The following is a 57,671-nucleotide window of genomic DNA, read 5'->3' as shown; positions in this document are numbered from 1 at the left end:
GTGCGTCCCTTTCACTCAGGCCAAGGCCATTGCTGCTTCACGGCTGCGGCTAGTGTCATTCTACCGGGGGGTAATAACCCAATGGGCGCAGGCCGGACTACATTATTAATCATGGTTTCCCTGATCAAGCCCATGCCCGCCCCGCACCGGCAGCTTCCTGCCCTGGTGGAACCGGGCCCGCCCATGGGCCGGGACGAACTGGAACGGTATTCACGCCACGCGCTCATCCCGGAAATCGGGCTGGAGGGCCAGCGCCGGCTGCGCAATGCCAGGGTGCTGGTGATCGGCGCCGGCGGGCTGGGATCTCCCGCTCTGCTGTACCTGGCTGCAGCCGGGGTGGGCACGCTGGGCATCATCGACGACGACACCGTGGAATTGAGCAACCTCCAGCGGCAGGTCATCCACGGGGTGGCGGACATCGGCCGCACCAAGCTGGAATCCGCCAGGGATTCCATCGAGGCCATCAACCCCGGCGTCGAGGTGGTGCTGCACCAGCTCCGGCTGGACTCCTCCAACGCCCTGGAACTCTTCAATGGCTATGACATCATCCTGGACGGCGCGGACAACTTTTCCACCCGCTACCTGGTCAACGACGCCGCCGCCCTGCTCGGAAAGCCCTATGTGTGGGGCTCCATCCTGCGCTTCGACGGCCAGGTCAGCGTTTTTTGGGACAAGTACGGCCCCAACTACCGCGACCTCTATCCCGAACCGCCCGCCCCCGGCACCGTCCCCTCCTGCGCGGAGGGCGGCGTTTTCGGCATGCTGTGCGCGTCCATCGGGGCCATGATGGTCACCGAGGCCGTCAAGCTCATCACGGGAATTGGGCAAAGCCTGCTGGGCCGGCTGCTGATCTTCGACGCGCTCACCTCGCGCTGGCGCGAAATCCGGATCGCCAGGGACCCGGACGCCGCTCCCATCACCGAACTGATTGACTACGACTTCTTCTGCGGCCTGGTCCCGCCCGCCGAACCCGGGCACGACGCCGGACTCATCACCGTGCCCCAGCTCGCCTCCCGCCTGGCCAACAGAAAGCGCGGGACGGAGGACTTTGTGCTGGTGGACGTGCGCGAGCCGGTGGAATTTGAGATCTCCCGGATCCCCGGTTCCGTGCTCATCCCGCTCGCCGGGATCAAGGACGGCTCGGCCCTGGCGGACATCCCCCGGGACGTGCCGCTGGTGCTGCACTGCAAGTCCGGCGGGCGCTCCGCCCAAGCCTTGGCGAGCCTGAAGGCGGCGGGCTATGCCGACGTCGTCCATCTTGACGGCGGGATCGACGCCTGGAACCGGCAGGGGGCCGGCTAGCGCCGCCAAGCCGTGTGAAGTTTCAGCGGAACTGACGGGCGTCGACGCGCCGGGCTGGGGCCCATCGCCAGGCGCTGGAAGCCTGTCAGGCCAGGCGCTGGCTTCCCGAACGCCGTCCGCCTGCCGCGCCGCCCAGCTTTGACCCGCCGGCGTCCCCCGCGCCGCCCCGCAGGCTTGCCTCGGCGGCCGCGCCCAGCGCGGCAGGTTCCAACTTGAGCCCGTAGAGCGCATCCAGGGCGGCGAGGTAGCTTTCGGCGTCGCCGGACGCGGCCAGTTCCTTGGCCCTGACGGTGGGCACGTGGAGGAGCTGCTTGACCATGCGGCGCATGGCAAATTCCACCTCGGCCGTGGCGGCCGTGCAGCCGTGCTGCTGGCGGATCTTGGCGATCTCGTCGTCGAGCACGGCCATCGTGTGCCGGCGCAGTGCCACAATGGCGTGGTCCAGCGAGCGCGCGTTTTGCGCCTGCTCAAAGGTCGTGGCGGCGTCGGCCACCAGGGTGGCGGCCTCCACCAGCGTGGCGGACTGCTCCGCCGGTGCCGCCTGGCGCACGGTTTCCAGGGTGAGCAGGTCCACCCCGGGCAGCTCGGCAATGTCCGGGGCAAAGTCGTGCGTGAGGGCCAGGTCAATGACCGTCAGCTGCGGCGAACCCGCGCCGCGCAGCGGGGCAATGTCTGCGGCCGCCACCTGGCGGTCCATGCCGCTGCAGCCCAGCAGCAGGTGTGCCGCCGCGAGGGCGGCCGGCAGGCTGTCGTCGCCGAGCGCCGTGCCGCCGCGGGAGGCCACAAAGGTTTCAGCCCGGCCCGACGCGGAGTAGACCCGAATGTCGGTGCAGCCGCGCTGCGCCAGCTGAGCCATGGCGGCGCCGGCATAGGCGCCCGTGCCGAACAGCACGGCGGTCCTGCCGGCCAGCGACGGGGCGTCCTGCAGCTCGGCGGCCAGATCCAGGGCCACGGACACGATGGACATGCCGCGCCGGCCGAGCGCCGTCTGGGCGCCCACGTCCTTGGCGGTCTTGGAGGCCGCCTGGAACAGGCGCACCAGGGCGGGGGTGCTGACGCCGGCCTCCTGCGCGAAACTCAGTGCGCGGCGCACCTGCCCGGCAATTTCGCGCTCGCCCACCACGGCGGATTCCAGGCCGGTGCTGACGGCAAAGAGGTGGCGGGGTACCGCCGGGCCCTGCCGGGTGGCAAGGGCGTTGGACACCTGGCGTTCGCTGAGTCCGGTGCGGGCGCTGACGGCTGCCACAATGCTGCTGCGCGCCGATTCGACGTCCTCCGCCGTGCGGGCCTGGGCATACAGCTCGAACCGGTTGCAGGTGGCCAGGGTCACCATGCCCACCACGTCGTTGTCACCGGCCACGACGTCGGCACCGACCTCGGCCGCGCCGGCGCTGAGGCGGGCCACGGTTTCGAGGTCAAGGCTGGAGTGCGAGGCAACTAAGGAAAAGAGAACCACAATGCCTCCATGGTAAACCTTGCGAACCCTGTTTTAGAGACAGGTCATCCTAACCTGTCAGCAAAAACCCCGCTTTCCAGAGGCCGCGCCCATGGCTGCGCGAGCTGCGGGCGGACGCCTGTGCGCAAAATCATGGGCCGTTCCCTCTGTATGGTGGTGCCATGACTCTCCGCCCAAATCACCCCTTGATGGATGGCCGCACCGCCAACTCCCCGCTGATCACCGCCTATCGCGGCGGCAGGCCGAGCCGCCGGCCCGTCTGGTTCATGCGCCAGGCCGGGCGTTCCCTGCCCGAATACCGCGAGCTGCGCGTGGGAACCACCATGCTGGAGTCCTGCCTCAAGCCGGCCATGGCCGCCGAAATCACGCTGCAGCCAGTGCGCCGCCACGACGTGGACGCCGCCATCTTCTTTTCCGACATCGTCATCCCGCTCAAGCTCGCCGGCGTGGGCGTGGACATAGTTCCCGGCGTGGGCCCCGTGCTGGACCGCCCCGTCCGCACCGCCGAGGATGTGGCCAACCTCCCGGAGCTGGAGGATGGGGCCCTGGATCCCATCCGCGAAGCCGTGGCCCTGACTGTGCAGGAACTGGGCCATACCCCGCTCATCGGGTTCGCCGGCGCCCCGTTCACCGTGGCCGCCTACATGGTGGAGGGCCGCCCGTCCCGCGACCACCTGGGCCCGCGCACCATGATGCACGCCGACCCCGAGGTGTGGGGCGCCCTCATGAACTGGGCTGCGGACGCCTCCGGGAAGTTCCTACGCGCCCAGGTGGAGGCCGGCGCCAGCGCGGCCCAGCTCTTTGACTCCTGGGCGGGGTCGCTGGGACTGGACGACTACACGGAACATGTGGCCCCGGCGTCGGCCCGGGCCCTGGACCACGTCCGCGACCTGGACGTCCCGCTCATCCACTTCGGCACGGGCACCTCCGAACTCCTCGGTGCCATGCTCAACGTGGGCGTCGACGTCATGGGCGTGGACTACCGCCTGCCCCTGGACGAGGCCAACCGCCGCCTGGGCGGGCGCGTGCCGCTGCAGGGCAACATCGACCCCGCGCTGCTGGGCGCCCCCTGGTCCGTCCTTGAGGCGCACGTCCGCGACGTCATTGCCGCCGGCGCCGCCGCCCCGGCACACGTGCTCAACCTGGGTCACGGCGTCCCCCCGGACACCGATCCGGCCGTGCTGACGCGCGTGGTCGAATTGATCCACTCGATCGAACCGTAACGGACGGCAGGGAGAGCCATGGACCGGAACAAGTACACCCCGCGGCCCCGCACGGCGTCCGCGTCCGCCCGGCGTGCCGCGGTGGTGGGCGGCGGCGTGTCCGGCCTGCTCGCGGCCATGGACCTGCAGGCTGCCGGCTGGCAGGTGGGCGTGTACGACGCCGCCTCCTCCTGGGGCGGCTGTGTGGGCGTCCACGAGGTGGCCGGGCTGGCCCTGGACAGCGGGGCGGAGTCGTTCGCCACGCGCAGCTCCGCCGTGGCCGAGCTCGCCGCGGAAGTGGGCCTGGCGAAGAACATTGTGGCACCGGACCCGGCGGGAGCGTGGGTCTGGCTGCCGGACGGCCCCGTGCCGCTGCCGCGCACCGGCATCCTGGGGATCCCGTCGGACCTCCAGGCCCCCGAGGTGCGCGAGGCGCTGGGCGCCTCCGGCCTGCTGCGGGCAGCCCTTGACGCGAAGATGCCCGCCAGCGTGGGCACCACCGAGGCCGAGTGCAGCGTGGCCGAGCTGGTCCGCGCCCGCATGGGCCGCCGCGTGCTGGAGCGGCTCGTGGCACCCGTGGTGGCCGGCGTGCACTCCGCCGACCCCGAGGTCCTGGACGTGGACATGGTGGCTCCCGGCCTGCGCGCAGGCATCCGCGAGCACGGTTCCCTCGTCGCCGCCGTGGCCGCGCAACGCTCGGCCGCCGGCCATTCCGGCAGCAAGCCCGGCTCCGCCGTGGGCGGGCTCGTCGGCGGCATGCACACCCTGGTCGCGGCGCTCGTGGCGCGGCTGGCCGACACGGGCGCGGCCCTGCACCCCGGGCACGCCGTCACCGCCATCCGCCGCGCACCCGCGGGCGCTGCCCGGCACGGCGCCGGCTTCCCCTCCCGCTGGACCGTGGACTGGGCGGCCGGCCCGGACACCGGCAGTGACACCGTCGAGCTGCTGGTCGTTGCCACCGACGGCCCCACCGCCGTGAAGCTGCTGGCCCCGGAACTTCCGGAACTGCTCCCGTTTGCCCCCGCCCCCGGGCCGGACATCCGCCTGGTCACGCTCGTGGTGGACGTGCCGGAACTGGACTCCAAGCCGCGCGGCACCGGCGTCCTCGTGGCGCCGCAAACCCCCGGCATCGCGGCGAAGGCGCTGACCCACGCCACGGCCAAATGGCAATGGCTGGCCGATTCCACCGGGCCCGGAACGCACGTCCTGCGGCTTTCCTACGGCCGTGCCGGCACGGCGGCGGATGCCGTCCGGCTCACGGCGCGCCCGGAGGACGAGCGCCAACTCGTCGCCACGGCACTCGCCGACGCCACCACGCTGCTGGGCGTGCCGGTCACGGGGGACGACGTCCTGGGGGCGGACATTGTCCGCTGGAAGGGCGCACTGCCATTTGCCGCCGTCGGGCATCAGGCCAAGGTGGCGCAGATCCACGCCCTGGCCCAAAGGCACCCCGGGCTGGTCCTGACGGGCGGCTGGATGTCCGGCAACGGGCTGGCCGCCGTCGTGGCGGGGACGCGGCGGCAGGTCCGCGCCGTGCTGGACAGCGTGGGGGACGGCGTGTCGACAACGTGACATTGGGCATTTCCGGCTTGCCCGGGGTGCCGGCTGGGACGGCCGGGGCCGTACGCATGACACTGAGCTGCGCCGGGCCCGCCCCGCGCCCGGCGCGGAAGGGGTCGCGGCACGGCCATGCGCGCGTCCCCGCGGAGTGCTCCTGGCGCATCCAGGCGGTTTGGGCCGCAGGGGTGAACGATTGACCGCGGGGCAGGGATGACCCAGGCAAGCCGGAGGCAGATCAGTGACCTTGCGCACTTTCTACGTCATGTAGAGAAGCCGGGTTTCAGATTTCCGCTCCCTTGGGTGCAAACTTGAAGCCATGAGCCACACTTTCGCGGAATCTGTCACCAAAACCTCTGAGCCGGCCGACGCCCTGGCCACGCCGTTCACGCTGTGGACCGTCTTCAAGCGCACCGGCTCGTTCACCGGCGGCGACGGCGCCGTTGCCGCCTTTGACGAGCTGGCCGCCTCCCTGGCCGCCGAGAACATCACGCTGCGCGGGGCCTATGACGTCTCCGCCATGCGCAACGACGCCGACGTCATGGTCTGGCTGGTGGGTCCCAAGCCCGAGGGCCTGCAGCAGGCTGTGCGCAGCATCCGCCGCCTGGAGCTGTTTGCCGCCACCGAGATCTCCTGGTCCGCCATGGGCGTGCACCGCGAGGCCGAGTTCGCCAAGAGCCACGCCCCGTCCTACATGGGACCGAATGCTCCCAAGGGCTGGGTTTGCGTCTACCCGTTCGTGCGTTCCTACGACTGGTACATCCTGCCCGCCGAGGACCGCAGCCGCATGCTGCGCGACCACGGCATGCTGGGCCGGGACTTTCCCAACGTCCTGTCCAACACCGTCTCCGCCTTCGCGCTGGGCGACTGGGAGTGGCTGCTGGGCCTGGAAGCCGACGACCTCACCGAGCTGGTGGACATGATGCGCCACCTGCGCTCCACCGACGCCCGCCTGCACGTGCGCGAGGAAATCCCCTTCTACACCGGGCGCCGGATCAGCGCAGCCGAGGTTGCAGAGGTCCTGCGATGACCGCATTCAGCGGTGCTCCCGTGTCAGAGCCACAGCACTACGACGCCATCCTGCTCGCCTCCTTTGGCGGGCCGGAGGGCCAGGACGACGTCCTGCCCTTCCTGCGCAACGTCACCCGCGGCCGCGGCATCCCCGACGAGCGCCTCGAAGAGGTCAGCCACCACTACCGCGCCAACGGCGGCATCAGCCCCATCAACGCCCAGAACCGGGCCCTGAAGGCGGCACTGGAGGCCGAGCTTGCCGCGCGCAACATCGAGCTGCCCGTCCTGTGGGGCAACCGCAACTGGGACCCCTACATCCCGGCGGTCCTCCAGGATGCCTACGACGCCGGCCAACGCCGCCTGCTCATGCTCACCACCAGCGCCTACTCCTGCTACTCCAGCTGCCGGCAGTACCGCGAGGACATCGGCATGGCCCTGACGGAAACGGGCCTGGACGGCAAGCTCGCCGTGGACAAGGTGCGCCAGTACTTTGACCACCCCGGATTTGTGGAACCGTTCATTGAAGGCACCGCCGCGTCACTGGCCAAGGTCCGCGCCGACCTTGCCGCCGCAGGCACCCCGGACGCCCCGGTGCACGTCCTCTTCGCCACGCACTCCATCCCGACGCGCGACGCCGAAGCAGCCGGCAACTCCGTGAACGAGCCGCGTGAATTCGCCGAGGGCTCCGCCTACGTGGCCCAGCACCTGGCCAACGCCGAGGCCATCATGGCCCGGGTCGATGCGGCCCAGGACTGGTCCCTGGTGTACCAGTCGCGCTCCGGGGCACCGCACGTGCCCTGGCTTGAACCGGACATCAACGACGCCATCACCCAACTGGCCGCCGACGGCACCAAGGGCGTTGTGGTGGTCCCGCTGGGGTTTGTCAGCGACCACATGGAGGTTGTCTGGGACCTGGACACCGAAGCCAAGGAAACCTGCGAGGAACTCGGCCTGGCCTTCGACAGGGCCCCGACCCCTTCCACGCACCAAAAATTCGTCACCGGACTGGTCGACCTGATCTGCGAGCGAACGGTGGAGAACCACGTCGCCGAGCGTCCGGCCATGACCGGGCTCGGCCCGTGGTACGACGTCTGCAACCCGGGGTGCTGCGCCAACTTCCGCGGTGAGAAGCCGGCCATATCCGAAGTCGGCAGCCCCGTGGGCCTCGTGGCCGCCGGAAGTGGTTCCTAGTCCCCATGACTGAAATAGTTGCGTCCGTGAAAGTCGGCACCCGCGGAAGCAGGCTGGCCCTGGGCCAGACCGGCCAGATAGCCGACGTCCTGACCGGCGTGGGCGGCTTTGAGGCGGAGATTGTCACCGTCAGGACCGACGGCGACGTCCTCACCGGCCCGCTGTCCCAGATGGGCGGCACCGGAGTGTTCGCCGCGGCCCTGCGCGCCGCCGTCCTGGATGGTGGCGTTGACGTGGCCGTCCACTCGCTCAAGGACCTGCCCACGGCCGCCGTGCCCGGCCTCACCCTGGCCGCCGTGCCCGCGCGCGTGGACCCCCGCGACGCCCTCTGCTCGCGCGACTCGCTGTCGCTCGCGGAGCTGCCGGCCGGCGCCTCCGTGGGCACCGGCTCCCCGCGCCGCGCGGCCCAGCTGCTGGCCGCCCGCCCGGACCTGATGATCGTGGACATCCGCGGCAACGTCGACACCCGGCTGGGACGGGTGGCCGGGCTGCCCGGCAACGCCCCCGCCGCGGTGGTGCCCGGCAAGACGGGCGACCTTGACGCCGTCGTGCTGGCCGCCGCGGGACTTTCCCGCATCGGCCGGCTGGACACCGTCACCGAATACCTGGAGGCGGACGTCATGCTCCCGGCGCCCGGCCAGGGCGCCCTGGCCTTGGAGTGCCGCACCGCCGACGCCGAGCCGAGCGGTGTCCTGGGCCGGGCGCTGGCCGCCGTGGACGACGCCGACACGCGCCTTGCCGTGACCGCCGAGCGTGCCCTGCTGGCCCGGCTGGAGGCCGGCTGTGCCGCACCCGTCGGGGCGTTCGCGTTCCGCAAGGGGTCGATGCTGTACCTTGAGGCCGTGGTCTGCTCGCTCGACGGTGCCCGCTCGCTCCGCCTGAAGAAGGCCACCGACGGGCTCACCAGCGTGGGCGCCACCCTCCTCGGGATCGAACTGGCCGAGGAACTGCTCGCCGGCGGCGCCGCGGACCTGGCGGATCTGTCCGGCTCGGCAAAGTGACCGCAAGTCGAGAGGGCGCCAGCCCGTCGGTTGCGCCTGTCGCGTCGGTCGAGCCGGTCGAGACCCAGGGCGCGCTTGCGGGCCTGCGCGTGGCGGTTACCCGCAGTGCTGACCGGGCCGGCGGTTTGCTGTCGGCGTTGACGGATGCCGGTGCGGACCCGGTGCTGGTTCCGGTCATTGACTTTGAGGTTGGAGATCATGACGTACTGGGCGATGCCCTCCACCGGCTTGCCGCGGGGGAGTACCGCTGGCTCGTGATCAGCTCCATCACCACGGTGCGCGCGCTGAAGCAGTGGTGTGAGGGTGCCGAGACTTCGCTGGCTGAACTCATCCCCACCGGCACCAAAGTGGCCACGATCGGGCCCACCTCTGTTGCTGTTCTGCAAGCTGAGGGGGTCCATGCCGAGCTGGCGCCTCTCGACCTGCAGTCCGCGGCCGGGCTTGTCGCACTGTGGCCCCCCTTCCGTGCGGACGACGGCGGCAACGCGCGCGTGCTGCTGCCCCAGTCGAACCTTGCCGGGCCTGCCCTCGCCGACGGCCTGGCCGCGAAGGGCTGGACGCCCGAAACCGTCACCGCCTACAGGACGGTCGACTACCCCGCCACGGAGGGCATGCGCCTGACCGCCGTGCTCCACCGGGCGTCCCCGGGGCCTGCAAACCACCAGGCCAGCCACCCGCTGCTCACCCCCGCCCAGGCGGCGCGTGAGGTGCAGGAGGGGGCGATCAACGCCGTCGTCCTTGCCTCGGGAAGCGCGGCGCGCAGGGTCGCGGCAACCATGGCGCCGCTGCCGGATGCCTGCCTGGTCGTGGCGATCGGGCAGCCCACGCGGGCCGAGGCCGAGCGGCTGGGCCTGCGGGTCGCCGCCACGGCCGTTCACCCAACGCCCGCCGGCCTGGTGGCCGCACTGGCCGCCGCAGTCCAACAATCCACCCCCAGCAACCCAGGAGAGAGCACGTGAGCTTCCCCCAACACCGCCCCCGCAGGCTGCGCACCACCACGGCCATGCGCCGGCTGGTCGCCGAGCACCGGCTGGCGCCGGCCGAGCTGATCCTGCCCGTGTTCATCCGCGAAGGGCTCAGCGAACCTGCGCCGATCTCGTCGATGCCCGGGGTGGTGCAGCACACCACCCAGTCGCTCGTGGCCGCCGCCCGCGAGGCCGTGGAGCTGGGGCTCGGGGGGATCATGCTGTTCGGCATTCCCGCCGTCCGCGACGCCGCCGGCACCGCCTCCCTCGACCCGGAGGGCGTGCTGAATGCGGCCATCGCAAGCGTGCGGGCCGCCGTGGGCAACGAGCTGGTGGTCATGAGCGACCTCTGCCTGGACGAATTCACCGACCACGGCCACTGCGGGATTCTCGACGCCAACGGCGCAGTGGACAATGACGCCACGCTGGCCATTTATGCCCGGATGGGCGTGGCGCAGGCGAGGGCGGGCGCGCACGTGGTGGCGCCGTCGGGCATGATGGACGGCCAGGTGGGCGTGATCCGCCAGGCCCTGGACGCCGCCGGCTTCACCGACGTCGCGGTGCTGGCCTACGCCGCGAAGTACGCCTCCGCGTTTTACGGGCCGTTCCGCGAGGCCGTCGACTCCCAGCTCCAGGGCGACCGCCGCACGTACCAGATGGACGCCGGCAACCGCCGCGAGGCACTGCACGAGGTGGAGCTGGACCTGGCCGAAGGCGCCGACATCGTCATGGTCAAGCCCGCCATGAGCTACCTGGACATCCTGGCGGACGTGGCCGCCATGTCCCCGGTGCCGGTGGCCGCGTACCAAATCTCCGGGGAATACGCCATGATTGAAGCCGCGGCCGCCAACGGCTGGATCAACCGCCGCGCAGCCATCGAGGAGTCCGTGCTCAGCATCAAGCGGGCCGGCGCCACCATGATCCTGACCTACTGGGCGGCCGAGCTGGCCGGCTGGCTCCGCAGCAACTGACACTTCCGGCATTCTTCAAGCAAGGACCCCTTCATGACCAGTTCGCAGGAACTCTTTGACCGTGCCAAGACCCTCATGCCGGGCGGGGTGAACTCGCCCGTGCGCGCCTTCGGCTCCGTGGGCGGCACCCCCCGCTTCATGGTCAACGCCAAGGGCGCCTACCTGACCGACGCCGACGGCCGCGACTACGTGGACCTGGTCTGCTCCTGGGGCCCGGCGCTGCTGGGACACTCGCACCCGGACGTGCTCGCCGCGGTCCATGCCGCCGTGGACCACGGGCTGAGCTTTGGCGCGTCCACGCCGGCCGAAAGCGAACTCGCCGCCCTCGTGCAGGGGCGTGTGTCCGGCGTTGAACGCCTGCGCATGGTCTCCACGGGCACCGAGGCGACCATGACCGCGGTGCGCCTGGCCCGCGGCTTCACGGGGCGCGAGCTCATCATCAAGTTCGCCGGCTGCTACCACGGCCACCTCGACTCGCTCCTTGCCGCCGCCGGCTCCGGCCTGGCCACGCTGGCCCTGCCCGGATCCGCCGGCGTCACGGCCGCCACCGCCGCCGAAACCCTGGTCCTGCCCTACAACGACCTCGCCGCCGTCGAGGCCGCGTTCGCCGCGCACGGGGACCGCATCGCCGCCGTCATCACCGAGGCCGCGCCCGCCAACATGGGCGTCGTGACCCCGGCCCCCGGGTTTAATGCCGGGCTGTCCCGCATCACCTCCGGGCACGGCGCGCTGCTGATCCTGGACGAGGTCCTCACCGGCTTCCGGGTGGGGGCGGCCGGCTACTGGGGCCTGACCGGCGCTTCCGAGGGGTGGACGCCGGACCTGTTCACCTTCGGCAAGGTCATTGGCGGGGGACTGCCGACAGCGGCACTGGGCGGGCGCGCCGACGTCATGGACTGGCTGGCACCCCTGGGCCCCGTGTACCAGGCCGGCACGCTGTCCGGGAACCCGGTGGCCATGGCGGCCGGCGTGGCCACGCTGACCGCGGCCACGTCCGCCGTCTATGAGACCGTGGACGCGCGCTCGCTGGAACTGTCCGCCGCCGTCTCCGCGGCCCTGTCCGCCGAGGGCGTGGACCACTCGGTCCAGCGCGCCGGCAGCCTCTTCTCCGTGGCCTTCGGCACGTCCGCGTCGGGCGTCCGCAACTACGACGACGCGCAGGGCCAGGACGTGTTCCGCTACGCGCCGTTCTTCCATTCCATGCTTGATTCCGGGGTCTACCTGCCACCCAGTGTTTTCGAGGCCTGGTTCCTCTCGGCCGCGCACGACGACGCCGCCATGAACCGGATCTTCGACGCCCTGCCGGCGGCGGCCAGGGCGGCGGCCTCCGCCACGGCCTAGCCGAAGACTGTGTTGCAGTTGTTGGACTAAAACAACCCCAAAGTGCCACATGTGATCCAACGGCTGCAACACGGATTCGTCATGACGGAAATGAGCGCGTCGGAGTACAATTTTCGGCTATAGATTCCTCTCAACTAAGCCGCGTGGGCCATGCGCCAGTTCCAGAAGTTTCGCCCTTTGAAGTCCCTCGCCATCCTTGCCACACTCCTCGCCGCGATGCCGCTGGCGGGGGCGGCCACCGCCGCGGCACCGGCGTCGTTGGGGTGGACCACGCCGGCGCAGCACCTGGCCCACATGACGCTGCAGCAGCGGGTGGGCCAGCTGTTCATGGTTGCGGCCGGTGCCACCGGTGCCAGCCAGGCCACCATGAACGTGCTGAGCTGGGACCATGTGGGCAACGTCTACCTGGCCGGGCGAAGCTCCGCCGGGATCAATGCCACGGCGGCAGTTGTGCGGCGGATGACGAACACCGTTTCCACGGCGACGACGGACAATGAATATCTTGCCGTGGCCACCGACCAGGAGGGGGGCTACGTCCAGGTGCTCAGCGGCCCTGGATTCTCGAAAATTCCGACGGCGCTGGCCCAGGGCACGCTGTCCACGGCCACGCTGGAGGCGGACGCCAAAAACTGGGGGAACCAGCTGCGCTGGGCGGGCCTGAAGGTGGACCTGGCCCCCGTCCTTGACACCGTCACGCAGGCCTTTGCCCCGTCCAACGCCCCGATCGGGTACTACGACCGCGAATATGGGTACACCCCGGCGGCCGTCTCCGCCAAGGGCAACGCGTTCCTCGCCGGCATCAAGGCCGGCTACGTGATGCCCACGGTCAAGCATTTCCCCGGACTGGGCAGGGTCACCGGGAACACGGATGTGACGGGCAATGTCCACGACACCCAGACCACGATCAACGATCCCAACCTGTTGCCTTTCCAGACGGCCATCAACAACGGGGCGCGGTGGGTCATGGTCTCCAGCGCCTACTACGACAGGATTGATTCGCGCCCCGGCAAGATCGCGCCGTTCTCCACCGTGGTCATGGGCACCATGCTGCGGCACAACGCAGGGTTCACCGGAATCATCGTTTCCGACGACCTGTGCGGCGCCGCCCAGTTGGCTCCCTGGAGCTGGGCCGTGCGGGCCAACAACTTCATCAACGCCGGCGGCACCATGATCCTGTGTGCCAACCCCAACGCCGTCCCCTACATGTACGCCGCGGTGCTGCAGCTGGCCCAGCAGCGCCCCGACTTCCTGGCCAAGGTCAACGCCGCGGTGCTCACGATCCTCACGGTCAAGCACGGGCAGTAGCGGTCCGGGGCCACAATTCAGTACGGCGCGGACAACCCGCCGAACATGGGGAAGTGCTTGACATTCCTGGTCAGCAGCCGAGCGTCGAGCGAGATCGCAGTGGCTGCGATCACCAGATCCGCCGAATCGATGCCGCGGTTGCCGGGGAGCCAGCGACGCCCGAGTTCGCCAGCGATTTCAGCGATCCTCCCGTCCAACGGATGCCACGTGAAAGCACTGAACAGCGCCCGAGTGGCCTTCTCCTCCCGCTCGCGCATCCCGGCCAACACTTCCAATCTGACCACCTCGCTCGCGTGCAGCAAACCGGATCCACGCGATTCGTAGAGGGTCTGGGCGGCTGCAGGTTCCCCTCGGAGCAGATCAATTAAAATCGACGTGTCGACTACGACTGGCATCGCACAGTCGTGTCGCCCAGCCGGCGGCCGGAACGAAGGCGCTCGACGTACTTCTCACCGTCGATGTCCCGTCCATCCCACGCGCCGAGAGCGGCCTCGATGGCCCGGCGATCGTCATTGGCATCCAGTGTCATGGCCCGTCGCCTGATCGGCTCCGGGGAAACCAGCCGGGCAGACGCAATCGTGCCTTCAACGATATCGGGGGGCGTCGCGGTGGTGGCGCCGGCTAGAGGACGTCGGAGAGGAAGCCCTTCAAGCGCTCGGTTTTCGGCGCGCTGAAGAGCTCGTCCGGGGGTCCGGTCTCCACCACCACGCCGCCGTCCATGAACGTCACGGTGTCGGACACGTTGCGGCAGAAGCCCATCTCGTGCGTCACAACAACCATGGTCATGCCTCCCTTGGACAGGTCCGTCATGAGCGCCAGGATCCCCTTGACGAGTTCCGGGTCCAGTGCCGAGGTTGCCTCGTCAAAGAACATGACTTCCGGCTCCATGGCCAGCGCCCGGGCAATGGCCACGCGCTGCTGCTGCCCGCCGGACAGGTTGCCCGGCCGGGCATCGGCCTTGTGCTTCAGGCCCACCATGTCCAGCTGCTCGAGGGCCTTGGCGCGGGCCTGGTCCTTCGGCAGCTTCCGCAGCTTGTTCAGCGCAAGCGCCACGTTGTCCGCCACGGTCTTGTGCGGGAACAGGTTGAACTGCTGGAACACCATGCCGATGCGCCGCCGCAGCTCGTCCGGGTTGTCCGCCAGGACGGAGCGCTCGTCCAGCAGGATGTCGCCCGCATCGGGTTCGATCAGGCGGTTCATGACGCGCAGCAGCGTGGACTTTCCCGAACCCGACGGGCCGATCACGGAGGCCGTGGTGCCCCGCGGGACGTGCAGGTCGATCCCGCGCAGCACCTTGTTGGAGCCGAAGGCCAGGTGGATGTTCCGGGCCGTCAGGGACCCCGACTTGAATTCACTCATGGCCTAGGCGCCCTTTCCAACAACGGCGGCAACTTCATCGGGTTCAATCTTGGCGCGCTTGCCTTCGCGCATGCGCTTGTCCATGAAGTTCACCAGGTGGGTCAGCGGAATGGTCAGGACCAGGTACAAAACCCCGGCTGCGACCAGCGGCGAGAGGTTTCCGGTGTTGGCGGCCGCATCGTTGCCGATGCGGAAAATCTCACGCTGGCTGGACAGCAGGCCCAGCAGATAGATCAGGGACGAATCCTTGATCAGGGCAATCAGCTGGTTCACCAGCGCGGGCAGCACCCGCCGGATGCCCTGGGGGATGACCACCAGGATCATCGAGGACGTGTAGCTGAACCCCAGTGCGCGGGAGGCCTCCAGTTGCCCCCTGTCGACGCTTTGAATGCCGGAACGGAAGATTTCCCCAATGTACGCCGCGGCCATCAAGGTCAGCGCCGCGATCCCCAGGGGGAACGGGTTGGTGCTGCCGGTCAGAATCCTGATCACCGGGCCGAATCCCAGGCCGATCAGCAGGATGGTCAGGATGGCCGGCAGACCGCGGAAAATGTCCGTGTAGATACGGGCGATCCACCGGGGGATGGGGTTCCGCGAGATGCCCATGACGGCCAGGACCAGGCCAAGAATGCAGCCGAGTACGGCCGACGATACGGCCAGGATGAGCGTGTTCGGCAAACCGACTGTGAGCATCTGGGGGATGACGCCCCCCATGGCCTGCCAGTCGAAAAACGTCTTAAGGAGCTGCTGGAGTGCGTCCATAGATTAGCCCTTCGGGACTGTGACGGCCTTGGAGCCCGGTGACCAGGTTGCGGGGGTCTGGCGGTCCGGGTACCACTGCTTGGTCAGCTTGGACCAGGTGCCGTCGGCAATCACCGCGTCAAGGGCGGAGTTCAGCGCATCGATCAGCGGCTGGTTCTCCTTGTTCACGGCATAGGCGGTGAAGTTCTGCGTGTTGACCACGGACTCGGCGATGACCGTGCCGTCGCCGGGCTTGACCTGGCCGGTGGCCTGCTGCGACGGGGCAACCCAGGCGTCAACCTGGCCGTTCTTCAGGTTGGCGTAGGCGGTGTTGTAGTCCGAGAAGCGGACCGGTTCCATTTTCAGGGTGTTGGTGACGTAGTCGTCCTGCACGGTGCCCTGGACCACGGCGATGCGCGTGCCGGCCTTGAGGTCCTTGAAGCCCTTGATGGCCGAGTCCTTCTTGGCAACCACGGCCATGTAGCCGAAGTCGTAGCCGTTGGAGAAGCCGACCGACTTGCGGCGGGCGTCCGTCGTGGAGATCGAGGAGGAGCCGACGTCGAACTGCTTGTTGGCAACCTGGGAGAGCAGGGCGGCGAAGTCGGTGGACTTGAACTCCACCTTCAGGCCCAGCTTGGCCGCCATGGCGCGCAGCAGTTCATTGTCGTATCCGGTGAACTTGCCGGACTTGTCGATGAAGATGTTCGGCGGGGCGTCGGAGAGCGTGCCGACCGTGAGGGTGCCTGGGGTGATCAAGCCCAGCGCGGCCTTGTCAATCTTGTCCAGGGCGGTGACGTCCTTGGTGGTGTACTTGTCCAGGGACTGCTGGTCGCTTCCGGCCAGGGCATTCGTCGGCTTGGAGGAGCTGGTGGCACCGGTGCCGCCGCCGCAGGCGGCCAGCGAAAAGGCCAGTGCAACCGCCACGGGCACGGTGGTGAGCCACTTCAGGGCAGAATTCTTCATTACGCGATCACTTTCATTGCAGGTACCCGGCATCGACAAGGACGACGGCCGGGTTTCAGGGGCGCGGGGAGCCCTCGCAAAGGCCCGCACGAGCGGCATAGCAGAGCTCTACCCGCGGAACTAAATTATGTCATCGGGGCGGCAAATGTGGCGCGTGCGAACAAATGCTTAACAAAAGTGTCATTCATGGAAGAAATGATTGATCATCTGGGGCGGCGGCGGGCACAGCCCGGGCCCAGCGGTGCGCCGGCCGCACGACAGGCGCGGCCCCGCAACGGCGAAGGCTGTTAATTCCCTGTGTGATTTAGCTCATGCGTCCGGCGCGGGCACCGCCGCCGCCCGGACGCAGCCCCGGCGGCCTACGGCAACACCGGCCAGTCGCCCTCAATGACGGCCGCCGGGTCCTTGACCCGGCGCAGGTACTGCTGGAAGTCAGCCGCCTGCTCGCGGGCCCACCCCACCTGGGCGGCGTGGAGCTCGGCCAGCTCCAGGCGCAGGGCGCTGTATTTGGCGGCGAGGGCGTCGGCCAGCCGGAGCGTGGCCTCGGCGTCGGCCGCGGAGGTGTGGGCGTCGTCGAGCGGGATTCCGTATTCCTCGCACAGGGCCACCAGCGTGCGGCTGCCCTTGCGGAACCTGTCCACATGCTTGTTGCAGATGAAGGGGTCGATGACCGGCGCCGGGGTGATGGCCGCCAGGCCGTGGCGGCGGGCCTCGTTGGCCAGGACCGTGAAGTCGTAGCTGGCATTGAAGGCGATGACGGGAATCTGGTTTTGGAACAGGGTGGCGAGGACGGCACCAATTTCCGCCGTCACCTCATCCGCCGGCCGGCCATTGGCGCGGGCGTGGGCCGTGCTGATGCCGTGGATGGCGGCAGCCTCCTCCGGGATGTCCACGCCCGGGTCGGCGAGCCACTCGTGGGTGTCCGCCACCGCGCCGGATTCGTCCACCATCACGATGGACGCGGTCACTATCCGGGCCTCGCGGGGGTCCTTGCCCGTGGTTTCCAAGTCAAACGCGGCCCGGGGGTGCATGTTCCAGCTAGTCATGCCCCAACGCTACCTGCTGCCACCGACACGAAAGCCGCCATGGCCGTGCGCCGGGCGGGCCTGTGGAGAACTACGCTGGAACCATGCGTGCTGAGTATGTTGAAGCGGTCCTGGACGTGGTGGAGCTCATTCCGGCCGGGCGGGTGCTTTCCTACGGCGACGTTGCCGCGCTGCTGGAGCGCGGCGGCCCCCGGCAGGTGGGGTCCGTCATGTCCCACCACGGCTCGGCCGTGCCCTGGTGGCGGGTGATCCGGGCCGGGGGCCAGCCCCCGTCGTGCCACGACGCCGGCGCCCTGGTGCACTACCGCGAGGAAGCCACCGAACTGCGCGGGGACACCGGCGGCGGGCACCCCTCGTGGCGGGTCCACATGGCGGCGGCCCGCTGGAACCCCACGGAGACAGACTTTGACCGCATTGACGCCATAGCCGCGCGGCTGCACGCCGCGGAAGGGCCCCTGCAGCCCCGTCCGGCTGAAATGTCGGAGCCCCGTGGTGGACTCGGGGCATGAGTTCCCCCAATCATCCGCCCGCCCCGAACCGCCTGCCCCGACTGACACTTGTGGCGCCCGCGGCCTCGCTCCGCCCGGCACCGGACCTGAGCCCGGACCAGCAGCCCGTGGTGGGGCTGGCCCCCGGTTCCGGCCCCGTGCTGGTCTGGGGCGCCCCGGGCACGGGCAAGTCCACCGTCCTGGTGGAGGCCGCGGTCAAGCGGATGGAGCACGACGGCGTTGATCCCGCAGGTGCCCTCCTGCTGGCCCCGTCGCGGCTGGCGGCGGCGCGGCTGCGCAACGCGTTCAGCGCGCGCCTCACCAGGAGCCTGAGCACGTCCCCGGCACGGACCTGGTCCTCCTATGCCTTTGACCTCCTGCGGCGGGCCAAGGTGGAGGGCCGCATGCCGCACATCGAGGGCCCGCCGCGCCTCATGAGCGGCCCGGAGCAGGACCTCATCATCAAGGACCTGCTGGCCGGGCACCGGCTGGGGCTGGGCGCGGCGCCGAACTGGCCGGCCGAACTGGCCGAGGCCCTGGACACACGCGGCTTCCGGCAGGAAATCAGGCAGTTGTTTGACCGCGTCATAGAATACGACGTCGTCCCGGAGGAGCTGGCCCGCCTGGGCCGGGAGCTCGGCCGGGCGGACTGGGCTGCTGCCGCCTCGCTCTACGCCGAGTACCGGGATGTGGTGGACTGGGGCAAGTCCGGCTCCTTCGACCCGGCCGGCATCATCACGGCCGCCGCCACGCTTCTGAAGAACGACGCCGAATTCCTCGCCCGGGAGCGCGCCCGCCTCCAGCTGATCCTGGTGGACGACATCCAAGAGGCCGGCCGCTCCGTCCACGACCTCCTGGCGCTGGTGGGGCGGGGCAGGGACATCCTGGTCACCGCCTCCCCGGACACCGTGGTGCAGGGCTTCCGCGGCGCCCGGCCGGACCTGGTGGGCTCGCTGCGCGACACCCTGTCCGACGGCCACGCGCCGGTCACCGAATTCACACTCTCCACGTCCCACCGCATGACCCCGGAACTCGCCCACGCCTGGTCCGCCGTGGCCGAACGGATCTCCCAGGCCCGCGGCGGGCAGCGGGCGCGCGTGCTGGCCTGGCCGGCGGCGCCGGACACCCGGGACGGCACAGCCCAAAACGGCCAGCCACCCAAGGCGCCGGAAGACACCCCGGCCGGGGGGCCGGCGTCGGACGCCACCCAGGAGGGCGGCGTCAGTGCACACGTGGTGGCTTCCGAAGTCCATGAGCTGCGCCTGGTGGCCGAGCGCATCCTGCACCTGCAGCACCTGGCCGGGCACCGGCTGGGCGAGATCGCCGTCATTGTGCGCACGGGATCGGCCTTGGCCGGGCTGCAGCGGTACCTGAGCGGCCTGGGCATCCCCGTCAAGGTGCCCGTGGCCGAGAACCCGGTCCGCGACGAACCTGCCGTCCGGCCGCTGCTGGAGGCGTTCCGCGTGGCGCTGGACCCTGACGTGCTGGATGCGGAGCTGGCCGTGTCGCTGCTGACGTCGCGCCTGGGCCGTTCCACGGCGCTGCACCTGCGCCGGCTGCGGCAGGCGCTGCGCCAGCAGGAACTCGGCGCCGGCGGCGGCCGGGCCAGCGACGAACTGCTGGCCGAGGCGCTCGCGAACCCGGAAAAGCTGGCCCCCCTGGGCTGGGAGGCCCAGAACGCGGGCCGGATTGCGGCCATGCTGGCCGCCGGGAAGCAGTCAGTGGCCGAGCCCGGCGCGAACGCGGAGACGGTGCTGTGGGCCCTGTGGGAGGCCTCGGACTGTTCGGGCACGTGGGAGGCGCAGGCCCTGCGCGGCGGGCCCACGGGCATCCGTGCGGACCGCGACCTGGACGCCGTCATGGCCCTGTTCCAGACCGCGGAACGGTATGTGGACCAGCTGCCCGGCTCCACCCCGCGCCAGTTCCTGGAATACCTGCTCAGCCAGGAGCTGCCCATGGACACCCTGGCGGCCCGGGCCCAGCGCGCCGACGCGGTGGAAATCCTGACGCCCGCCAGCGCGGCCGGGAGGGAGTGGCCCGTGGTGATTGTGGCCGGGCTCCAGGAGGGCGTGTGGCCCAATACCCGCCTGCGCGGCGAGCTGCTGGGCAGCCAGTTCCTGGTGGACGTGCTGGAGCGCGGCCCGCTGGCGGCGCGCCAGGTGGACCCGGCTGCGCGGCTGCGCGACGTCCGCTACGACGAACTGCGCAGCTTTGCCGCCGCCATCTCCCGGGCGGGACGGCGGCTGATCCTCACCGGGGCCTCCGGCCACGACCTCCAGCCCTCGCAGTTCCTGGACCTGGCCGCCCCCTACGTTCCCGTGACCGATTCCGGCGGCGAGTCCCAGTACCCCGTCCGCCCCGTTGAACAGGTACCCCGGCCCATGACGCTGCGCTCGCTCGTGGCGGAGCTGCGCCAGGAATCGGAGATGCACGCCGATCCCGAGGCCGCCCGCATGCTGGCCGCCCTGGCTGCCGAATCCGTGCCCGGCGCGGCACCCGAACAGTGGTGGGGGCTGCTGCCGCTGAGTACCGACGCGCCCATCGTGGCCGACGGCGACCCCGTGACGGTCTCGCCGTCGAAGGTGGAGGCGGTGCTGAAGTCCCCCCTGAACTGGTTTGTGAAGGCCGCCGGGGGAGAGGCCGCCACGGACTTTGCCCGCAGCCTGGGCACCCTCATCCATGCCATCGCCGAGCAGATCCCGGAGGGCGCGGGGCACGAATATCTCGAGGAGCTCGAACGCCGGTGGCCGTCCCTCGGCATGGGGGACGGCTGGGAGGCGGAGAAGGACTACGAGCGGGCCCAGGAGATGCTGCGCAAGCTGGCCCAGTACGTGGTGGACGCCCGGCAGCAGGGCCGCACACTCATCGGCGTCGAGCTCGACTTTGACGTGGAAATTCCCGCGGACGGGCGCACGGCCCGGCTGCGCGGCCAGGTGGACCGGCTGGAGGCCGACGCGGGGGGAGGGCTGGTGGTGGTGGACCTGAAAACCGGGCGGACCAAGCCCACCCAGAAGGAAATCGCCACGCACCTGCAGCTCGGCGCCTACCAGGCCGCCGTGCTGGCCGGGGCGTTCCGGGTGGAGGCCGCCGCGGCGGGCATCCCGGACCCGCGTCCCGGCGGTGCCGCGCTGCTGCCGCTGGGGGACGGGACCAAGGCCGTGAAGACCCAGGACCAGCCCGCCCTGGCGCCGGGCGCCGACGACTGGGCGACGCCCGAGGTCCTGCGCGCCGCGCACCTCATGGCGCAGGCCGCGTTCCCGGCCCGCCACGGCGCCGACTGGACCGAACGCAGCGGCTGCCCGCTGCCCACCATCTGCCCGTTGTGCCGCGAAGGAAAGCAGGTCACCGAATGAGCGGAGCCCCTGAGGGCGGCACTGTCCTGGACCCCTTGTTGAGCCCCCGTGAGCTGGCGGAGCTCCTGGGACAGTTCCCGCCCACGACGGAACAGGCAGCCATCATTTGCTCACCCCTGGAGCCGCTGCTGGTCATTGCCGGCGCCGGCTCGGGAAAGACCACCACCATGGCGGACCGCGTGGTGTGGCTGGTGGCCAACGGCCTGGTGCGGCCCGAGGAAATCCTCGGCGTCACCTTCACCCGCAAGGCCGCCGGCGAGCTCGCCTCGCGCATCCGCGGCCAGCTGGCCAAGCTCGGCACCCTGGCGCGCTCCGGCGTCGTGCAGCTGGCGCCCGCCGCCGCAGCCCGCGACGCCCTGGAAGCAAAGGTCTCCACGTACCACTCCTACGCCAGCGGGATCGTCACCGACTACGGCCTGCGCCTGGGCATTGAGCGCGACGCCGTGGTGCTTGGCGCCGCCGAGGCCTGGCAGCTCGCCAGCGACGTGGTCGAGGCGCACGACGGCGGCCACCAGCACTTCACGGCCGCGAAGTCCACGCTGATCCAGTCCGTCATGGACCTGGCCGGCGAGTGCGCCGAGCACCTCCAGGACCCCGCGCACGTGCGGGCCGAGCTGGACGCCTGGGTGGCCGGCTTCCAGGCCCTGCCCTACCTCGACGGGACGGCCAAGCCGCGCAGCCAGGCCGCCGAAAGGCTGATGGACACGCTGCGCACCCGCGGCACCGTGGTGGACCTGGTCCAGCGCTACGCCGCGGCCAAGCGCCGCCGCAACGCCCTGGACTACGGCGACCTCGTGGCGCTCGCGGCCCGGATCGCCGCCGAGGTCCCGCACGCGGGGCAGATGGAGCGCCAGCGCTTCAAGGTGGTGCTGCTGGATGAATTCCAGGACACCTCCCACGCCCAGCTGCAGCTCTTCGCCCAGCTCTTCGGCGGCGGCCACCCCGTCACCGCCGTCGGCGACCCCCACCAGTCCATCTACGGCTTCCGCGGCGCCTCCGCCGGACAGCTCTTCCGCTTCCCGGAAATCTTCCGCAGGCAGGACGGCGGCCGGGCGCCGACAGCCGAGCTCACCATTGCGTGGCGCAACTCCGCGCGCATTCTGGCGGCGGCCAACGTCATGTCCGCCGAGCTCACGGCCGCGCAGGAACGCAAGTCCAACGCCCGGCTCGCGGCCGGGCTGACGGAAGCGGAGCGGGCCGCGGCCGGACCGCGGGTGGCGGTGTCGCCCCTGCAGGAAAAGCCCAACGCCCCGGACGGCGAGGTTGCGCTGGCCCGCTTCGATACGGCCCTGGCCGAGGCCGAGGCCATCGCCGCGGAAATCCTGGACCGCAAGGGCGACTTCACGCCCCGACGCGGCGCCCAGGGCGCCATGACGGTGTCCGTGCTGTGCCGCCGGCGGGCACAGTTTGCTTGCTTCCAGTCCGTTTTCGACGCCCGCGGGATCCCCTACGAGATCGTGGGCCTGGGCGGCCTGCTGTCCACCCCGGAAATCGTGGACCTGGTGGCCACGCTGAGGGTCATTGCCGATCCCGGGCGCTCGGATTCGCTCATGCGCCTGCTGACAGGCGCCCGCTGGCGGATTGGCCCGGCGGACCTCATGGCCTTCGCCGACTGGTCCCGGTACCTGGCCCGGCGCCGGGAATGGGCGGCGAAGAACCGCCTGGCATTTGGCGCCTCGGTGATTCACGGGGACGGGCCGGACGGCGACACGCCGGAGCCGCCCGAAGGCGCGGTGGTGACGTCCGACGTCGTCGATTCCGCGTCGCTGGTGGAGGCGCTGGACTACCTCAGCCCGGACTTCTGGCCCGAGTCCGCCCGGCCGCTGACCGACACGGCGCGTGCGCGGCTGCTGGGCCTGCGCGACGAGCTGCGCGTCCTGCGCAGCTTTGTGGGCGACGACCTCAGCAACCTGATCGGCGTGGTGGAGCGGACCATGTTGCTGGACATAGAGCTGGCGGCCAAGCCCGGCTCCAGCATCCACCACGCCCGTCGCAACCTCGACGCCTTCGCCGATGCCGCGGCCACGTTCATGCAGGCCGCCGAACGCGTGGACCTGACGGCGTTCCTGGCCTGGCTGGAGACGGCGGAGTCGGAGGAGGGCGGCCTGGAAATGGCGGCCGTCGAGGCCAACCCGGACGCCGTGCAGCTGCTCACCGTGCACGCCTCCAAGGGGCTGGAATGGGACGTGGTGTTTGTGCCCGGCATGAACGCCGGCGCGTTTCCCAGCGCTAAGGCCGACCGGTGGACCACAGGCGCCAAGTCGCTGCCGTGGCCGCTGCGCGGGGACCGGGAGGACCTGCCGGCGTGGGACACGAACGTGCCGGACGTCAAGACCCTGCTGGAGCACGAAAAACTGTTCGCCGACGACGTGAAGCTCCATTCCGAGGAGGAGGAGCGGCGGCTCGCCTATGTGGCCTTCACAAGGGCCCGTGACTTCCTGATGTGCAGCGCCACGGTGTGGGGCAGTGCCAGGGCGCCGCTGGAACCGTCGCTGTTCCTGGCGGAACTGCTGCCGCTGGCCTCCGGCGCCGCCCAAAGCGCCAGCCTGGGGCCGTGGGCCGACGACCCCCAGGACGGAGCCGAGAATCCTGTCAGTGCCGGCGAGGAAACCGCCGAGTGGCCCTATGATCCACTGAACGGGCCCGTCATCACCGGGCAGGCCGGGGCCGCCGCCCGGGCCGGCCGCCGGGACAACGTGGAGGCGTCTGCAGCCGCCGTCCTGGCCGCCTCCGTTGAGGTTGGAGATGACGGCCCCTCCTCCGTTGAGGTTGGAGATGATCACCGCTCCGTCCCCGGACCCGTGCCTGGGCCAGGGAACCCTCGCTCGTGTGGGTCCTTGTCCCGTGAGGTTGGGACCGCTGCCTTTCTCGCGGCGAATCCGCGGTGGGGACGGGAAACCGCCGTGCTGCTCGCGCAGGAAAAGGTCGAATCGGACCAGCTGCGGGTGGAGCTGCCGCCGCACATCTCCGCCTCCCGCCTGGTGTCCCTGGGTGAGGACGCGGAGAAGGTCACCCGGGCCATGCGCCGTCCGGTGCCCACCAAGCCGGGGATGGCTGCCCGCAAGGGCACCGCCTTCCATGCCTGGATCGAGGAATACTTTGGCGCCACCGGCCAGCTGGACCTCGACGAGGCTCCCGGCGCCGACGCCTACGTTGACGAGGCTTACGGCCTGGCGGAGATGCAGGAGACCTTCAAGAACTCGGCCTGGGCAGGCCGGACCCCGGCGGAACTGGAGGTGCCGATCGAAACGCGCGTGGCCGACGTCGTGGTCCGCGGGCGCATTGACGCCATCTTCCGGGACGACGACGGCGGCTGGGACTTGATCGACTGGAAGACCGGCAAGGTGCCGTCCAAGGCGCTGCTCGCGGTGCGCGGGGTTCAGCTGGCCGTGTACCGGCTGGCCTGGTCGAGACTGAAGGGCGTTCCGCTGGAACAGGTGCGGGCGGCGTTCTACTACGTGGGACAGGACAAGCTGATAAGGCCCGTGGACCTGGCCGGGCAGGAGGAGCTCGAAGCGATCGTCACCAACGCCTACACGTCCGCCGGTTGATCTGCGCCACCCGATCGAGCGCGTCGAGGCCCGCAAGCTGCGCCTGTTGCACAACGTCGGCGGGCGCCCTCCGCCGGGGCCGGCGGAGGGGACGGGACGGCGCCATGCAGCCGCAGGGCCCCGACACTTGAGGAAGTACAGTTCCTGCAGCCGCCAATGCGCGTTGTGTCGGCCGCTTGCGGACACCCCACGCAGGCTGGCGGCAGAGACTTGGCGTCAACTGCCCGGGGGAGTCTTGAGCGGAATGACCTTCATGGCCGTCGTGTCGAGGTCCTCGGCCGAGCCGGCGGCCGGACCGTCGTCAGGCCTGGAGGCCACCGTAGTCGCCGGTTCGGCGGCGGGTGCGGCGCCGGCGTCGTCCTCCCCGGGCCCGCCCACCGCGGCCTGGGTCCCGGCGCCTTCACGACCCGCCACCGGAATGGCACCCGTGGCGGCCCCGCCGGCGTCGTCCGCTTGGGTCCCGGCCGTCTGGGTCTCGGCGGGCTTGACCACCGGAATGGCACCCGTGGCGGCCTCACCGGCGTCGTCCGCTTGGGCCTGGACGGGCTCGACCACCGGCGCGGGTTCGGTGCTGATGGGCTGGCCGCCGTGGGCATCGATGTCCGCCTTGAGCGTGGCCAGCATGCTTTGGGCGTCTTCCACCATGCGCGCGGAGTCCGCGGCAACACCCTTGACCAGCCACTGGGCCAGGGCAAACTCCGCGCTCAACGCGGCCCGGCGCAGCAGGTGCGGGTCCGGGGTTTCGTGGCGGGCGGCCGCGTACGACTGCATGACGGTGTCCACGAAGGTGGGGTCGTTGATGGCAACAAGCCAGGCGAAGTCGTCCGCGGGGTCGCCCACGTGCAGGTCGGTCCAGCCCATGACGGCGGTGACGTGCGGACCGTCGAGCAGGATGTTGTCCTCGTGCAGGTCGCCGTGGACCACTGAGGCGTTGAAGCGCCACAGGGCCACGTCCTCCATGGCGTGTTCCCACCGCAGCAGCAGCGACGGCGGGATCTTGCCCGTGGTGGCGGCCTGGTCCAGTTCGTTCAGCTTGCGCTGGCGGAATTCGTTGGCCGTGTAGCTGGGCAGGTCCGCGCGGGTGACCAGTTCCTGCGGCAAGTCGTGGATCGCCGCAATGGCGGCACCGATTTCCAGGGCCAGCGCGGCGCCTCCGGCGGCCAGTTCCTCCACGGATTCCGGCTTGCCGGCAATGTGCGAGTAAACAAAGGTGATGAGTTCGCCCTGGCGGACCGTCCCGGCGACGGTGGGCAGCAGGAAGGGCAGCTCGGCCCGGATGGCGGGGGAGAAGGCCCGCAGGACCTGGCGTTCGGTCTCCAGCCGCGCGCTGGCCTCCACATGCTTGGGTGACCGCACCCGCCACCGCCGGTTCTCGGAATCGACCAGCAGTGCGGAGCTGAAATCGGCTGCATCGTCGGGTTCGGGCCCAAACGCCGTCACGATCAGTCCGGGCACGGCGGCGCTGGCGATGGCGGCCAGTTCGATTGCAGTCATTCGTCTCACCCCTCCACCGTAGAGTGCCAAGCTGGCAACTGTCTGCGGTTGCGGCGGCGAGTCGTGAGATGCCGCGCCGGCCTCCACCATGCCCCGTCCACAGGTCCGCGGCGCCGAATGTAAAATCCATGCCGGACTGCGTACGGTAGAACCATGATCCAAGCTTTGCCGTCCGCCGCAGCCGCGCTCGAGAGAAACTGCGAACAGCGCAGCGAATCCGGTTACCTGGACAAGGTGCAGGGCGGCCCCGGCCACCGCATCGTCCTCTTCAGGGGCGGCCGCGCCCTGATGGACGCTAACGGCCTGGCCTATCTCCGCCCCGCGGACGCCGGCGGCCACCTGCCTGCCGGTGCCGTGACCGTGTACCTTGGCAGGACGCTGGCGGGCGGAAACCCGCAGCTGCCCGAGGGGACGGACCTCGTCCTGAAGGTCTTGGCGGACGACGCCGGGGACCTCTCCTGGGTGCCCGGGGGCACCTTCTTCTCCGGGTACCGTGACGTGGGCGATTCGCTCGGGGCCGGGGATGCGGCCGTATTCATCGAGGCGCAGGCCGTGGCCAACTGGCACACGAGCCACCGCTTCTGCCCGCGCTGCGGAGCTGCCACCACCCCCGAGCAGTCGGGCTGGATGCGGCGCTGCACGGCCGACGGCTCCGAACACTTCCCCCGCACCGACCCCGCCGCCATCGTGGCCATTGTGGGCGCAGACGACAGGATTCTACTCGCCAGCAATTTCGCCTGGGAGGGCAACCGCTACTCCACGGTGGCCGGTTTTATCGAGGCCGGCGAGAGCGCCGAGCAGGGAGCCGTGCGCGAGATCGCCGAGGAGGTGGGCGTCCACCTGCACACCACGCACTACGTCGGATCACAGGCCTGGCCGTTTCCGCGCTCGCTCATGATCGGCTTCGTGGCCCACACGGATGACGCCGTGGCCGTGCCGGACGGCACCGAGGTCCGGGAGGCCCGCTGGTTCAGCCGCGGTGAGCTGCAGGCCGCGGTGCTCAGCGGCGACGCTGTCATCTCCCGGCGGCTGTCCATAGCAAGGGCACTCATTGAACACTGGTTTGGCGGCCCCATTCTCGAGCCCGGGGACGCGCTGGACCATGCCCCGGCGGGCGGCCGGGCGTGAGCTACGATCCACGCCAGGCCGGCTTGCCGGTGATGGATGAACGCACCGCCGAGGAACGCATCCTGGCCGGGCTCGACGACGAACAGCGCACCGTCGCCACGACGCTCACGGGCCCGCTGTGCGTTCTGGCCGGGGCCGGCACCGGAAAGACCCGCGCCATCACGCACCGGATTGCCTACGGCGTCCACACCGGCGTCTACAATCCCAACCGCCTCCTCGCTGTCACGTTCACCGCACGGGCGGCCGCCGAAATGCGCACCCGGCTGCGGGACCTCGGCGTGGGGACGGTGCAGGCGCGCACCTTCCACGCCGCGGCACTGCGGCAGCTGCAGTATTTTTGGCCGCACGCCGTCGGCGGCCAGCTCCCGGGCCTGCTCGAACACAAGGCACAAATCATTGCCGAGGCAGCCCGCAGGCTGCGCCTGCCCACGGACCGCGCGGCCATCCGCGACCTCGCCTCGGAGGTTGAATGGGCCAAGGTCTCGATGCTCACGCCGGAGACCTACCTGACCCAGGCCCAGGACAGGGGTGAGCCGGGAGGCCTGGACAAGCTCGCGGTCGGACGCCTTTTCCAGGCGTATGAGGACGTCAAGGCGGACCGTAACCTCATCGACTTTGAAGACGTCCTGCTGATCACCGTCGGCATCCTGCAGGAAGACCCCCGCGTGGCGGCCACCGTCAGGGAACAGTACCGGCACTTTGTGGTGGACGAATACCAGGACGTGTCCCCGCTTCAGCAGCGCATGCTGGACCTGTGGCTGGGCGGGCGCGAGGAACTGTGCGTGGTGGGCGACGCCAGCCAGACCATCTACTCCTTCACGGGTGCCACTCCCCGGCACCTGCTGGACTTCCCGGCCCGCTACCCGGCGGCCAACGTGGTCAAGCTGGTCCGCGACTACCGGTCCACGCCACAGGTGGTGGGACTGGCCAATTCGCTGTTGGCGAACCGACGCAGCGGCGGCTTTGCGGCCGACGCCCTGTGGTCGGCGCCGCTGGAACTGCTGGCGCAACGCCCCAACGGCCCGTCTCCCGAGTTCCTGGAATGCACGGACGACGAGGCCGAGGCCTCCGCCGTTGCGGCCCGCATCAAGATCCTCATCGACCACGGCACCCCGGCCAGTGAAATCGCCGTCCTCTTCCGCACGAACGGACAGTCGGAAGCCTATGAGCAGGCCCTGTCCGGCGCCGGGGTCGGCTATCAGCTGCGCGGCGGGGAGCGGTTCTTTGCCCGGAAGGAAGTCCGCGACGGCATCCTGCAGCTGCGCGCTGCTTCCCGTGCGGCCGAGGACGAGCCGCTGGGGCAGCTGGTCCGGGACATCCTGGGCAACCTGGGCTGGCAGGCCGGGGCGCCCACGGCGGGCGGGGCGGTGCGCGAGCGCTGGGAGTCGCTGTCGGCCCTGGTGGCGCTGGCGGACGACCTCGTGGCTTCCCGGAGCACGCCGGAACACACCTTCTCGGTGGTGGATTTTGTGGCCGAGCTGACGGAGCGCGCCTCCGCCCAGCACGCGCCCACCGTCCAGGGGGTGACGCTGGCGTCGCTGCACTCGGCCAAGGGCCTGGAATGGGACGCGGTGTTCCTGGTGGGCCTGAGCGAGGGACTGATGCCCATTTCCTTCGCGGACAGCCCCGAAACGGTGGACGAGGAGCGGCGGCTGCTGTACGTGGGCATCACCCGTGCCCGGGAATTCCTGAACTTTTCCTGGTCCACGGCCCGCACGCCCGGGGGACGGGCCAACCGCAGGCCGTCGCGCTTCCTCGACGGGCTGCGTCCCAATTCCGTGGGCGGCGGCCCCACCGGGCCGCGGCAAGCTGCGTCCCGCAAGCCCCGCAAGACGGCGTCGCCGTCGGTGTGCAGGGTATGTGGCAAGGTCCTCACCACCGGCGCCGAGCGCAAGATCGGCCGCTGCTCCACCTGCCCCGCGGGTTACGACGAGGCCGTCTTTGAAGAGCTGCGCGCCTGGCGGCTGAAGGAGGCCACGGCGGCGGAGGTGCCGGCCTTTGTGGTTTTTACCGACGCCACGCTCATGGCGATCGCGGAGGCCGCGCCGCAGGACCTGCAGGCGCTCTCCGCCCTGCCGGGCGTGGGTCCGTCAAAGCTGGAGCGCTACGGCGCGGCGGTGCTGGAAATCGTTTCCAGCACCTGACGCTGCAGCTGGCAGCCGCAGTCCGGGTGCGCCGCAAACTCCTCCCTGCTCCAGCGGCCGTTGTCCTGGTGGAAGGTGAGGACGGCGGACCAGGCGCTGGGTCGGTTGACGGCGTCCAGGAACAGCAGCGCCTGGGCCGCCGCGGTGCCGGCCAGGGCTGTTGACAGGGCGGCATCCTCCAGCCTGTGCGGCTGGCTGCCGGGCGCGGTCCGGCCGTCCGCCGCGAGCTGCTCGCAGACCTGAAGCCATTGGGGATCGTTGGCGCCGCGGTGCCGTTCCACGCACTCGGCGCAGGCCGTGTCGCCGGGCAGGACCAGGGGCCCCACGGTGCCGTCCTGCTCGCGGACAAGCACAAAAAGGTGGGGCCTGTCGGTGCTCATGAAGCGGGCCGCCTTTTCCGCGCCGACGGCGTCGTGTGCCACGACGACGGCCAGGTCCAGGCAGCGCATGTCCGGGCCGCCCGTGCCGCCGTCGTGCAGTATGTGCGCGTGGCAACCCGGATCCAGCGCCAGCAGGTGCCTGCGGGCGGCCGCCGACCTCGCCAGCCCGATGTCGGCGAGCCGGAAGGAGCCCGGACTGACGTCGGCGGCGGTGACGGGCGTGTCGTCCTCCAGCAGGATGGTCCCCACGCCTGCGCTGGCCAGCACCAGCGCCAGCGCCGCACCCGTTCGCCCAAGTCCCATGACGTGCACCACACCGCGTTCACGCCTGTCCATGTAGCCCCGGCTCGGGCCCCGGTGCAGGCCCAGCAGGGAGGAATGCTCCGGGCGCAGCCGCTCCGCCCGGAATCCATGCGTCCCCAGCTCGGAATCACCGACCAGGAATCCGCGCAGCTTGGCACAGATCTCCGCGGCCCGGGGCTCCCCGAGGCCGCAGGCCGTGGCGGCGGCCAGCGCCCCGCCGTCCGGAACGCCCCTGCGCAGGGCCTCGATGAAGAGCAGGTCTGCCGGCTGGAGCCCGTCGATGATGGTGCCGCCGGGCCCCACTCCGACTTGAATGCTGCCGGCGCCCCTGGCGACCAGCCGCAGTCCGGGGTTGATGGTTGTCACAGCCGCCTCCCAAGGGTCCGTGGCCGGGGCAGTGCCGCCGCGGCCATCCCCCTTGATCCTGGCACGTCGGACAAGTCCCCGCTCGAAGTTTTCCACAGGCCGCGGTTGTCCACAGCACGTGGCGCCCGGCTCGATTTTCGCCGGCGCCCCGTTGTACCGTCGACTCATGTCAGAAAAGTTTGCACCGGCACACCAGGATCCCCGGCGGACGCCGATTGGGCGCGGCACGCCCGGGCCGCTGGGCGACTCGCTCTCCGTGCACCGTGCGTCCAACGGGGCCGCCGTGGTGGTGCGGCGCACCCGGCGCCGCAAGAGCGGCATCGCAGCCTTCTGGGAGAAGGGCCGCGCCGTCATTGCCGTGCCCTCGCGGCTGAGCCTTGAAGACGAGCAATATTGGGTTCCGCACATGGTCTCACGGCTGGAAGGGGACACACGCGCCAAGGCGGCGGGGAGGCGCGGGCGCACCCCCGCCGGCGACGACGCGCTCATGCGCCGCTGCCTGGACCTCTCCGCAAGGTACCTGGGCTCGCGGGCCGTCCCCGATTCCGTGCGCTGGGTGACCAACCAGAACGGCCGCTGGGGATCCTGCACCCATGCGCGCAAGACCATCCGCATTTCACACCATGTCAAGGGCATGCCCGAATGGGTGCTGGACTACGTCCTGCTACACGAACTGGCCCACCTGATCCACCCCAACCACAGCCCCCAATTCTGGGCTGAATTGGGCGGCTACCCGGAACAGGACCGTGCCAAGGCGTTCCTGGAGGGTGCGTCGTTCGCCTCTGCCCGGAACATCCACGGGATGGGCGCGGACCTGGACGACGACGGCGGCCCGGACGAGGGTGGGGACGACGACGGCGGCGAACTCACCCACGCGGCGCAGGAGCCTGCGGGCTGGCCCCCGGCCGGGCAGCTGTTCTGATGCCCCAGGCGCAAACCGGCCGGCTATTTGTCCGTCTCGGTGCCGCCCGTGTCGGTGCCGGGCGCGCCGTCGGAGGGACCGGCGTCGTCCGTGCCGTCGCCCGGGGCGGCGTCAAAGCCGCCGTCAAGCAACTTGGCGAGGGCCGCGTCCACCTCTGAAGCGGAGGCGTCGGCGGCGGTGCGGCGGGCACTGAACCCGGCCGCGTCGTCGAGGTCGGCGGAGGTGGGCAGCAGGTCCGGGTGGGCCCAGATGGCGTCGCGGCCGGCGATGCCGCGCTGCTCCTTGAGGCTTGCCCACAGCGCGGCGGCCTCGCGGAGGCGCCGCGGCCGCAGTTCCAGGCCCACCAGGGACCCGAAGGCGTGCTCGGCGGGGCCGCCCGTGGCCCGGCGGCGCCGGATGGTCTCGCGGATTGCCGCGGCGGCGGGCAGGTTGGCGGCCGCCCCAAAGGTGACCTCGTCAACCCACCCCTCCACGAGGGCCAGGGCGGTCTCCAGCTTGGCTAGCGCGGCCTCCTGCTCGGGCGTGCGGGCTGGCATGAAGACACCCTCGGAAAGGGCCGCCTGCATGGCCTCCGGATTGCTCGGGTCCAGGTTGTGGGCCAGGTCCTCGATGCGGGACATGTCGATGTGGATGCCCCGGGCGTAGGACTCGATGGTGCCCAGCAGGTGTCCACGCAGCCACGGAACCTGAACAAACAGGCGCGCATGGGCCGCTTCCCGCAGCGCCAGGAACAGGCGGATTTCCTGCTCCGGTACCTCCAGGCCCTCGCCGAACGCCTTGACATTGGCCGGCAGCAGGGCCATCTGCAGGTCCGCCAGCGGGATGCCGATGTCCGTGGACCCGAGCACCTCCTTGGCAAGCGCGCCGACGGCCTGTCCCAGCTGCAGGCCGAAGAGTGCGCCGCCCACGTTCTGCATCATGGAGGCCGCCCCGCCCATCATGGACTTCATTTCCTCGGGCAGCTGCTCGTTCATGGCGGAGGAGATGGCAAACGCGATGCTGTTGGCCACCGGCTCGGTCAGCCGCTGCCAGGTGCCCAGGGTTTCCTCCACCCATTCGGCCCGGGACCAGGCCTTCCCGATGATGGACGTGGCCGCCAGGTCGGTGAAGGGGTCCAGCCACATCTCGGCAAGGCGCAGCGCCTCATCCACTTCGCGGGACTGTGCCGGGGTGACGGAGGGGTCGCCCCCGGCGGCCGACTTGCGGGCAGCGTCGTGCGCCAGCTCCCAGTTCACCGGCGTGTCCGAGGAATTGTTCATCATGGCCTGCACCTGGGAGAACATTTGCGCCAGCACGTTGGGGTCGTTGGGCAGGCCGGCGGCCTTGGCCAGTTCGGCGGGGTCGAAGCCCTCCATGCCCTTGCCGCCCAGGAGGTTGGCCAGCATTTCAGACAGCGGGTCCTTCGGCGTGTCGTCGTCGTTGTTGGCTGGGGTGGAAGACATGGCGTCCCGATCGTTGCAGGAAAGTGTTGCGATTATGTTCACGTTACCGCCGCCGTGTGCGCTTGTCGCCCTATGGACGGCTCCTGTTCGCTACCGGCAAAGGCCCCGGAAAGTCGCCAAATAGGGACCCGGCCGGAACCCCGCCGATTCACAGCGGGAACCCGGCGGCACACAGTAGGGTGGTGGGTGGTGCACAAGCGCAGGCCGCCTGTTCACGGGCGGCTGCGGCACGCCGACGCGAATTTAGAGGAACCTTGGAAAGGTCAAGTTATTGAGCCAGGAGAACCAGGACGCTGCGCCGCATCCTGTGGCGGACCCGGCGCCCCGCGATCGGCGCGTGTCCCTGATGGTGGTCTCCGGCGTCATCGCCGCGGTGCTGGCAGTGGCCGCCATGGCCATCCCGGTTCCGTACGTTGTTGAGTCCCCGGGCCCGGCCATCAACACGATCGGCAAAGTGGACGGCCAGGCCGTCATCAGCGTCACCGGCCACGAGAGCTACCCCGCCCGGTCGGGCACCCTCGACCTCACCACGGTCCACATGACCGGAGGCCTGCCGGACAGCGAAATCAACATCTTCGAAGCCCTCCAGGCATGGCTGGCGCCGTCGGACTCCATCTACCCGGCAGAACTCATCTACCCGCCGGGCGCCAGCCAGGAGGCCGTCAACAGCGAGAACTCCGCGGCCATGACCGGCTCCCAGGAAGACGCCACCGCTGCGGCCCTGAAAGCCCTGGGCATCGGCTACAAGACCGTCCTGGCGGTCGCCTCCGTGCCGTCCGACGGCGCCGCCGCCGGCATTCTCAAGCCCGACGACGTCCTCCTGACCATTGGCGGCAAGGCCATCACGGGCCTGCCCGTGATCCAGAATGCCCTTGCCGCCGGAAGGGGTGCGCCCATCGAGGTGGCTGTCCGGCGCGGCGGCACGGAGAAGACCGTCAGCATCACGCCGCGGGCCGGCAAGGACGGCAAGTACCTGCTCGGCATCGCCCTGCAAAACAAGTACACCTTCCCCTTCAAGGTGGACATCACGCTGAGCAACATTGGCGGGCCCAGCGCGGGCATGATGTTTGCCCTCGGCATCATGGACACCCTGACCAAGGGCGAGCTGACCGGGGGGAAGCACTTTGCCGGCACCGGAACCATCAGTCCCGACGGCACCGTGGGAGCCATCGGCGGCATCGCCCAAAAGATGGTTGGCGCGCAAAACAACGGGGCCGACTACTTTCTGGCCCCGGCCGCAAACTGCTCCGACGTGGTCGGCCACGTCCCCGACGGGCTTCACGTGGTCAAAGTCGCTACGCTGAAGGAAGCGTACGCCGCCGTGACCGCCATTGGATCCGGCGCGGACAGTTCAACGCTGCCCACGTGTAAATAACGATTGGGCATCGCGGGGAACTTCGCCGCGGAGCCGTTCGTGGCAGCATTAGTACCCTGGCCGCAGTGCCAGGCGCAGCACAGCACCGGCAGCACCCAGGTATCAGCAAACAGCAAACAGAGGTACGAGTGACATCCCGCCCAGCCCCTTCGCCGCACAACTCCGCCCGGCCCAGGCGCCGCAGCGCCCTCATGCCCACCATCATCGTTGTGGTGGCACTGGTCATCGCCCTGGTGATTTTTGCCGGCATCTACACCGACGCGCTCTGGTTCAGCCAGCTCGGCTACTCCACGGTCTTCTGGCGCGAAAAGCTGGCCAAGCTGGTGATCTTCGCCGCGGGGTTCCTGATCATGGGCGCCGGCGTGTACTTCTCCATCAGGGTCGCCTACCGGGCCCGGCCCATCTACGCCCCCGACAACCAGCGCGACGACAACCTCAACCGCTACCAGGCGCAGCTGGAGCCCGTCCGCCGGGTGGTGATGGTGGGCGTTCCCGTGGTGTTCGGGCTGTTTGCCGGCACCGCCGCCATGGCTCAGTGGGACAAGGTGCTGCTGTTCCTGTACCGGGTGCCGTTTGGCAAGACGGACCCGCAGTTCGGGCTGGACATCAGCTTCTACACCAACACGCTGCCGTTCCTTGGCTTCATCACCGGCCTGCTGATCAGCGTCACGGTGGTCTCCTTCATCGCCGGTCTGCTCACCCACTACCTGTACGGCGCCGTCCGCCTGGCCGAGCACGGGATCTTCACCTCGCGCAGCGCGCAAATCCACATGGCCGTGCTGGCCGCGGTGTTCCTGGTCCTGCTCGGCATCAACTTTTGGCTGGACACCTACGGGACGCTGCAAAACAACGGCGGCTACCGCGCCGGGGCCATGTTCACCGACGTCAACGCCGTCATCCCCACCAAGGCCATCCTGGCCGTGGCCGCCGTCATCGTGGCCGTCCTCTTCGTGGTGGCCGCGTTCCTTGGCCGCTGGAAGCTGCCCCTCATCGGCACCGGCATGCTGGTCATCACGGCCATCGTGGCGGGCGGCATCTACCCCTGGGCCATCCAGAGCCTGCAGGTCAAGCCGTCGGAGGGCGTGGTGGAGGCGCCGTACATCACGCGCAACATTGACGCCACCCGCCAGGCGTACGGGCTCTCCGACATGCAGGTGACCCCGTACAACGCAACGACGACGGCGACCCCGGGGGCCCTGCGCAAGGACGCGTCCACGGTGGCCAGCATCCGGCTGCTGGACCCCAACCTCATCTCCTCCACCTTTGCCCAGCTGGAACAGTACCGCCCGTATTACGAATTCCCCAAGACCCTCAACGTGGACCGCTACACGATTGACGGCAAGGTCCAGGACGCCGTGATCGCGGTGCGCGAGCTAAACCCGAACGGCATCAACCCCGGCCAGCAGAGCTGGTACAACCAGCACCTGGTCTACACCCACGGCTACGGCGTGGTGGCGGCCTACGGCAACACGGTCACCGCGGACGGCAAGCCCGTGTTCATGCAGTCCGGCGTTCCCTCGACCGGCGTGCTGGGCACAGACACCAGCTACCAGCCGCGCATTTACTTCGGCCAGTCCATGACCGAGTACTCCATTGTCGGCGCCCCGAAGGGTTCGACGCCCGTGGAGCTGGACCGCCCGCAGGGAACCACGCCGGCGTCAAAGGACAGCGCCAACACCTCCGGCGAGTCGATGACCACCTTCGCAGGCAGCGGCGGCCCGTCGCTGGGCAACTGGTTCAACCGCCTGATGTACGCCATGAAGTTCCAGTCCTCGGACCTGCTGCTGACCAACGGCGTCAACAGCCAGTCGCAGATCCTCTACGACCGCACCCCTGCCGAACGCGTCGCCAAGGTGGCGCCGTACCTGACCCTGGACGGCAACCCGTACCCCGCAGTCATTGACGGCCGGGTCAAGTGGATCGTGGACGGCTACACCACCAGCGCCGCCTACCCGTACTCGCAGCAGCAGCAGCTCCAGGAAGCCACCACGGACTCGCTGACCGCGACGGGCGGTGTGGGCGCCCTGCCGGCCGCGTCCGTGAACTACATCCGCAACTCGGTCAAGGCCACCGTGGACGCCTATGACGGTTCGGTCCAGCTGTACGCCTGGGACACCCAGGATCCCATCCTGAAGTCCTGGGAGAAGGTGTTCCCCGCCACGGTCAAGCCGTTCACGGAAATGTCCGGGGACCTGATGTCCCACGTGCGTTACCCGGAGGACCTGTTCAAGGTCCAGCGCGAGCTGCTGGGGCGCTACCACGTGACGGACGCCGGCAAGTTCTACGCCAACCAGGAAGCCTGGAGCGTTCCGGATGACCCCACCACGACGGCGGTTGACAAGCAGCCGCCCTACTACCTGTCGCTGCAGATGCCGGGCCAGACCAAGACGGCGTTTTCGCTGACCACCGACTTCATCCCCCAGGAGGTCCAGGGCACCGACTCCCGCAACATCCTGTACGGCTTCATGGCCGCCAACGGCGACGCCGGCAACGTCAAGGGCGTCAAGAGCCCCGACTACGGCAAGCTCCAGCTGCTGGAGCTGCCTGTGGACACGCAGGTGCCCGGACCCGGGCAGGTGCAGAACACCTTCCAGTCCGATCCGACGGTGTCCGAGCAGCTCAACGTGTTGAAACTCGGCCAGTCGGACGTCATCAACGGCAACCTGCTCACGCTGCCCATGGGCGGCGGGCTGCTCTACGTCCAGCCCGTCTACGTCAAGTCCACGGGCTCGACGTCGTACCCCACGCTCCAGCGCGTCCTCGTCGCCTTCGGCAACAAGATCGGCTATGCGGCCACGTTGAACGACGCGCTGGACCAGCTCTTTGGCGGCAACTCCGGCGCCTCCGCCGGCGACGCCAACGTCCAGAAGGCACCCGGGACGTCCGGCACCTCCACGGGAGGCTCCGGAGGCAGCACCAGCACCAACCCGGCCCTGGCGAAGGCGCTCAACGATGCCAGCCAGGCCATGAAGGACAGCCAGGCAGCACTGACCAAGGGCGACTTCGCCGCCTACGGCACGGCCCAAAAGGCGCTGCAGGCGGCCATTGACGCAGCCATTGCGGCGGAAGGCGCCGCCACCAAGGCAGCGCCGTCGCCCAGCGCCAAGGCCACGCCATCGCCCACCACCAAGCCGTAGCGGCTGGGGAAGCGGGATCCGGGGCACGCGACGAAGGTCACGTGCCCCGGATTTTGCGGGCCGCCCGCCCCGGGGTAAAGTGGGGATCACATCGCGGGGTGGAGCAGTTCGGTAGCTCGCCGGGCTCATAACCCGGAGGTCACAGGTTCAAATCCTGTCCCCGCAACGAAAAGGAAAGCCCCCGGTCTTCGGACCGGGGGCTTTCTGCCTTAACCCGGGCCCGGAGTACAGTGGGCGGAAAGGCCGTCACGGAGGGACCGGGAAAATGCCAGCCAAGGAATCGTCCACCGACCGGTCCGGCAGCCTGGCCGGGCGGACCATCGTGATGTCCGGCGGTTCCCGCGGAATCGGCCTGGCCATTGCCCTGCGGGCCGCGCGCGACGGCGCCAACGTGGTGCTCGTCGCCAAGACTGACAAGCCGGATCCGCGCCTGGAAGGCACCATCCACACGGCGGCGGCGGCCATTGAGGCCGCCGGCGGGCGGGTCCTGGCGGTGGTCGGCGACATCCGCAGCGACGAGACCATCTCGCGCGCCGTGGAGGGGGCGGTGACGGCGTTCGGGGGCATCGACGTCGTCCTCAACAACGCCAGCGTGCTCTCCGTGGCCGGGACCCTGGAACTGGCGCCCCGGCGGTACGACCTCATGCAGGACGTCAACACGCGGGGCACGTACATGCTCACCCGGGCCGCGCTGCCGCACCTGCTCACGGCCGAAAACCCGCACATCCTGACCCTCAGCCCGCCGCTGAACCTGGACCCCAAGTGGCTCGGGGCCCACCCCGCCTACACGCTGGCCAAGTACGGGATGACGCTGTGCGCGCTGTCCTTCGCCGCCGAGTTCGCGCAGCAGGGCGTGGCGTCGAACGCACTGTGGCCGCGCACCACCATCGCCACGGCCGCGGTGGCGAACATCCTGGGCGGCGCGGAGATGGTGCGCCGCTCACGCACCCCGGAGATCATGGCCGACGCCGCCCACGCCATCCTCACCACCCCCAGCCGCGAACTGACCGGGCAGGTCATCATTGACGAGGAATTCCTGCGGTCCCGCGGCACCAGCGACTTCGCGCGGTATGCCGTGGATCCTTCAGCGGAGCTGATGCCGGACCTATACGTGGACCCGTAGCCCCGCCCGGATCTGTGTTGCCGGTCGTCGACGAAAAACCCTGAAAATCGGCGAATTCGGTCCAACTTGTCCTCCACGGACACGCGGGGGCGGCGTCAGATCGCCGCGGCGGCGTCGCGGACCACCACCAGCAGCGTGCCCGCCAGCAGTGAATGGACCTGCGCCCGGCTGAGGGTTTTCCGCAGCAGCCACTCGCGGGCCCCGCTGCGCGCCAGCTGGACGTAGACCCGCATCATGGCCCGCACCTCCTCCTGCCCGGTGGCGCGCCCGGCCAGCCCCATGGCCTCCATGAGCCGCTCCACCGAGAGGTTCTCCGCCTCGATGAGGATGCGTTCCACGTCCGGGTCCCGGCCCATCCCGCCTGAGCCGAGCCCAAGCCACGTCCCCCCGGTGGCCGCCAGCGTGTCCAGGAACCACGTCACGGAGGCGTCGATCCGCTCCTGCAGCGTTCCCTCGGGCAGCGCGGCCACGGCCACCTCGGGCACGGTGGAGTTCAGCCGAACCACCTCCAGGTACAGTTCGCGCTTGTTGCCGAAATAGTGGTTGACCAGCCCGCGCGCCACGCCCGCCGCCGCGGCGATGTCCGTCGCGGAGACGTCCTCGTAGGGCCGCTGGGCGAACAGCCGCTGGGCACAGTCGAAGATCTGCCCGCGGCGCTGGTCCGGGGTGAGCCGCTGGCGCCGCTGCCCGGCCTCGCGGCCGGAATGGTCTATGCCGGAATGGTCGACGCCGGACCCGCCGTGGGCGGTCCGCCCCGCCTTGAGGGGGGGCTCCCCGGGCGCCGTCACGGCGCGCCTCCCGGGACGCGCCACGGCAACCAGGCCGGAATGTCCGCCGGCACGGTCCAGGGGAAGGACGGCGGCCGTTTTTCCAGGAATGACGCAACCCCCTCCCGGGCGTCGGCGCTGCCCTCCAGGCCTGAGATCAGGCGTGAGTCCACGGCGTGCGCGGGGTAGGGGGAGTCCAGGGCGCTGAGGCGGTTGAGCATCTGCCGGATCACGGCCGTCGAGACGGGGGACGTGTGGGAGATGAGGTCCCGGGCCAGGGCGTACGCAGCACCCAGCACGGCCTCGGGCTGGTGCACGGAGGTGACCAGTCCGGCGTCGAGCGCTTCCTGGGCGCCAAAGAGGCGCCCGGTCAGCATCCAGTCGGCGGCACGGGTCATGCCGACCAGCCGCGGCAGGTACCAGGTGGAGGCGCCCTCGGGAAAGATGCCGCGACGGCTGAACGGGAAGGAGAAGCGGGAATCGGTGGACGCCAGGCGGAAGTCACAGGAGAGCGTGATGGTGAGGCCGCCGCCCACGGCCACCCCGCGCAGGGCGGCGATGACGGGCTTGTCCAGGCCGAAGATTGTCTTGGAACAACGGCCGGCCGGCTCCTGCCAATCGTCCCCGTCGCCGTCGCCGGGCCGGAGGTTGAAGGCGCCGCCGCTGAGGTCAGCCCCGACGGAGAAGTCCGGGCCCGCACAGGTGAACACCACCACGCGGACCGAGGGGTCGGCGTCGGCCGCCTTGAAGGCGTGCTCAAGCTCGTTGGCCATGGCGGGCGTGTAGCCGTTGCGTGCTTCGGGGCGGTTGAGCGTGACGGTGGCGATCTGCTCCGACACCGTGGAGCCGATGGCTGTGTAGCTGGTCATGGGAACCGCTTTCGCTCGAAACGCCGGCAGGCTATTGACACGCTGTCAATAATTCTGCAGCATTGGCAGTATGTCAACCACCACGGTTTCCCCCAGCTGGATCGACGACGACCTGGCGGACGTCGCCCACCTGCTGAGGGACTTCTTTGCCAGGGAGGTGGCCCCGCGCGAGGAACAATTCCGCCAGCAGGGGTACCCCGACCGTGCGTTGTACCGCAGGGCCGGGGAGCTGGGACTGTGCGGCATGAGCATCCCGGAGGAGTACGGCGGCGGAGGCGGCACCTTTGCCAACCTGGCGCTGCTGCTGCAGGAACAAACCGCGGCGGGTGCCGGCAGCCTGGGCTTTGCCGTCAGCGAAGGGATCGTGGCCCACTACCTGCTGGCCTACGCCAGGGAGGAGCAGAAGCTGCGCTGGCTCCCGAAGCTGTGCAGCGGCGAATGGGTGGGCGCCATCGCCATGACCGAGCCCGGCGCGGGCTCCGACCTCCAGGCCATCACCACCCGGGCCCGCCGCGAGGGGGAGCACTACGTGGTGAACGGCTCGAAGACCTTCATCTCCAACGGCCAGCTGTGCGACCTGGTGGTCATCGCCGCCAAGACCGACACCACGCAGGGTGCCAGGGGCATCTCCCTGCTGGTGGCGGAGGTGGGCGCGGGCACCCCCGGGTTCACCCGCGGGCGCAACCTGGACAAGATCGGGCTGAAGGGGCAGGACACCTCGGAACTTTTCTTCGAGGACCTGCGCATCCCCGCCGCAAACGTCCTGGGCGGCGCGGAAGGACAGGGCTTCTTCCAGCTGATGAACCAGCTGTCCCAGGAGCGGCTCATCACCGCCATCCTGGCACAATCCATCAGCGAAGCCGCGGTCCGCGCCGCACTGGACTACACCAAGACACGCGAGGCGTTTGGCAAGCCGCTCTTCGAACTGCAAAACACCCGCTTCGAACTGGCCGAGTGCGCCACCATCACGCGCGTCAACCGCGTCTTCCTGGACGACTGCATCACCCGGCACGTCAATGGCGGGCTGGATGCGGCCACGGCGTCCATGGCCAAGTACTGGCTCACAGACAGGACCGGGGAGGTGGTGGACCGCTGCCAGCAGCTCTTCGGCGGCTACGGCTACTGCCTGGAATACCCGATCGCCGGCATGTACGCGGACAACCGGGTGCTGCGCGTCCTGGCGGGCGCCAACGAGGTCATGAAGGAGCTCATCGCCCGCTCCCTGTAAGCCCCGGACCTAGCAACGAACCACTGAAAGGACTTGGCCAGCTGTGAGCGCACCAGGATCACCGGAAGCATTTGTCTACGACGCCATCAGGACGCCCCGCGGCCGCGGCAAGAAGGGATCGCTGCACGGCACCAAGCCGGTGGACCTGGTGGTGGGCCTGATCAACGAGCTCCGAAAACGCCACCCCGGCCTGGACGAGAACCTGGTGGACGACCTCATCCTCGGCGTCGTCTCGCCCATCGGTGACCAGGGCGCGGTCATTGCCCGCACCGCCGCGCTCGCCGCCGGCATGCCCAACACCGTGGCGGGGCTGCAGATCAACAGGTTCTGCGCCTCGGGGCTGGAGGCCGTCAACACCGCCGCCCAAAAGGTCCTCTCCGGCTGGGACCAGTTGATCATCGCCGGCGGGGTGGAGTCCATGTCCCGCGTGCCCATCGGGTCCGACGGCGGCGCCTGGGCCATGGACCCGGCCACCAACTACGACACCTACTTTGTGCCCCAGGGCATCGGGGCCGACCTCATCGCCACCATTGAGGGCTTCAGCCGCACCGACGTGGACGCCTACGCCGTGCGCTCGCAGCAGCTCGCGGCCCGGGCCTGGACGGAGGGCCGCTTCGCGAACTCGGTGGTCCCGGTCCGGGACCGCAGCGGCCTGGTGGTGCTCGACCATGACGAGCACATGCGCCCCGAGTCCACGGTGGAATCCCTGGGGGCACTCACGCCGTCGTTTGCGGCCATGGGCGCTGGCGGCGGCTTTGACGCCGTAGCCCTGCAAAAGTTCCACAGCGTGGAGCGCATCAACCACGTCCACACCGCCGCCAACTCCTCCGGCATCGTGGACGGCGCGGCCCTGGTCCTGGTGGGCAGCGCGGCGATGGGGGAGCGGCTGGGCCTGTCGCCGCGCGCCCGGATCACGGCCACGGCCACCTCCGGCGCCGACCCCACCATCATGCTCACCGGCCCCACCCCGGCCACCGAAAAGCTGCTGAAGACGGCCGGCCTGACGGTGGAGGACATCGACCTCTTCGAGATCAACGAGGCCTTCGCCGCAGTGGTCCTGAAATTCCAAAAGGACCTCGGCATCCCGGAGCAGAAACTGAACGTGAACGGCGGCGCCATCGCCATGGGCCACCCGCTGGGCGCGACCGGGGCCATGATCCTGGGCACCGTGCTGGACGAGCTGGAACGCCGCGACGCGCACCGGGCTGTCATCACGCTCTGCATTGGCGGCGGCATGGGCGTGGCAACCTTGATCGAGAGGGTCTGACGAAATGACGCACACCTTGAGCACCATCCGCTGGGACCGGGACGCCGACGGCGTCGTCATCTTGACCATGGATGATCCGGACCAGTCGGCGAACATCATGAATGAGGCCTACGCGGCGTCCATGCAGGCCGCCGTGGCGCGGCTGGTGGCGGAGAAGGACACGCTCACCGGCGTCATCCTGACCTCCGCCAAGAAGACGTTCTTCGCCGGCGGGGACCTCAACGACCTCGTCAAGGCCGGGCCCGGCGACGCGCAGCGGGTTTTTGAGCTTGGCCAGGCCATCAAGGCGCCGCTGCGCGCATTGGAAACGCTGGGCAGGCCCGTGGTGGCGGCCCTCAACGGCGCGGCCCTCGGCGGCGGGCTCGAAATTGCCCTGGCCGCCCACCACCGGATTGCCGCGGACACCCCGGGCTCCGTGATCGGGCTGCCCGAGGTCACGCTGGGCCTGCTGCCCGGCGGCGGCGGCATCGTGCGGACCGTGCGCCTCATGGGCCTGGCCGACGCCCTCACCAAGGTCCTGCTGCAGGGCCGCCGGTACAAGCCGCGCGAGGCACGGGACATCGGGCTCGTGGACGAAGTGGTGGATACCGCGGCGGAACTGGTCCCCGCCGCCAAGGCCTGGATCGCCGCCCACCCGGACGCCGTCCAGCCCTATGACGTGCCCGGCTACCGGATCCCCGGAGGCACGCCCGCATCGCCGGCGCTCGCCGCTGTCCTGCCGTCCTTTCCGGCGAAGCTGCGCGAGGACCTGAAGGGCGCGAACTACCCGGCGCCCCGGGCCATCCTGGCGGCCGCCGTCGAAGGCAGCCAGGTGGACATCGACACCGCCCTGGAAATTGAGTCCCGGTACTTCGTCGAAGTGGTTGCCGGGCAGGTCTCCACCAACATGATCAAGGCGTTCTTCCTTGACATGGCGCACATCAAGGCCGGCGGCAGCCGCCCGGCCGGCCATGACAGGCACACGGCCAAAAAAGTGGCAGTGCTCGGCGCCGGCATGATGGGCGCCGGCATCGCGTACGTGTGCGCCCGTGCCGGCCTGGACGTGGTGCTCAAGGACGTTTCCCTCGAGGCGGCCCGGCACGGCAAGGACTACTCGCGCGGCCTGACCGAAAAGGCCGTGGCCCGCGGCCGGTCCACGCAGGCGGACGCGGAGGCGCTGCTGGCCAGGATCACCCCCACAGGGAGCGCCGCGGACGTGGCCGGGGCGGACCTGGTGATCGAGGCCGTGTTTGAAAATGTGGAGGTGAAGCACAAGGCCTTCCAGGAGATCGAGGGCCTGGTGGCCGGCGGCGCCGTCCTGGCCTCCAACACCTCCTCGCTGCCCATCAGCCAGCTGGCCGAGGGCGTGCGGAACCAGCCGGACTTCATCGGCCTGCACTTCTTCTCCCCCGTGGAGAGGATGCCGCTGCTGGAAATCATCGCCGGGAAGAACACCTCGGATGAAACCCTGGCCCGGGCCTTCGACATAGCCAGGCAGCTCCGCAAGACGCCCATTGTGGTCAACGATTCCCGCGGCTTCTTCACCAGCCGCGTCATCGGCACCTTCCTGAACGAGGCCATCGCCATGGTGGGCGAGGGCATTTCCGCCGCGTCGGTGGAGCAGGCCGGCGCCCAGGCCGGCTACCCGGCCCCTCCGCTGCAGCTGGCCGACGAGCTGAACCTGACCCTGATGTCCAAGATCCAGCAGGAGACCAAGGCGGGGCTGGCGCGCGACGGCGGTCCCCAGACGTACCAGCACCACCCCGCCTACGACCTCCTGGACCGGATGGTCGGGGAGTTCCAGCGCACGGGAAGGCTGGGCGGCGCCGGGTTCTACAACTACGCCGACGGCCACCGCACCGGGCTCTGGGAAGGCCTGGCCGAAACCTGGGGCGGCACGGCGCAGGTCCCCTTCGAGGACATGAAGGAGCGCATGCTCTTCGCCGAATCCCTGGAAACCGTCAAGTGCCTGGACGAGGGTGTGCTGCGCAGCGTGGAGGACGCCAACGTCGGCTCGATCCTGGGCATTGGCTTCCCCGGCTGGACGGGCGGCGTGGTGCAGTTCATGAACGGGTACGCCGGCGGCCTGCCGGGCTTTGTGGCCAGGGCCCGCGAACTGGCCGCCCGGTACGGGGAGCGCTTCCTGCCTCCGGAATCCCTCGTGGCCAAGGCCGGACGCGGGGAGCAGTACTGATGGCGACCCCGGCGGAATCCCCGGCGGACGCCCGGGCGGCGGCCGCGGGGCGGGAGAACCGCTGGAAGGCGTTCACGGTGGACAGGACGGGCGCACCCGGAGTGGCCGTGGTCCGCCTGGCCGGCCCCGGGCGCGGCAACATGATGGGCCTGGACTTCTGGGACGAGCTGCCCCGGCTGATCGGCGGGCTCGACGCCGACGCCTCCGTCCGGGCAGTGGTCCTCACCGGCACCGGGAAGCACTTCAGCGTGGGGCTCGACGTGCAGGAAGTCCTGGGCCCCTGGCTGGGGCGGCTCGGTGCCGAAAGCGGCCCCACGGCCGCGGCCCGCGGCGAGCTGCTGCGGTTGATCGGCCGGCTCCAGGACGGCATCACGGCCGTGGCCGCGTGCCGCAAGCCCGTCATCGCGGCGGTCTCCGGCTGGTGCATCGGCGGCGGCGTGGACCTCATCAGCGCCGCCGACGTCCGGCTGGCCTCCGCCGGCGCGCAGTTCAGTATCAGGGAGGCCAGGCTGGCCATCGTGGCCGACGTCGGCAGCCTGCAGCGGCTGCGCGGCATCATCGCCGAGGGCCACCTGAGAGAGCTGGCATTGACCGGCAAGGACATCGGCGCGGAACGCGCGGAAAGGATCGGCCTCGTCAACGCCGTCCTCCCCGACCCGGAAGCGCTCCTGGCCGCCGCGCTGGGGATGGCCGCGGAGATGGCCGCCAACTCGCCGCTGGCAGTGGCCGGCACGAAGGCAGTGCTGAACGACGACCGGGAGGAACGGATCGCCCGCGGGCTGCGCCACGTGGCCCTCTGGAACTCCGCGTTCCTGCACAGCGCGGACCTGGTGGAGGCCGTCACGGCGCTGGGGGAGCACCGGCCGGCCGAGTTCCAGGGAAGGTGAGTGCCGGCGTCGGGCCCCGACGGCGCTGGACGCCCGCTGCGCTGGCAGCCGGCGGGCCGGATGGGGCGCAAGCAAACGCTTCACAAAACTGCGTTGTCTGACCGTCGACAAGGATCAAGGAGTCACCGTGTATCTGACCCAAGGACTGCACCGCTCGCTGCAGGCCACGCCCCACGGCGTTGCCACCATCTACAAGGACAGGCGGCGCAGCTACGTTGAGCACGCCGACAGGGTGGCGCGCCTGGCCGGGGCCCTGCAAAGGCTCGGCGTGGCCGCCGGGGACAGGGTGGGCATTGTGTCGCTGAACAGTGACCGCTTCGCCGAGTACCTGGTGGCCGTGCCGTGGGCCGGGGCGGCGGTGGTGCCCGTCAACATCCGCTGGAGCCCCGCCGAGGTGGCCTACGCCATGAACGATTCCGGCACCAGGGTCCTGCTGCTCGACGACGCCTTCGCGCCGGTGGCGGACGTGCTGCGGGACAAGGCGCCAGGGGTGGAAACCTACATACACTGCGGCGACGGCCCCGCCCCGGAAGGCATGCTTTCCTACGAGGACCTGGTGGCCGGCACGGAACCGGTGGACGACGCCCGCCGGCAGGGGGACGACCTCGCCGGCATCTACTACACCGGCGGCACCACCGGCTTCCCCAAGGGCGTCATGCTCAGCCACACGAACCTGGTCACCTCCGGCCTGGGCACCGTGGCCAGCGGGGAGCTGCTGGAGGCAGGGGCCACGCTGCTGCACGCGGCGCCCATGTTCCACCTCGCCGACCTCGCCGCCTGGAGCGGTCTGACCATCCTGGGCGGCACGCACCTCATGGTGCCGTTCTTTGAACCCGTCTCCGTCATGGCCGCCATCCAGGAACACCGGCCCACGGACGTCCTGCTGGTGCCCACCATGATCCAGATGCTCGTGGACCACCCGGACACCGCCCGCTACGACCTCTCCTCCCTGCAGCGCATGCTGTACGGGGGCTCCTCCATTTCCGAGGGCGTGCTCAAGCGCACCATGGCGCTGCTGCCGCGGCTGCGCCTGGTCCAGGCCTACGGGCAGACGGAGGCCGCGCCGGTCATCACGCTGTTGCTGCCGAATGACCACCACGGAGACTGGCTGCGCTCCGGTGGCCGGGCCGCGCCGCATTCCGAGGTGGCCGTGCTGGACCTCGACGGGCGTCCGGCGGCGGCGGGCGTGGTGGGCGAGATCTGCTGCCGCGGCGCCCACGTCATGCAGGGCTACTGGAACAACCCGGAACAGAGCGCCGAGGCGCTGCGCGGGGGCTGGCTGCACACCGGGGACCTCGGCTACGTGGACGCCGACGGATTTGTCTTTGTGGTGGACCGGCTCAAGGACATGATCATCACCGGCGGTGAAAACGTGTACTCGGCAGAGGTGGAAAACGCACTCAGCAAGCACCCGGCCGTGGCGTCCTCCGCCGTCATCGGGGTGCCGGACGCGAACTTCGGCGAGCGCGTCCACGCCGTGGTGGTGCTGGCCGCCGGCGCCGCCGCGACGGGCGGGGAGCTGGCGGAATTCTGCGGGGAACACATTGCCCGGTACAAGGTGCCGCGCAGCTTTGAATTCCTTGACGCGCTGCCCATGTCCGGGGCGGGCAAGATCCTCAAGCGCGACCTGCGGGACAGCCATGCGGCGGCGCATGCGGACTCCGCGGCTGGGGTCTAGGGCCACTCCGTGGGCGGGCCGTTGCAGGGGCTGAAGGTGGTGGAGCTCTCCGGGCTGGGGGCGGCGCCCCACGCCGCCATGATGCTGGCCGACCTGGGCGCCGAGGTGGTGCGGGTGGTGGGGCCCGCCCCTCCCGTGGGCGGGTACGACGTCGTCACGCACCTCCAACGTTCCCGCACCACCGTCCGGGCGAACCTGAAGGTGCCCTCGGAACTGGCTTCCGTGCGCGCACTGCTGGCGCAGGCGGACGTCCTGCTCGAGGGCTTCCGCCCCGGCACCACCGAGCGGCTGGGGCTGGGGCCGGCGGAATGCCTGGCCGCCAACCCCCGGCTGGTCTATGCGCGCATGACCGGCTGGGGCCAGGACGGGCCGCTGGCACAACGGGCCGGGCACGACATCAACTACATTGCCCTGACCGGGGCCCTGCACGCGATGGGCCCGGCGGGGCAGCCCGTCCCGCCCCTGAACCTGGTGGGCGACTTCGGCGGCGGCTCCATGTTTGCGCTCACCGGGATCCTCGCCGCCCTGTGGGAACGGGAACGCTCCGGGCTGGGCCAGGTGGTGGATGCGGCCATGGTGGACGGCGTCAGCGTCCTGTCGCAGATCATCCTGGAACTGCGCTCGGTGGGGATGTGGAACGATGCGCGCGGAAGCAACCTGCTGGACGGCGGCGCCCCCTTCTACCGCACCTATCAATGCGCCGATGGCGGATTTGTCGCCGTGGGTGCCATTGAGCCGCAGTTCCATGCCGTGCTGCTGGCCGGGCTGGGCCTGGCCGCGGCGGCGCTGCCGGACCGGGACGACCCCTCCCAGTGGCCCGCGCTGGCCGAGGTGCTGGGCGCGGCCTTCGCCACGCGCACCCGGGACGAATGGGCGGACGCCTTTGACGGCACCGACGCCTGCGTCACCCCCGTGCTGAGCTATGCGGAAGCGGCGAAAGCGCCGCACCTGGCCGTCCGGGGCACGCTCTCCGGCTCGGGCCGGCACGTGGTGGCCGCGCCCGCCCCGCGGTTCTCACGCTCCGGCCCCGCCAGCGCCCCCGGGCCGGGCACGCTGCCCGGGCCGGGGGCGGCAGCACCGGCGGACGCCGACATCCACGCCATCACCAGCTCCTGGAGGACGCCATGACCACTGCGACGACCACTGTGACGGGCCACGCGCAGTTCGCCGCCTGGCAGGAGGGCTCCATGCCGCCCGTGGAGGAGGTTCGCCCCGGGGTGTGGTCCATCCCCGTGCCGTTCCCGAACAACCCCATGCGCTACACCATCGCCTACCTGCTGGCGGGGGACGGCGGCGCCGCACTCGTGGACCCCGGCTGGGACTCGGACGAAGGATGGGAAGCGCTTAAGGCAGGGCTCAGGACGGCGGGGGCGGCGCCGTCGGACATCACCGGCGTGGTGGTCACCCACTACCACCCGGACCACCTGGGCATGGCCGCGCGGCTGCGGGCGGTCGGGCGGGCCTGGATGGCGCTGGGCGAGCACGAGCCGGTGCCGTCGCAGTTCTCCGCCGGCACCGGGGACTTTGTGGCGGCGGACCTGGCCCAGTTCACGGCCTGGGGCGTGCCGGCGGCGCAGCTGGACGCCGTGACCTTTCGCGAACACCAATGGGCGGCGCTGCGCGGCATCGCGGAACCGGAGCTCAGGCTGCCCGACGGGGCGCTGCTGCCCGTCGCCGGGCTGGACGTGCGGGTCCTGGCCACGCCCGGCCACACGCCGGGGCACATCTGCCTGGTCGACGCCGCCAACCGGCTCATCCTCACCGGCGACCACGTGCTGCCGCGCATCACCCCGCACGTCTCGCTGGAGGCCCACGGCCGGGACAACCCCGTGGCGGACTACCTTGCCTCGCTGGAGCGCATGGCGGCCGCGGCGGACATGGAGGTGCTGCCCGCGCACGAATACCGCTTCCGGGGCCTGCCGGCGAGGGTGGCCGAGCTGAAAAAGCACACCCTGGAACGCTCCCGCGAGGTCGAGGGACTGCTGGCCGCGGGAGCCGCGCGGACGGTGTGGGACGTGGCCCGCGGGCTGACGTGGTCGCGCGGCTTCGGCTCGCTGCGCCGCTTCACCCTGCGCCTGGCCCTGGCCGAAACCGCCAGCCACCTGGTCTACCTGCGCTCGCAGGGCGTGCCCGTGGACATCGACGTCCCCCGCGGCGCCCCCGGGGCTACAGCGGGTCGGGGCGCGGCGCGGGGTCGGTGAAGTCTCCGGCGGCGCGGCGGAAGCGGGCCAGGATGCCGGTCATGCTGCGCAGCTCCCCCACGGGGATGCCGGGCCGTTCAAACACCTGTTCATTGAGCACCTCGGTGGCCTTCTCCACCAGGGCGCGGCCCGGGCCGGTCAGCACCACCAGCGTGGCCCGGCCGTCCGTCGGGTGGGCCTCGCGCCGGACAAAGCCGTCCCGCTCCAGCCGGTCCACGACATTGGTGATGCTCGTGGGATGGACCTGCAGGCGGACGCTGGCGCTGGCCATCGGCAGGGCGCCGTCGCGCGTGAAGGACAGCAGCCGCAACAGCTCCAGCCTCGCATAGGAGAGGCCCAGCGGCTTGAGGACGGCGTCCACGCGGCTGTACATGAGCTGGTGGGCGCGCATCACGGAGGAATACGCGGCCATGCCGTCCGCCGCGTCGGCCCAGCCGTGGGCTATCCACTGCCGCCTGGCTTCCGCAATGGGGTCCATGGGCAGCGGTGCTCCGGGGGCCATGGCGTGTCCTTCCTCGCGGCGGGCGGTGGCGGGCGTACAACCGCCCTTCCCAAACAATTTACTCGGGGTACCTAGTAAATGCTAGCAGTTCCTAGTAATCTGGCCGCAGAACACTTTCTACGCGAAGGGGCTGTCCATGAAGATCGTGGTGTTGATCAAGCAGGTGCCTGACACGGCCGACGAGCGCACGCTGGACCCGGAGACGGGCTGGCTCAACCGCGACGCCGGGGACAACATCGTTGACGAGATCAACGAGCGAGCCCTGGAGGTTGCCCTCCGCGTGAAGGACGGCGACAAGTCCACCGAGGTGGTGGTGCTGGCCATGGGGCCGGAGGAGGCGTCCAAGGCCATCCGCAAGGCACTGTCCATGGGGGCCGACTCCGGCATCCACGTCCTGGACGGTTCCCTGGCCGGCGCCGACGCGGCGCGCACGGCCGCCGTGCTGGCCGCGGCCCTCAAGGACGCCGGCGCGGACGTCATCGTGGCCGGCAACGAGTCGACCGACGGCCGCGGCGGCGTGGTGCCGGCCATGGTGGCCGAGCACCTGGGCCTGCCGCTCGTCGGGTCCCTCGCGTCCCTGGAAATCGTCCCCGGCACGGTGTCCGGGGAGCGGCAGGGCGAATCCGGCACGCTGTCCGTCAGCGCCGCGCTGCCCGCCGTCGTGACCGTCACCGAGCGCAGCGCCGAGGCCCGCTTCCCCAACTTCAAGGGCATCCTGACGGCCAAGCGCAAGCCCGTCGCCACCCTCTCCCTCGCGGAGCTGGACGTGCAGGCCACGCCGGCCCGCGCCGTGATCCTCTCCCACAGCGAGCGCCCGCCGCGCACTGCCGGCACAAAGATCGTCGACGAGGGCAATGCCGGCACGCAGCTGGCCGACTACCTCGTTGAAAACCGTTTGGTCTAGGAAGGGCTGGGCATGGCGAACATACTTGCATTGATTGAATTGACCCACCAGGGTGCCGTGGCCGGATCGGCGCGGGGGCTGCTGGCGGCCGCCGCGTCGCTCGGCACCCCCGTGGCCGTGGTGGCGTCCCCCGCCGCTCTGGCGGACGACGTCGTCTCGCACCTCGGTGCGCTGGGCGCGTCGGCGGTGTACCAGGGCGTGGGTGCGGACGCCGCATCGGTGCTCGGCACGCCGGCCGTGGACGCACTGGAGCATGCGGTGGAGGCGCTGTCGCCCGCCGCCGTGCTGGCCGCCAACTCCGTGGACGGCCGCGAGGTGGCCGCCCGCCTGGCTGTGCGCACCGGCGGGGCCCTGCTGGTGGACGCCGTGGCTGTCCGGGTCGACGGGGACCGGATCGTGGCCGGACACTCGGTGTTTGGCGGCAGCTACGACGTCGAGTCGGCGGTGGAGGGCGGACTGCCCGTCATCACCATCCGCCAGGGCGCCATTGAGGGCGGCGCGCCCGCCGCAGCACCGGAGATGTCGACGGTGGAGCTGGGCCCAGCAACCGGAGCCCGCATCGACGCCGTCAATGACGCGCCGGTCGCCGCGGGCCGCCCCGAGCTGCGCGGCGCCAAGACGGTGGTCTCCGGCGGGCGCGGGCTCGGCTCCCGGGAAAATTTTGCCCTCGTGGAGCAGCTCGCCGACGCCCTGGGCGCGGCGGTCGGGGCCTCGCGGGCCGCCGTCGACGCCGGCTTTGTGGAGCAGACGGCCCAGGTGGGCCAGACCGGCGTAAGCGTCTCGCCCCAGCTTTACATAGCCTTGGGGATCTCCGGCGCCATCCAGCACCGGGCCGGCATGCAGACGGCCAAGACCATTGTGGCCATCAACAAGGACGCGGACAGCCCCATCTTTGACGTGGCCGACTTCGGCATTGTGGGCGACGTCTTCACGGTGGTCCCGCAATTGATCGAGGCGCTGGCGGCCCGCTCGCACCAGGGCTGAGACGACTGTTACGGCCGATGGCTGCCCACGCCCGCGCAGCTGTTACAAATAGACGTTGGAAGCCACCGCCGGAATGCGGTTACTGTGGCAGCGGAAGCGTTCTTGAAAGAGGTATGAGGATCCATGACGACCCCCACGAAGAAGCAGCCCCGGAGCAGGTGGGCCACACCGGCCCTGGTTGCCGGCGCCATTGTCCTTGGCCTGCTGGTCCTGGTGCTGGCCGCCCGCTGGTTCACGGGCCTTGACGGCGTGAAATCGTGGATGGTGAGCTACCCGGGGCAGTCTGAGCTCCCGGCCACCACGCCCGTCGGCTTTCCGGCGTGGTTGGGCTGGCAGCACTTTTTGAACATGTTCTTCATTGTGCTGATCATCCGCTCCGGCTGGCAGGTGCGCACCGCCAAGCGGCCGCCGGCGCACTGGATCCGCAACAACAAGGGCCTGATCAGGACAAGGAACGCGCCCGTCAAGATCAGCCTGGACCTCTGGTTCCACCTGACGCTGGACGCCCTGTGGGTGCTCAACGGGCTCATCTTCATCATCGTCATTTTCGCCACGGGGCAGTGGCTGCGGATCGTGCCCACCACCTGGGACGTGTTCCCCAATGCCATTTCCGCCGGGCTGCAGTACCTGTCCCTGAACTGGCCCACGGAGAACGGCTGGGTGAACTACAACTCGCTGCAGCTGCTGACCTACTTCGCCACGGTGTTCATTGCCGCGCCGCTGGCCATCCTCACGGGCATCCGCATGTCCGGCGCGTGGCCCAAAAATGCCAAGCGGCTGAACAGGTTCTACCCGGTTGAACTTGCCCGCCTGGTGCACTTTCCGGTCATGGTCTACTTTGTCCTGTTCATCATTGTCCACGTGACACTGGTGCTGGCCACGGGGGCCCTCCGGAACCTCAACCACATGTACGGCGCCAGCGACGCCGTCAACTGGTGGGGCTTTGGCATCTTTGCCTTGTCCCTGCTGTTCACCGCCGGTGCGTGGTTCGCGGCCCGGCCCCTGTTCCTGCGGCCCATCGCCTCACTGACCGGCAAGGTCACCAAGTAAGCTGGCCGCCCGGCCCACCCGCGCCGGGCAGGAACCCAGGACGGGCCCACCCAACTGCCCGGAAATGTCAAAGGAGACGCCATGGAAAACCTGACCGAAGACCAACACGCCATTGTAGAGATGGTGCGTGACTTCGCCGCGACGGCGCTGGCCCCGCACGCCGCCGCATGGGACGAGGCGAAGCACTTTCCCGTGGACGTGCTGGCCGAGGCCGGGGCTCTTGGCATGGGCGGCATTTACGTGGGGGAGGAGTACGGCGGCTCCGGCATGACCCGCACCGACGCGGTGCTGATCTTTGAGGAACTGGCAGCGGCGGACCCGTCCATCGCCGCCTACATCTCCATCCACAACATGGTGGCATGGATGATTGACGCCTTTGGCAACGACACCCAGCGCGCCGCCTGGCTGCCCGGACTGACGGCCATGACGGAGCTGGGCAGCTACTGCCTGACCGAACCCGGCGTGGGGTCCGACGCCGGCGCACTCACCACCCGCGCCGTGCGCGACGGCGACCACTACGTCATCAATGGCACAAAACAATTCATCTCCGGTGCCGGTTCCTCCGCCTGGTACATCGTGATGGCCCGCACCCAGGACACGGGCAGCCACGGCATCACCGCCATCGTCGTCCCGGACGGCACGCCCGGTTTGTCCTTCGGCGCGGAGGAAAAAAAGATGGGCTGGCGTGCGCAGCCCACCCGGCAGGTGGTGTTAGAGGACGTCCGCGTCCCGGTGACCAACCGCCTCGGCGAGGAGGGCGACGGCTTCGGCATCGCCATGAAGGGGCTCAACGGCGGCCGCGTCAACATTGGCGCCTGCTCGCTGGGCGGCGGCCGTGCCGCCTTCGCCAAGTCGGTTGCCTACCTGAAGGAGCGCCAGGCGTTTGGCGGCCCGCTCATCAAACAGCAGCACCTGCTGTTTGAACTGGCGGACATGGACACCGAACTGGAAACCGCCCGCACCATGCTCCTGCGCGCCGCGGAAGCCCTGGAGACCGGCGCGCCGGACACGGTGAAGCTGTGCGCCATGGCCAAGCGGGTCGCCACCGACGCCGGATTCCATGTCGCCAACCAGGCGCTGCAGCTCCACGGGGGCTACGGCTACCTCTCCGAGTACGGGCTGGAAAAGATTGTCCGTGACCTGCGCGTCCACCAGATCCTGGAGGGCAGCAATGAGATCATGCGCTTGATTGTGGGCCGGCTGGCGGTCGAAGACTAGGGTGTTGGAGACTGGAACATGGAGGAGGCGCAGATGACAGACACCGACGTTTTGCTGCAGCGCACCGGGCATCTTGGCCACGTCGTGCTGAACCGGCCGCAGGCCATGAACGCCCTCAACCACGGCATGATCCAGGCCGTGGCGGCCGCGCTGGATGCCTGGGAAACCGACGACGGCGTGGCAACGGTGTTGATCTCGGGCGCCGGTGAGCGGGGCCTGTGCGCCGGCGGGGACATCGTCTCGATCTACCACGACGCCCGCACCGGCGGGAACCAGAGCGAACAATTCTGGCGCGACGAATACCACCTCAACGCCCGTATCAAGCGCTACCCGAAGCCCGTTGTCGCGTTCATGGACGGCGTGGTGCTGGGCGGCGGGGTCGGCATTTCCGCGCACGCCTCCCATCGCGTGGTCACCGAACGCTCGAGGATCGGCATGCCGGAGACCGGGATCGGATTTGTCCCGGACGTCGGCGGGACGTACCTGCTCTCCCGCGCCCCGGGCGAACTGGGCACGCACGCCGGGCTCACCGGGACCATGGTCAGCGGCGCGGACGCCGTCGCCATGGGCCTGGCCGACCACTTTGTCGATTCCTCGCTGCTGCCCACGCTGGCAGCCGAGCTGGCCGGGCGCAACGCCAGCTCCGCCGTCGCACGCCACGGGCAGGAACCGCCGGAATCCGCCCTCCTCGCGGCCCGGGCCTGGATTGACGACGCCTATTCCGCGGACGACGCCGTCACCATCGTCAAGCGCCTGGCCGGCTCCGGCGTCCCGGAGGCGGAGAAGGCGGCGGCCACCATTGCGGCGAAGTCGCCCACCGCGGTGACGGTCACGCTGGAGGCCCTCCGCCGGGCGCGCGTGCTCGGGTCGCTGGAGGAGGTGCTCGACCAGGACATGCGGGTGTCGCTGCGGGCCCTGCGCTGGCCCGACTTTGCCGAGGGCATCAGGGCGCAGCTGGTGGACAAGGACCGCAACCCGGCCTGGCGGCCGGCCGCCCTGGCGGACGTGCCGGCGGACGTGGTGAAGCGGACATTTGAGAGCCTGGGCCCGGACGAACTCGGGTTGGGAAACGCACGGAACGGATCGGTGAAGGTGCCATGAGCAGCGAAGCAGCACGCAGGACAATCGGTTTTATCGGCCTGGGCCACATGGGCGGGCCCATGGCGGCCAACCTGGTCAGGGCCGGCTACCCGGTGACGGGATTCGACGTCGTCCCCGAGGCGCTGGAGGCGGCACAGGCCGCGGGCGTGGCAGTCGCTTCGTCCTCCGCGGAGGCGGCGTCCGGGGCCGACGTGGTGATCACCATGCTGCCCGCCGGCAAGCACGTCTTTGCCGCGTATGAGGGCGAGGGCCCCGGCGGCGGGCTGCTGGCCGCGGCCAAGCCGGGGTCCCTGTTCCTGGAGTGCTCCACCATTGCGGTGGAGGACGCCCGGACCGCCCACGAGCTCGCGCTGGCGGCGGGCCACCACAGCCTGGACGCGCCGGTCTCCGGCGGCGTCATGGGCGCCGAGGCGGGCACCCTGACGTTCATGGTGGGCGGAACCGCGGAGGACTTTGCCGACGCGGCGGAGATCCTCGAGGTCATGGGCAAGCGGATTGTGCACTGCGGCGGGGCCGGAGCCGGGCAGGCCGCCAAGGTGTGCAACAACATGATCCTGGGCGTGTCCATGATCGCCGTCAGCGAGGCCTTTGTGCTGGGCGAAAAGCTGGGGCTCACGCACCAGGCGCTGTTTGACGTCGCCGCGAACGCCTCCGGGCAGTGCTGGGCGCTGACCACCAACTGTCCCGTCCCCGGGCCCGTGCCCGCCAGCCCCGCCAACCGCGACTACCAGCCCGGCTTTGCCGGCGCGCTCATGGCCAAGGACCTCGGCCTGGCTGTGGAGGCCCTCAACGCCACCGGCACGGCCGCCTCCCTGGGCCGGGCGGCGGAGGAAATCTACCGCCACTTCGCCCTTGACGGCGGCGCCGGCACGGACTTCTCCGGCATCATCAACACCATCCGGCAGGCGTCCGAGGGGCTGGCCACCCTGGACACCGACTCCTGACCCCCGCCTTGGACCCTGAACTGAACGGAACTACATCCACATGACTCAATACTCCCTGATCCTTGCCGAGCAACGTGGCCGGGTTGGCCTGATCACGCTCAACCGGCCCGAGGCCCTCAACGCCCTCAGCGACGCCATGGGCCGGGAGATCCTCGCGGCCGCGCAGGCGTTCGACGCCGATCCCGGCGTGGGCGCAATCGTCATCACCGGCTCCTCCCGGGCGTTTGCGGCCGGCGCCGACATCAAGGAAATGGCCGAAAAGTCGGCCGTGGAGATGTACCAGCTGGACTGGTTCGCCGCCTGGGACGCCCTGGCCCGCGTCCGCACCCCGCTGATTGCCGCCGTCGCCGGGCACGCCCTGGGCGGCGGCTGCGAGCTGGCCATGATCGCCGACTTCATCATCGCCGCGGACAACGCCAAGTTCGGCCAGCCGGAAATCAAGCTTGGCGTCATCCCCGGCATGGGCGGATCGCAACGGCTGACCCGCGCCGTTGGAAAGGCGAAGGCCATGGAAATGGTCCTGACCGGGCGGGTCATGGGCGCGGCCGAGGCCGAGCAGGCCGGGCTGGTGGCCCGCGTGGTCCCCGTGGACTCGCTGCTCGACGACGCGCTGGAGACCGCCGCCGTGGTCGCCTCCATGTCCCTGCCCGCCGCCATGACCGCGAAGGATGCCGTCAACGCCGCCTACGAACTGACCCTGGCGGAAGGCGTGCGCCTGGAACGCCGCCTCATCTTCTCCTGCTTCGCCACCGAGGACCAGAAGGAAGGCATGGCGGCGTTTACCGAAAAGCGCGCCGCGGAGTTCAAGCATCGGTGATTGAGCCCGCCCCGGTGGTCGAGCTGCGAGCCCTTCCGGTGGTCGAGCAGCGAGCTCTGCGAGCGCGTCGAGACCCTCACCCCGGCGCTCGAGCAGCGAGCCCTTCCGGTGGTCGAGCAGCGAGCCCTTCCGGTGGTCGAGCAGCGAGCCCTGCGAGCGCGTCGAGACCCTCACCCCGGTGGTCGAGCAGCGAGCCCTGCGAGCGCGTCGAGACCCTCACCCAGCCCAGGTGCTCGAGCTGCCCTTCGTTGCCCGAGCGCTGCAGGTGGCCGCATGTTTCCCCAGCGGCTCCCCACCCCCGAGTTGGTGATTTGGCCCTGGCGCATGTACTGTTGAGGACGCAACGCGGGGTGGAGCAGTTCGGTAGCTCGCCGGGCTCATAACCCGGAGGTCACAGGTTCAAATCCTGTCCCCGCAACCATGATGAGGAAAGCCCCCGGCCAACTGGCCGGGGGCTTTCCGTT

General features: G+C 70.0%; 46 protein-coding genes and 2 tRNA genes. 35 read left to right on the top strand and 13 right to left on the bottom strand.

What is annotated here, in order from left to right; all coding sequences use genetic code 11:
* The first annotated feature begins 111 nt into the window (after positions 1–111).
* Positions 112–1,302, top strand: coding sequence for a molybdopterin-synthase adenylyltransferase MoeB (gene moeB / locus G6034_RS10330; protein ID WP_218063798.1), 1,191 nt, complete (start codon positions 112–114; stop codon positions 1,300–1,302).
* 85 nt (positions 1,303–1,387) lie between these two features.
* Here moeB and G6034_RS10325 read toward each other — a convergent pair whose 3' ends face one another.
* A complete protein-coding gene (locus G6034_RS10325) occupies positions 1,388–2,758 on the bottom strand; it encodes a glutamyl-tRNA reductase (protein ID WP_176635029.1) in 1,371 nt (456 codons plus the stop codon).
* A gap of 161 nt (positions 2,759–2,919) precedes the next feature.
* On the opposite strand from G6034_RS10325, the gene hemE reads away from it, so the two are divergent.
* The 9 genes from hemE (at position 2,920) to G6034_RS10280 (ending at position 13,302) form a co-directional block, all read left to right on the top strand.
* The gene (gene hemE, locus G6034_RS10320; protein ID WP_176635028.1) at positions 2,920–3,981 is read left to right on the top strand and encodes a uroporphyrinogen decarboxylase; all 1,062 of its coding nucleotides are present in this window, start codon (positions 2,920–2,922) and stop codon (positions 3,979–3,981) included.
* 18 nt (positions 3,982–3,999) lie between these two features.
* The gene (gene hemG, locus G6034_RS10315) at positions 4,000–5,532 is read left to right on the top strand and encodes a protoporphyrinogen oxidase (protein WP_176635027.1); all 1,533 of its coding nucleotides are present in this window, start codon (positions 4,000–4,002) and stop codon (positions 5,530–5,532) included.
* A gap of 304 nt (positions 5,533–5,836) precedes the next feature.
* A complete protein-coding gene (hemQ, locus tag G6034_RS10310) occupies positions 5,837–6,547 on the top strand; it encodes a hydrogen peroxide-dependent heme synthase (protein WP_176635026.1) in 711 nt (236 codons plus the stop codon).
* Positions 6,544–7,719, top strand: a complete 1,176-nt coding sequence (locus G6034_RS10305) for a ferrochelatase (protein ID WP_176635025.1) — start codon at positions 6,544–6,546, stop codon at positions 7,717–7,719. Before hemQ ends, G6034_RS10305 begins: the two co-directional genes overlap by 4 nt.
* Positions 7,720–7,724: 5 nt before the next feature.
* Positions 7,725–8,720 carry a hydroxymethylbilane synthase gene (hemC, locus tag G6034_RS10300; RefSeq protein ID WP_176635024.1) on the top strand — a complete coding sequence of 332 codons (996 nt, stop codon included), beginning with the start codon at positions 7,725–7,727 and terminating at the stop codon, positions 8,718–8,720.
* Complete coding sequence (locus G6034_RS10295; protein WP_176635023.1) at positions 8,717–9,679, top strand: uroporphyrinogen-III synthase; 963 nt, start codon at positions 8,717–8,719, stop codon at positions 9,677–9,679. Before hemC ends, G6034_RS10295 begins: the two co-directional genes overlap by 4 nt.
* The gene (gene hemB / locus G6034_RS10290) at positions 9,676–10,656 is read left to right on the top strand and encodes a porphobilinogen synthase (RefSeq protein WP_176635022.1); all 981 of its coding nucleotides are present in this window, start codon (positions 9,676–9,678) and stop codon (positions 10,654–10,656) included. Before G6034_RS10295 ends, hemB begins: the two co-directional genes overlap by 4 nt.
* Positions 10,657–10,689: 33 nt before the next feature.
* A complete protein-coding gene (gene hemL / locus G6034_RS10285) occupies positions 10,690–11,997 on the top strand; it encodes a glutamate-1-semialdehyde 2,1-aminomutase (protein WP_176635021.1) in 1,308 nt (435 codons plus the stop codon).
* A 177-nt stretch (positions 11,998–12,174) separates the two neighbouring features.
* Positions 12,175–13,302, top strand: coding sequence for a glycoside hydrolase family 3 N-terminal domain-containing protein (locus G6034_RS10280; protein WP_246295628.1), 1,128 nt, complete (start codon positions 12,175–12,177; stop codon positions 13,300–13,302).
* Between the two features lie 17 nt (positions 13,303–13,319).
* Here G6034_RS10280 and G6034_RS10275 read toward each other — a convergent pair whose 3' ends face one another.
* The 6 genes from G6034_RS10275 to G6034_RS10250 all read right to left on the bottom strand — a co-directional run bounded on the left by G6034_RS10275 (position 13,320) and on the right by G6034_RS10250 (position 17,411).
* Positions 13,320–13,697 (bottom strand): type II toxin-antitoxin system VapC family toxin, encoded by a 378-nt coding sequence (locus G6034_RS10275; protein WP_176635019.1) that lies wholly within the window; start codon positions 13,695–13,697, stop codon positions 13,320–13,322.
* Positions 13,685–13,831, bottom strand: coding sequence for a hypothetical protein (locus G6034_RS10270; RefSeq protein WP_176635018.1), 147 nt, complete (start codon positions 13,829–13,831; stop codon positions 13,685–13,687). Before G6034_RS10270 ends, G6034_RS10275 begins: the two co-directional genes overlap by 13 nt.
* Before the next feature lie 92 nt (positions 13,832–13,923).
* Positions 13,924–14,661 (bottom strand): amino acid ABC transporter ATP-binding protein, encoded by a 738-nt coding sequence (locus G6034_RS10265; RefSeq protein WP_176635017.1) that lies wholly within the window; start codon positions 14,659–14,661, stop codon positions 13,924–13,926.
* Positions 14,662–14,664: 3 nt separating this feature from the next.
* Positions 14,665–15,423 carry an amino acid ABC transporter permease gene (locus tag G6034_RS10260; protein WP_176635016.1) on the bottom strand — a complete coding sequence of 253 codons (759 nt, stop codon included), beginning with the start codon at positions 15,421–15,423 and terminating at the stop codon, positions 14,665–14,667.
* Between the two features lie 3 nt (positions 15,424–15,426).
* Positions 15,427–16,365, bottom strand: coding sequence for an ABC transporter substrate-binding protein (locus G6034_RS10255; RefSeq protein ID WP_176635015.1), 939 nt, complete (start codon positions 16,363–16,365; stop codon positions 15,427–15,429).
* A 359-nt stretch (positions 16,366–16,724) separates the two neighbouring features.
* Positions 16,725–17,411 (bottom strand): 3'-5' exonuclease, encoded by a 687-nt coding sequence (locus tag G6034_RS10250; protein ID WP_176635014.1) that lies wholly within the window; start codon positions 17,409–17,411, stop codon positions 16,725–16,727.
* 83 nt (positions 17,412–17,494) lie between these two features.
* On the opposite strand from G6034_RS10250, the gene G6034_RS10245 reads away from it, so the two are divergent.
* Genes G6034_RS10245 through G6034_RS10235 form a run of 3 tightly spaced genes read left to right on the top strand, consistent with a single transcriptional unit; the run spans position 17,495 to position 24,803 of the window.
* Positions 17,495–17,920 carry an MGMT family protein gene (locus G6034_RS10245; protein ID WP_176635013.1) on the top strand — a complete coding sequence of 142 codons (426 nt, stop codon included), beginning with the start codon at positions 17,495–17,497 and terminating at the stop codon, positions 17,918–17,920.
* A complete protein-coding gene (locus G6034_RS10240) occupies positions 17,917–21,252 on the top strand; it encodes an ATP-dependent helicase (RefSeq protein ID WP_176635012.1) in 3,336 nt (1,111 codons plus the stop codon). The genes G6034_RS10245 and G6034_RS10240 overlap by 4 nt, the downstream gene beginning before the upstream one ends.
* Entirely contained in the window at positions 21,249–24,803 is a 3,555-nt protein-coding gene (locus G6034_RS10235) for an ATP-dependent helicase (protein ID WP_176635011.1), read from the top strand. The genes G6034_RS10240 and G6034_RS10235 overlap by 4 nt, the downstream gene beginning before the upstream one ends.
* Before the next feature lie 216 nt (positions 24,804–25,019).
* Here the strand turns inward: G6034_RS10235 and G6034_RS10230 are convergent, their stop codons facing one another.
* The gene (locus tag G6034_RS10230; protein ID WP_176635010.1) at positions 25,020–26,297 is read right to left on the bottom strand and encodes a macrolide 2'-phosphotransferase; all 1,278 of its coding nucleotides are present in this window, start codon (positions 26,295–26,297) and stop codon (positions 25,020–25,022) included.
* A 153-nt stretch (positions 26,298–26,450) separates the two neighbouring features.
* Here G6034_RS10230 and nudC point away from each other — a divergent pair, with 153 nt between their 5' ends.
* A complete protein-coding gene (nudC, locus tag G6034_RS10225; RefSeq protein WP_176635009.1) occupies positions 26,451–27,425 on the top strand; it encodes an NAD(+) diphosphatase in 975 nt (324 codons plus the stop codon).
* Positions 27,426–27,457: 32 nt separating this feature from the next.
* The gene (locus G6034_RS10220; RefSeq protein ID WP_176635074.1) at positions 27,458–29,569 is read left to right on the top strand and encodes an ATP-dependent DNA helicase UvrD2; all 2,112 of its coding nucleotides are present in this window, start codon (positions 27,458–27,460) and stop codon (positions 29,567–29,569) included.
* Here G6034_RS10220 and G6034_RS10215 read toward each other — a convergent pair.
* The gene (locus tag G6034_RS10215) at positions 29,530–30,618 is read right to left on the bottom strand and encodes a TOMM precursor leader peptide-binding protein (protein WP_176635008.1); all 1,089 of its coding nucleotides are present in this window, start codon (positions 30,616–30,618) and stop codon (positions 29,530–29,532) included. The genes G6034_RS10220 and G6034_RS10215 overlap by 40 nt on opposite strands.
* Before the next feature lie 166 nt (positions 30,619–30,784).
* On the opposite strand from G6034_RS10215, the gene G6034_RS10210 reads away from it, so the two are divergent.
* Positions 30,785–31,540 (top strand): M48 metallopeptidase family protein, encoded by a 756-nt coding sequence (locus G6034_RS10210; RefSeq protein WP_176635007.1) that lies wholly within the window; start codon positions 30,785–30,787, stop codon positions 31,538–31,540.
* Positions 31,541–31,563: 23 nt separating this feature from the next.
* On the opposite strand, the gene G6034_RS10205 is transcribed toward G6034_RS10210, so the two are convergent.
* On the bottom strand, positions 31,564–32,982 hold the full coding sequence (locus G6034_RS10205) for a zinc-dependent metalloprotease (RefSeq protein ID WP_176635006.1): 1,419 nt from the start codon (positions 32,980–32,982) through the stop codon (positions 31,564–31,566).
* Between the two features lie 271 nt (positions 32,983–33,253).
* On the opposite strand from G6034_RS10205, the gene G6034_RS10200 reads away from it, so the two are divergent.
* The 4 genes from G6034_RS10200 to G6034_RS10185 all read left to right on the top strand — a co-directional run bounded on the left by G6034_RS10200 (position 33,254) and on the right by G6034_RS10185 (position 38,617).
* Positions 33,254–34,357: a YlbL family protein gene (locus tag G6034_RS10200; RefSeq protein WP_246295627.1), complete on the top strand. Its 1,104-nt coding sequence runs from the start codon at positions 33,254–33,256 to the stop codon at positions 34,355–34,357.
* A gap of 191 nt (positions 34,358–34,548) precedes the next feature.
* On the top strand, positions 34,549–37,494 hold the full coding sequence (locus G6034_RS10195) for a UPF0182 family membrane protein (protein ID WP_176635072.1): 2,946 nt from the start codon (positions 34,549–34,551) through the stop codon (positions 37,492–37,494).
* Positions 37,495–37,586: 92 nt separating this feature from the next.
* Positions 37,587–37,660 (top strand) — tRNA-Met (locus tag G6034_RS10190).
* A 99-nt stretch (positions 37,661–37,759) separates the two neighbouring features.
* Positions 37,760–38,617 (top strand): SDR family oxidoreductase, encoded by an 858-nt coding sequence (locus G6034_RS10185; RefSeq protein ID WP_176635005.1) that lies wholly within the window; start codon positions 37,760–37,762, stop codon positions 38,615–38,617.
* Between the two features lie 95 nt (positions 38,618–38,712).
* Here G6034_RS10185 and G6034_RS10180 read toward each other — a convergent pair whose 3' ends face one another.
* Together G6034_RS10180 and G6034_RS10175 are read right to left on the bottom strand one after the other, a co-directional pair.
* Entirely contained in the window at positions 38,713–39,405 is a 693-nt protein-coding gene (locus G6034_RS10180; protein ID WP_218063797.1) for a TetR/AcrR family transcriptional regulator, read from the bottom strand.
* Positions 39,402–40,253, bottom strand: a complete 852-nt coding sequence (locus G6034_RS10175) for an enoyl-CoA hydratase-related protein (protein WP_176635004.1) — start codon at positions 40,251–40,253, stop codon at positions 39,402–39,404. The genes G6034_RS10180 and G6034_RS10175 overlap by 4 nt, the downstream gene beginning before the upstream one ends.
* Before the next feature lie 70 nt (positions 40,254–40,323).
* On the opposite strand from G6034_RS10175, the gene G6034_RS10170 reads away from it, so the two are divergent.
* The 7 genes from G6034_RS10170 (at position 40,324) to G6034_RS10140 (ending at position 49,687) form a co-directional block, all read left to right on the top strand.
* Positions 40,324–41,481 carry an acyl-CoA dehydrogenase family protein gene (locus tag G6034_RS10170; RefSeq protein WP_176635003.1) on the top strand — a complete coding sequence of 386 codons (1,158 nt, stop codon included), beginning with the start codon at positions 40,324–40,326 and terminating at the stop codon, positions 41,479–41,481.
* A gap of 43 nt (positions 41,482–41,524) precedes the next feature.
* Positions 41,525–42,748 (top strand): acetyl-CoA C-acetyltransferase, encoded by a 1,224-nt coding sequence (locus tag G6034_RS10165; protein WP_176635002.1) that lies wholly within the window; start codon positions 41,525–41,527, stop codon positions 42,746–42,748.
* 4 nt (positions 42,749–42,752) lie between these two features.
* On the top strand, positions 42,753–44,921 hold the full coding sequence (locus tag G6034_RS10160) for a 3-hydroxyacyl-CoA dehydrogenase NAD-binding domain-containing protein (RefSeq protein WP_176635001.1): 2,169 nt from the start codon (positions 42,753–42,755) through the stop codon (positions 44,919–44,921).
* Complete coding sequence (locus G6034_RS10155; protein ID WP_176635000.1) at positions 44,921–45,808, top strand: crotonase/enoyl-CoA hydratase family protein; 888 nt, start codon at positions 44,921–44,923, stop codon at positions 45,806–45,808. Before G6034_RS10160 ends, G6034_RS10155 begins: the two co-directional genes overlap by 1 nt.
* A gap of 127 nt (positions 45,809–45,935) precedes the next feature.
* Entirely contained in the window at positions 45,936–47,486 is a 1,551-nt protein-coding gene (locus G6034_RS10150) for a long-chain-fatty-acid--CoA ligase (RefSeq protein WP_176634999.1), read from the top strand.
* Positions 47,487–47,495: 9 nt separating this feature from the next.
* Positions 47,496–48,614 (top strand): CoA transferase, encoded by a 1,119-nt coding sequence (locus tag G6034_RS10145; protein ID WP_176634998.1) that lies wholly within the window; start codon positions 47,496–47,498, stop codon positions 48,612–48,614.
* Complete coding sequence (locus G6034_RS10140) at positions 48,611–49,687, top strand: MBL fold metallo-hydrolase (RefSeq protein WP_176634997.1); 1,077 nt, start codon at positions 48,611–48,613, stop codon at positions 49,685–49,687. The genes G6034_RS10145 and G6034_RS10140 overlap by 4 nt, the downstream gene beginning before the upstream one ends.
* Here the strand turns inward: G6034_RS10140 and G6034_RS10135 are convergent.
* Complete coding sequence (locus G6034_RS10135; RefSeq protein WP_176634996.1) at positions 49,653–50,189, bottom strand: MarR family transcriptional regulator; 537 nt, start codon at positions 50,187–50,189, stop codon at positions 49,653–49,655. The genes G6034_RS10140 and G6034_RS10135 overlap by 35 nt on opposite strands.
* A gap of 136 nt (positions 50,190–50,325) precedes the next feature.
* Here G6034_RS10135 and G6034_RS10130 point away from each other — a divergent pair, with 136 nt between their 5' ends.
* The 8 genes from G6034_RS10130 (at position 50,326) to G6034_RS10095 (ending at position 57,628) form a co-directional block, all read left to right on the top strand.
* Positions 50,326–51,093 carry an electron transfer flavoprotein subunit beta/FixA family protein gene (locus tag G6034_RS10130; protein WP_176634995.1) on the top strand — a complete coding sequence of 256 codons (768 nt, stop codon included), beginning with the start codon at positions 50,326–50,328 and terminating at the stop codon, positions 51,091–51,093.
* 12 nt (positions 51,094–51,105) lie between these two features.
* Positions 51,106–52,077, top strand: a complete 972-nt coding sequence (locus G6034_RS10125) for an electron transfer flavoprotein subunit alpha/FixB family protein (protein WP_176634994.1) — start codon at positions 51,106–51,108, stop codon at positions 52,075–52,077.
* A gap of 123 nt (positions 52,078–52,200) precedes the next feature.
* Complete coding sequence (locus G6034_RS10120) at positions 52,201–53,127, top strand: cytochrome b/b6 domain-containing protein (protein ID WP_176634993.1); 927 nt, start codon at positions 52,201–52,203, stop codon at positions 53,125–53,127.
* Positions 53,128–53,208: 81 nt separating this feature from the next.
* On the top strand, positions 53,209–54,345 hold the full coding sequence (locus G6034_RS10115) for an acyl-CoA dehydrogenase family protein (protein WP_176634992.1): 1,137 nt from the start codon (positions 53,209–53,211) through the stop codon (positions 54,343–54,345).
* A gap of 33 nt (positions 54,346–54,378) precedes the next feature.
* On the top strand, positions 54,379–55,446 hold the full coding sequence (locus tag G6034_RS10110) for an enoyl-CoA hydratase/isomerase family protein (protein WP_246295626.1): 1,068 nt from the start codon (positions 54,379–54,381) through the stop codon (positions 55,444–55,446).
* Positions 55,443–56,390, top strand: coding sequence for a 3-hydroxyisobutyrate dehydrogenase (gene mmsB, locus G6034_RS10105; protein ID WP_176634990.1), 948 nt, complete (start codon positions 55,443–55,445; stop codon positions 56,388–56,390). Before G6034_RS10110 ends, mmsB begins: the two co-directional genes overlap by 4 nt.
* A gap of 40 nt (positions 56,391–56,430) precedes the next feature.
* Positions 56,431–57,207, top strand: coding sequence for an enoyl-CoA hydratase (locus G6034_RS10100; RefSeq protein ID WP_176634989.1), 777 nt, complete (start codon positions 56,431–56,433; stop codon positions 57,205–57,207).
* Between the two features lie 344 nt (positions 57,208–57,551).
* Positions 57,552–57,628: transfer RNA gene (locus tag G6034_RS10095), tRNA-Met, on the top strand.
* Positions 57,629–57,671: the final 43 nt, after the last annotated feature.

This window comes from Arthrobacter wenxiniae, from assembly GCF_013376105.1.
GTDB lineage: Bacteria > Actinomycetota > Actinomycetes > Actinomycetales > Micrococcaceae > Specibacter > Specibacter wenxiniae.
This window is presented reverse-complemented; position numbering and strand designations above follow the sequence as displayed.

Excerpts from the sequence above, each read along its gene's own strand:
- moeB (WP_218063798.1), top strand. The coding sequence starts at position 112 with ATGGTTTCCCTGATCAAGCCCATGCCCGCCCCGCACCGGCAGCTTCCT.
- hemE (WP_176635028.1), top strand. The coding sequence starts at position 2,920 with ATGACTCTCCGCCCAAATCACCCCTTGATGGATGGCCGCACCGCCAAC.
- hemG (WP_176635027.1), top strand. The coding sequence starts at position 4,000 with ATGGACCGGAACAAGTACACCCCGCGGCCCCGCACGGCGTCCGCGTCC.
- hemQ (WP_176635026.1), top strand. The coding sequence starts at position 5,837 with ATGAGCCACACTTTCGCGGAATCTGTCACCAAAACCTCTGAGCCGGCC.
- G6034_RS10305 (WP_176635025.1), top strand. The coding sequence starts at position 6,544 with ATGACCGCATTCAGCGGTGCTCCCGTGTCAGAGCCACAGCACTACGAC.
- hemC (WP_176635024.1), top strand. The coding sequence starts at position 7,725 with ATGACTGAAATAGTTGCGTCCGTGAAAGTCGGCACCCGCGGAAGCAGG.
- hemL (WP_176635021.1), top strand. The coding sequence starts at position 10,690 with ATGACCAGTTCGCAGGAACTCTTTGACCGTGCCAAGACCCTCATGCCG.
- G6034_RS10275 (WP_176635019.1), bottom strand. The coding sequence starts at position 13,697 with ATGCCAGTCGTAGTCGACACGTCGATTTTAATTGATCTGCTCCGAGGG.
- G6034_RS10270 (WP_176635018.1), bottom strand. The coding sequence starts at position 13,831 with ATGACACTGGATGCCAATGACGATCGCCGGGCCATCGAGGCCGCTCTC.
- G6034_RS10265 (WP_176635017.1), bottom strand. The coding sequence starts at position 14,661 with ATGAGTGAATTCAAGTCGGGGTCCCTGACGGCCCGGAACATCCACCTG.
- G6034_RS10260 (WP_176635016.1), bottom strand. The coding sequence starts at position 15,423 with ATGGACGCACTCCAGCAGCTCCTTAAGACGTTTTTCGACTGGCAGGCC.
- G6034_RS10255 (WP_176635015.1), bottom strand. The coding sequence starts at position 16,365 with ATGAAGAATTCTGCCCTGAAGTGGCTCACCACCGTGCCCGTGGCGGTT.
- G6034_RS10250 (WP_176635014.1), bottom strand. The coding sequence starts at position 17,411 with ATGACTAGCTGGAACATGCACCCCCGGGCCGCGTTTGACTTGGAAACC.
- G6034_RS10245 (WP_176635013.1), top strand. The coding sequence starts at position 17,495 with ATGCGTGCTGAGTATGTTGAAGCGGTCCTGGACGTGGTGGAGCTCATT.
- G6034_RS10240 (WP_176635012.1), top strand. The coding sequence starts at position 17,917 with ATGAGTTCCCCCAATCATCCGCCCGCCCCGAACCGCCTGCCCCGACTG.
- G6034_RS10235 (WP_176635011.1), top strand. The coding sequence starts at position 21,249 with ATGAGCGGAGCCCCTGAGGGCGGCACTGTCCTGGACCCCTTGTTGAGC.
- G6034_RS10230 (WP_176635010.1), bottom strand. The coding sequence starts at position 26,297 with ATGACTGCAATCGAACTGGCCGCCATCGCCAGCGCCGCCGTGCCCGGA.
- nudC (WP_176635009.1), top strand. The coding sequence starts at position 26,451 with ATGATCCAAGCTTTGCCGTCCGCCGCAGCCGCGCTCGAGAGAAACTGC.
- G6034_RS10220 (WP_176635074.1), top strand. The coding sequence starts at position 27,458 with ATGGATGAACGCACCGCCGAGGAACGCATCCTGGCCGGGCTCGACGAC.
- G6034_RS10210 (WP_176635007.1), top strand. The coding sequence starts at position 30,785 with ATGTCAGAAAAGTTTGCACCGGCACACCAGGATCCCCGGCGGACGCCG.
- G6034_RS10205 (WP_176635006.1), bottom strand. The coding sequence starts at position 32,982 with ATGTCTTCCACCCCAGCCAACAACGACGACGACACGCCGAAGGACCCG.
- G6034_RS10195 (WP_176635072.1), top strand. The coding sequence starts at position 34,549 with ATGCCCACCATCATCGTTGTGGTGGCACTGGTCATCGCCCTGGTGATT.
- G6034_RS10185 (WP_176635005.1), top strand. The coding sequence starts at position 37,760 with ATGCCAGCCAAGGAATCGTCCACCGACCGGTCCGGCAGCCTGGCCGGG.
- G6034_RS10175 (WP_176635004.1), bottom strand. The coding sequence starts at position 40,253 with ATGACCAGCTACACAGCCATCGGCTCCACGGTGTCGGAGCAGATCGCC.
- G6034_RS10170 (WP_176635003.1), top strand. The coding sequence starts at position 40,324 with ATGTCAACCACCACGGTTTCCCCCAGCTGGATCGACGACGACCTGGCG.
- G6034_RS10160 (WP_176635001.1), top strand. The coding sequence starts at position 42,753 with ATGACGCACACCTTGAGCACCATCCGCTGGGACCGGGACGCCGACGGC.
- G6034_RS10155 (WP_176635000.1), top strand. The coding sequence starts at position 44,921 with ATGGCGACCCCGGCGGAATCCCCGGCGGACGCCCGGGCGGCGGCCGCG.
- G6034_RS10140 (WP_176634997.1), top strand. The coding sequence starts at position 48,611 with ATGACCACTGCGACGACCACTGTGACGGGCCACGCGCAGTTCGCCGCC.
- G6034_RS10135 (WP_176634996.1), bottom strand. The coding sequence starts at position 50,189 with ATGGCCCCCGGAGCACCGCTGCCCATGGACCCCATTGCGGAAGCCAGG.
- G6034_RS10130 (WP_176634995.1), top strand. The coding sequence starts at position 50,326 with ATGAAGATCGTGGTGTTGATCAAGCAGGTGCCTGACACGGCCGACGAG.
- G6034_RS10125 (WP_176634994.1), top strand. The coding sequence starts at position 51,106 with ATGGCGAACATACTTGCATTGATTGAATTGACCCACCAGGGTGCCGTG.
- G6034_RS10120 (WP_176634993.1), top strand. The coding sequence starts at position 52,201 with ATGACGACCCCCACGAAGAAGCAGCCCCGGAGCAGGTGGGCCACACCG.
- G6034_RS10115 (WP_176634992.1), top strand. The coding sequence starts at position 53,209 with ATGGAAAACCTGACCGAAGACCAACACGCCATTGTAGAGATGGTGCGT.
- G6034_RS10110 (WP_246295626.1), top strand. The coding sequence starts at position 54,379 with ATGACAGACACCGACGTTTTGCTGCAGCGCACCGGGCATCTTGGCCAC.
- mmsB (WP_176634990.1), top strand. The coding sequence starts at position 55,443 with ATGAGCAGCGAAGCAGCACGCAGGACAATCGGTTTTATCGGCCTGGGC.
- G6034_RS10100 (WP_176634989.1), top strand. The coding sequence starts at position 56,431 with ATGACTCAATACTCCCTGATCCTTGCCGAGCAACGTGGCCGGGTTGGC.